This is a genomic window from Sinobaca sp. SA16-1, assembly GCF_059510515.1.
The window spans coordinates 1-57,671 of sequence record NZ_JCAKFL010000001.1 but is presented as its reverse complement, the minus strand read 5'-3'; the positions used below and the strand labels follow the sequence as shown (position 1 = coordinate 57,671).

Genomic DNA, 57,671 nt, shown 5'->3' with positions numbered 1-57,671 from the left:
TAGAAAAGCAGGGTATAAAGGAAGCAATAAGACAATTGAATAGAGAGGGGTATTATTATGAAAAAAGCATTGCTGGCTGTTGCAGGAGGATCCATGTTTATGCTTGCAGCCTGTGGCGGAGGAGGCGGCGACGAAGAAGATACGACGGCGGCTCCGGAACAGCTTTATCAGCAGAGCTGTGCGACTTGTCATGGGGAAAACCTGGAAGGCAATAATGGCCCGGCACTCGATGGCGATCTCGATGAAGGCCACGTACTTACGATGATTGAAAACGGCGGCGACGGCATGCCGGCTGGATTATTGGAGGGCGCGGAAGCAGAAAGTGTTGCAACCTGGGTTGCTGAGCAGTAGTATATAAGTAACGGTTAAAGAATGGAGAGGCCTCTCTCCTTCTTTTTTTGTTTACTTACCAGGTATTTAGACCTGATCTTTACCTCCTTTTTCATCCTCTGCTTTCCCACACGCATTTCTTTCCCGTAAGAAACCCAATGTTGCAACGTACGCAGTATGTATTTTAAAAAGAGGTGAGGCGCTATGTAAGATGAGCGGCGTATTAAGTATGGCCATTGTTCCTTCGTCCAGTAAAAAATAGGAAGTGACTGCATGGAAAAACGAATCTCCTGCTTTAAACCAAAGGGTCCTTTAAAAAACACAGCGCTGCATAAAAAACGGATCTGCTTCACCACCGCCGCGGTCTGCCTGTTTGTTTTTGCCGGGCCGGAGCCTGCCGCAGGGAAAAAGGTTATTGTCCGCCCGCCGGTACCGGCAGAGCATGTAAAAACAGAAGCGGCGGTGTTTTTCGGTTCGGCGGTTTCGGTCCAATCCTTTTCCACCCCTGTCACAGCAGAAGAGTCCTCCGGATTTGTCCGTCCGGCAACCGGCCGGGTCACGTCGGAATATGGTCCGCGTAACGGCCGTATGCATCACGGTATTGATATCGGGCGGGGCGGGCGCATCAATGTCCCTATTACAGCCGCAGCCGCCGGTACGGTAGTGGAAGCCAAATACCGCAACGGGTACGGCAATACCGTGATGGTATCCCATAGGATGAATGGCAGGGAGATGATGACGCTTTATGCCCACCTTGCGTCCATCGGTGTGACAGCCGGCCAGACAGTAGACCAGGGAGATACACTCGGCCTAATGGGTAATACAGGCGCTTCGAGAGGGCCGCACCTTCATTTTGAAATTCATGAAGGCTTCTGGGATACGCAGAAATCCCGTTCCGTGAACCCGCGTAAATATGTTACTTTTTAAGCAGAAAGAGAGACTGTCCCAAAATTTACTCTGTAGACTGTATTCTTCGTTTTACCAATAATAAGAGAAGCCAGACGAAAACCCTCGTATTCCTTCCAAAAGGAATACGAGGGTTTTTACATACAGCGAGGGTCCTTTCTTTTGACAACAGGGTAAAACAAAACCATAAAAAAGGACCAGGCGGGGACTCAGGCAGACCAGCCATCGGTGAAGATAAAGAGGTCGACCTTTTCCTCTTTAGCTGAAGCATGGCCTGCCGAAAGCTTCCACCTGGATAAACCTCTGCCTTTTTTTAGATTCTGATAGAGGTGTTTCATTTTTTAACAGTCCGTTTAGGACAGCCCCGCTCTTTTGTTAAGTAAGAATAGCCTTCAATGCTTCAACAACCGTAAACACATCCTCATCGGTGCTGAACGGTCCGAGGCTGAAGCGGACAGATCCTGCACCTTCCTTGTCTGTCAATCCGAGTGCGCGGAGCGTCGCGGATAATTCAACTGAGCCGCTGTGGCAGGCAGCGCCGGTGGAGGCAGCCAGAAACGGCATCTGCTGGAGAAGGTCCTGCCCGGTGATGCCGGTAAAGCGGACATGAAGCGTGTTGGGAAGCGTATGCACCGGATGGCCGTTACGGTGCACTCTTAGCGGGAAGTTCTGCTGCAGCAGTTCCCAGAATAAGTCGCGCCGCCGTTTTACCGCGGTCATATCAAAGGAAGCCGCATCCGTGCAGGCTTCACCGAGCGCGGCGGTAAACAGTACATTTTCCGTCCCGGCCCGACGTCCTTTTTCATGAGGAGCCCCGTGCAGAAGCGGCGGGAGAGCTGCTGTTTTTCGCATATATAATGCGCCTATACCTTTCGGGGCATATATTTTATGACCGGCTATCGTTAAATAGTCAACGCCGAGCTCATCGACATTGACAGGTACTTTGCCGAGCGACTGGGAAGCGTCGCTATGAAACGGAATCCCAAACCGGTGTGCTATTTCGCTGATTTCTTCAATCGGCTGGAGGGTTCCCGTCTCGTTATTGGCATGCATGACGGAAATGAGCGCCGTGTCTTCGGTAATAGCAGCTTCAATATCGAACGGATGAACACGGCCGAAAGAATCTGTTCCGACATAAGTAACGGACGCTCCCTGCTTCTCCAGATACCGGCACGGTTCCAGTATGGCGGGGTGTTCAATCGTCGTCGTAATAATATGGCACGGTTTTGTTCCGCAGCGCTCAAATATCCCTTTTAGCACATGGTTGTTCGCTTCGGTTCCGCCGCTCGTAAATATAAGTTCGTCCGGATCGGCTCCAATAAAGGCAGCCACACGCGTCCGTGCGGTCTCAACCGCCTGTTTCGCTTCGGTTCCAGCCCAGTGGGAGGCGGAAGGGTTGCCGTAGGAACGCTTCATCCAGTAGGAAAGAACGTTTTTTACATTGGGGGAAAGCGGAGTGCTGGCATTGTAATCCATATAAACCTGATGCATGATAGATCCCGCCTTTCTATAATATCTAGTATTCATATTTTAGCATACGCCCTGCAGGCAGATATCTGGAAAGTGGGGATATTTTCATTTGTTACATGCTTCTTTCATGCTAGAATAAAGGAAGTATGTTCATCGTAATGGAGGATACATAGACCGGCCGGCGCGAATACTGCAAAGACAGCACCCACAGCACATAATGGAGTGGATTATATATGGGATGGAATAAAAAAGCGGCCGCGGCGCTCACAGGAGCTGCGCTGGTCGTGGGAGCAGGAGGCGTCGTTATAGGCGCCAATCTGCCGGGTACCGGTTCTGGTTCATCCGGCAGCACGAACCAGGCCTCTACCGGAAATGGACACATGGAAGACATGGAGCGGTTCGAGCAGGTGTATAACACAATCAGTGAAGATTACATGGATGAAGTGGACTCCGGCCAGCTGATGGAAGGAGCTATGGAAGGAATGATCGAAGAACTGGGCGATCCCCATTCCTCCTACATGAATCAGGAAATGGCAGATGAATTTACCCAGTCGCTGGAATCTTCTTTTGAAGGAATCGGGGCAGAAGTCAGCCTCGTGGATAATACCGTCACAATTGTGGCGCCATTCAGGGATTCCCCGGCGGAACAGGCAGGCCTGCAGCCTAACGACCAGGTGCTCGAAGTTGACGGGGAGTCGACGGAAGGTGAAACCCTTAACGAAACGGTACTCCGCATCCGCGGCGAGCAGGGGACGGAAGTTACGCTTACCGTGCAGCGCTCGGGAAGCAGTGAACCTTTTGATGTTGTAGTCGAGCGTGATGAGATTCCTGTAGAAACCGTACAATCTGAAATCATAGAAGAAGACGGCGTCCAGGTCGGTCATCTTGCGTTAACCTCTTTCGGAGAGAGTACGGCTTCTGAATTTGAAGAACAGCTTGCCTCTCTGGAAGAAGAAGGCATGGAGGCGCTCGTTATCGATGTGCGCGGCAACCCGGGCGGCTTTTTAAATGCCGTGGAGGAAATAGGTGAGCTCGTTATCGCAAGCGACAAGCCGCTCGTGCAGATTGAAGACCGCAATGAGCAGGTGGAGGAATTTACGAGTGATCTTTCCGAACCGAAAGACTATCCAATTGTCGGGGTGATTGATGAAGGAAGTGTTTCTGCTTCCGAGATTCTGGCAGGTGCCTTAAAAGAAGCCGGCGGCTATGACCTGGTCGGCCAGAAGACGTACGGAAAAGGAACCGTTCAGCAGTCGATGGAGCTTGGGGACGGCAGTCAGCTGAAGCTGTCGATGTTTAAATGGCTCACACCTGACGGAAACTGGGTGGACGGCGAAGGCGTAGAGCCAACAATCGAAGCCGAACAGCCTGATTACTTTACTTCTGCGGCACTTGATCCAGAGAATCCATTGGAACCCGACCAGGTAGGCGAAGAAATCGAAACCGCCCAGTCGATGCTGCAGGGACTCGGCTATGAGCCGGGCCGCTCCGACGGGTATTTCAATGAGGAAACCGAAGCAGCCGTACAGGCTTTCCAGGAGGAAGAGGATCTGGAAGCAAGCGGCATTATTGATGAGGAGACAGCAGAAGCGCTGAACCAGGCCCTGCTCGAAAATATCCGTGATCCGGAAAACGACGATCAGCTTGAGCGTGCCCTGCAGGAAGCAGCCGAGCAGTCATCTGAATAAACAAACTGCAGGCAGGGCGTGTCCTGCCTGTTCTTTTCTTCATGAATACAGAAGGTTTACCAACTAAGTCAAAGGATAGGAAAGGAAGGTGCTTCATTGGACTGGACAATGTGGTTATGGGAAATAGCGAGGGCCATTGGCTGGTTTTTCGCCAACCCTCTTACATATGTGATTATCGGAGCGGCACTATTGATAGGTTCGAAAAGAGTAAAACAGGAACGGAAAGATTTTAAAACGAGGCTGTACCCACCGCTTTATGATGTGCTTGTTTCTGTCGGGCCGGGCATTCTTTACGGCCTGCTTATATCGGTGCTGATTCTTATTTCAGGGCTTTTCGTGCCATTGGAAGTACTTGTCCTGGCAGGGCTGTTATGGATTCTGTTTATTGTCACAGGTCTCCTGCGCTTTGCCACACCGGCTCACGTGTTTGGACTGAGCCTAATAGCCGCGTATGTGGTTCCGCTTGTCTGGAACCCGTCCAGCGGCTTCTGGGGCGGCGTGGTATCGTCCCTGGAAGCAGCGGACCTGCGTCCGGTGCTCGTACTGATCGCACTGCTCGTTCTCGGAGAAGGGCTGCTTCTGCTTCGCACAAAGCGCCATCATACTTCTCCATATTTGTTTAAAACCCCGCGCGGAAAATGGCAGGGGGCCCACCGCTTAAAGCGTGTATGGCTGCTTCCTGCATTTATTCTCGTACCGGGAGACGCGCTTCAGGCCGCAGGCTGGTGGCCGTTGTTTCCTATAGAAGGAACCGGGCTGTCGCTGCTGTTGTTTCCGTTTGCTGCTGCCCTCAAGCTGAATATTATCGGAAGCGTTCCCCAGCAGGCGGTCCGCCGTACCGGCGGGAAAGTGCTGCTGTGGGGGTTTGTTCTTGCCGCCGCGGCCGGTGCCGGCTACCTGGTGGATTATCCGGTCTACATTGCCGCTGCAGCGGCGCTTCTCGGAAGAGAGTGGATTACCTGGTCCCAGAAGCGTCTGGAAACATCCAGCCGGCCGATTTATACCGTGCCGGACCGCGGCCTGCGCGTAGCGGGCATCCTTCCTTACTCCCCGGCTGAGAAAATGGATATCAAGCCGGGTGAAATTATTACGAGAGTAAACGGACAGACGGTTACGAATGAAAATGACCTGTATCAGGCAATTCAGCTCAATTCCGCCTACAGCAAAATCGGCGTCGTCGACCTGAATCAGGAGCTGCGCTATACGCAGATTGCCGTTTATGCAAACGAACATTACCTGCTTGGCTTATTGCTTGTAAAACAAGAGTAGGATGCTTATACTTTATAGAACCAGACGAAAAGACCATCTTCCGAAGATGGTCTTTTACGTCTTTAAGAAACGAACGTGCATTCGTTTTTTGCGTTTGGAAACCGCATATATGTGGTATAATAGAGCAGACTAATAGACGGGAAATAAAGAATAATATAGGAATATGGAGGCGGAGCACGCCATGAGCGAAGCATTTGAATTAGTATCCGAATACAAGCCGGAAGGCGATCAGCCGAATGCCATAAAAGCATTAAATAAAGGACTCCGTGAAGGGAAAAAGTATCAGACGCTGCTCGGAGCGACAGGAACGGGAAAGACATTTACCGTGTCGAATGTCGTGCAGGAGATTAAGAAGCCGACTCTGGTTATTGCCCACAACAAAACGCTGGCGGGCCAGCTGTACAGCGAATTCAAAGAACTCTTTCCGAACAACGCGGTGGAGTATTTTGTCAGTTACTATGATTACTATCAGCCGGAAGCCTACATTCCGCAGACCGATATGTTTATTGAAAAAGATGCCAGCATTAATGATGAAATTGATAAGCTCCGCCACTCCGCTACAAGCTCCCTGTTTGAGCGTGAGGATGTAATCGTTGTTGCAAGTGTGTCGTGCATTTACGGACTTGGTTCCCCGGAAGACTACCGGGACCTTGTGCTGTCGCTCCGCAAAGATATGGAAATGGAGCGCAATGAGCTGCTGCGCCGACTCGTCGATATTCAATACGACCGCAACGATATAAACTTTGTACGCGGAACGTTCCGCGTACGCGGCGATGTGGTGGAAATTTTCCCGGCGTCCCGTGATGAACAGTGCATCCGCGTGGAATTTTTCGGGGATGAAATTGACCGTATTACAGAAGTGAATGCACTTACAGGGGAAATCAACGGAGAACGCAGCCACGTCGCGATTTTTCCAGCCTCCCACTTCGTAACAAGAGAAGAAAAGCTTAACAAAGCGATTATCAATATAGAAAAAGAGCTCGAGCAGCAGCTGGCCGTATTCCGGTCCGAAGATAAACTGCTGGAAGCACAGCGGCTCGAACAGCGGACGAGGTACGATATCGAAATGATGCAGGAAATGGGATTCTGTTCCGGAATTGAAAACTACTCCCGTCACCTCACGTTCCGCAACCCGGGAGATTCACCGTATACCCTGCTTGATTTCTTTCCGGACGATTTTCTCATCGTTGTTGATGAGTCCCACGTCACGCTGCCTCAAGTGCGGGGCATGTACAACGGGGACCGGGCGAGAAAAGAAGTGCTCGTCAACCATGGTTTCCGTCTGCCGTCGGCCATGGACAACCGTCCGCTCAAGTTTGACGAATTTCAGGAACGCATTCATCAGGCGCTGTTTATCTCTGCGACTCCCGGAGCGTTCGAAGAAGAACATACGCCGGAAATGATTGAACAGATTATCCGTCCGACCGGTTTAATTGATCCGACAATCGACATCCGTCCGATTGAAGGGCAGATTGATGACCTGATAGGTGAAATCAACGAACGGGCTGCGAGGAATGAGCGCGTCCTGATCACAACGCTCACAAAGAAAATGTCGGAAGACCTGACCGATTATTTAAAAGAAGTCGGGATCCGCGTGAAGTATCTGCACTCTGATATAAAGACGCTGGACCGCATCGACATTGTCCGGCAGCTGCGCATGGGGCACTTTGATGCGCTCGTAGGGATTAACTTATTAAGAGAAGGGCTCGATATTCCGGAAGTATCGCTCGTTACCATTCTCGATGCAGATAAAGAAGGATTCCTGCGTGCCGAGCGTTCATTGATTCAGACGATGGGACGGGCTGCACGAAATGCCAACGGGCACGTCATCATGTACGCCAACCGAATTACAAAATCGATGGATATTGCTATATCCGAAACGAACCGGCGCCGCGAAATACAGCTGGCGTATAACGAAGAGCACGGCATTACGCCGAAAACGATCCAGAAATCCATCCCGGCATTAATTAAGGCGACTATTGTGACCGAAGATGGGGAAGAAGTGGAACAGGTACCAATGCTTTCGAAAATGAACAAAACCGAACGCCGGAAATATGCAGATGAGCTTGAGGCGGAAATGAAGCAGGCAGCAAGAGACCTGCAGTTTGAACGGGCCGCCGAGCTTCGTGACCTCGTTCTTGAATTAAAAGCGGAAGGATAGATAGAATGGCACTGGAAAATTTACAAATAAAAGGCGCACGCTCCCATAATCTAAAGAACGTGGATATTACGATCCCAAGAGATAAATTGATTGTATTTACAGGACTGTCGGGCTCAGGGAAATCCTCCCTGGCTTTTGATACGATATATGCGGAAGGGCAGAGACGTTACGTAGAATCGCTCTCCGCTTATGCCCGCCAGTTTCTCGGGCAGATGGACAAGCCGGACGTGGACTCTATTGAAGGGCTCTCTCCGGCCATTTCCATTGACCAGAAAACAACAAGCAAAAACCCCCGTTCCACCGTAGGAACGGTTACGGAAATTTATGACTACCTGCGGCTGCTGTTTGCCCGTATTGGCCGTCCGGTTTGTCCAAACCACGGGATTGAAATTGCCTCCCAGACTGTTCAGCAGATGGTGGACCGTATGATGGACTATCCGGAACGGACGAAAATGCAGATTCTCTCCCCGCTTATTTCGGGACGCAAAGGCGAGCATGTGAAAGTGCTTGAAGACCTGAAAAAAGAAGGTTATGTTCGTGTTCGTGTGGATGGAGAAATGCGTGAAGTCAGCGATGAGATTAAGCTGGAAAAAAATAAAAAGCACAGCATCGAAGCTGTTATTGACCGGGTCGTTATTAAAGCCGATGTAGAAACAAGGCTTGCCGACTCATTAGAAACGGCCCTTCGTCTTGGAGACGGCCAGGCAAAAATTGATGTCATTGGGGAAGAAGAACTGTTGTTCAGCCAGCATCATGCCTGCCCGCAATGCGGATTTTCCATCGGCGAGCTGGAGCCGCGCCTGTTTTCCTTTAACAGCCCGTTTGGCGCCTGTCCGTCATGCGACGGTCTTGGAACAAAGCTGGAAGTGGACAGAGAACTGGTAATTCCCGATCCGGATCTGACGTTAAATGAGCATGCGATCGCCGCATGGAAACCGACCAGTTCCCAGTACTATCCACAGCTGCTTGAATCGGTATGCCGCCACTTTGGCATTAAGATGAACGTCCCGGTCAAGAAAATCCCGGAAAAGAAAATGGATATTCTGTTAAACGGAAGCACAGAGGAAAAAATGACGTTCCGGTATGAAAATGACCGGGGCGGGGTAAGAGAGCGCAAGATTTATTTTGAAGGCGTGCTGGAAAACATCAACCGCCGTTATCATGAAACAAGCTCCGACTACATCAGGGAGCAGATGGAACAGTACATGACGAGCAAGCCCTGCCCTACCTGCAAAGGCCACCGCCTCCGTAAAGAAAGTTTGTCGGTGAAAATTAACGATCACCACGTCGGCCAGGTAACCGATATGAGCATAAAGAACGCAATGGAATTTTTCGGCGAATCTCTTCATTTAACAGACAAAGAAAAAGAAATTGCGAACATGATTCTCCGCGAAATCGAAGAACGCCTCGGCTTCTTAAACAACGTCGGGCTTGATTACCTGACGCTGAGCCGTGCAGCGGGCACGCTTTCCGGCGGGGAAGCGCAGCGTATCCGCCTTGCCACCCAGATCGGTTCTTCCTTGATGGGTGTACTTTATATACTCGATGAGCCGTCGATCGGCCTTCATCAGCGCGATAACGACCGCCTGATTGCCACCCTGCAGCGCATGAGGGATCTTGGCAATACGTTAATTGTTGTCGAGCATGACGAAGACACGATGCTTGCCGCTGATCATATCGTTGATATCGGTCCGGGGGCAGGCATGCACGGCGGTTATATTATTTCGGAAGGCACGCCGGAAGAAATTATGGCAGACGAGAACTCCCTGACCGGCCAGTATTTATCCGGTGCACGATTTATTCCGCTGCCGGCTGAACGCCGGAAGCCGCAGGACCGCTGGCTGAAAATTAAAGGCGCCTCCGAAAACAATCTAAAGCGGGTAAATGCTGACTTTCCACTGGGACTGTTTACCGCTATTACAGGCGTTTCCGGTTCCGGGAAAAGTACGCTGATTAATGATATCCTCTACAAATCGGTGGCTCAGAAGCTTTACAAAAGCAAGCACAAGCCGGGTGCCCATAAATCGGTGGAAGGACTCGATCAGCTGGAGAAAGTAATCGATATTGACCAGTCTCCGATCGGCCGTACCCCGCGTTCCAATCCGGCCACGTACACCGGTGTGTTTGATGATATCCGCGACGTATTTTCGATGACGAACGAAGCGAAGCTGCGCGGCTACAAAAAAGGACGCTTCAGCTTTAACGTGAAGGGAGGCCGTTGTGAAGCCTGCCGCGGCGACGGAATTATCAAAATTGAAATGCATTTCCTCCCCGACGTGTACGTGTCCTGCGAAGAATGCGAAGGCAGACGGTACAACCGGGAAACGCTTGATATTAAGTACAAAGGAAAAAACATTGCCGATGTGCTGGAGATGACGGTGGAAGAAGCCGTGGACTTCTTTGAAAACATTCCCAAAATTAAACGAAAGATCCAAACGTTATATGACGTCGGATTGGGGTATATAAAACTAGGGCAGCAGGCAACGACGCTCTCCGGCGGAGAAGCACAGCGTGTGAAACTTGCGTCCCAGCTTCATAAACGATCCACCGGCAAATCGCTCTACATTCTTGACGAACCGACTACCGGGCTGCACGTGGACGATATCGACCGCCTGCTGAAAGTACTGCAGCGTCTCGTAGACAACGGCGATACCGTCCTGGTTATTGAACACAATCTGGACGTTATTAAAACGGTGGATTATATTGTGGACCTCGGCCCGGAAGGCGGAGACAACGGCGGTATGATCGTCGCAAAAGGAACGCCGGAAAAAATAGCCAAAGTAGAGGAATCCTACACCGGCTATTATTTAAAACCGATTCTCGAACGGGAAGAAGAACGAATGAAAACCCGCCGTCTCCAGGCGGACCGGGTCGCAGAAACTTCTTCCTGAGTACCATCTTATTAAGATGAAACGTCCCTGCAGGTCTTTCGTAAATAAAGAATACAAGCCGTAAAGCTTCATTAATGAAAAGATACCTGAAAGGAAGGGTACAGCATGGAAGAAGAACGCAGACAAATATTACGCATGATTGAAGAGGGCAAGATTTCAGCAGAAGAAGGGGTCCGCCTTTTAGAAGCATTGTCCGCTGATAAAGGCAGCTCCTCCCGTTCCGGCAGAAAAAACGGCTCCACGCGGTTTAACCAGCGTTCCTCTGCCGGTTCCGGCTCTGATCCATTCAATATTTTCCGCGAGGCGGCCGGACGTGCGTTTCAGCGCAGAGACCGTCAGCCGCCATTCGACAGAGAGAAAAAAATGTTCCAGGAATGGTCGGACCAGGCAAGTTCCTTTGTAGATACGGCCGTTAAAAAAGTAAGGGAAATGGACCTTGATTTTAACTTTGGTCCTTATACAGAAGTAAGCCATACGTTTGAGCTGCAGCATCTAAGTGATAAAAACATCGAGTTTGCTCTTGAAAATGGTTCGTTTGAATGGAAAACATGGGACATGCCCGGTATTAAAATCGACTGCCGTGTGAAAGTGTATCAGGAGGAGTCGGAAGAACAGGCTTCCAGCCGCTTTCTAAACGATGCCGAATTTGGTTCGGAAGACGGCCGCCTGCTGTTCCGCACGAAATCCAAATCCATAAAAGTGGATGCGGTTGTGTATGTTCCATCCAAGCGGTACGAGTCTATTAAATGGCACACGTTTAACGGCCATTTAAAAGGGGAATCTATCGATACAGACCGCTTCTCCGCCAAGGCTTCAAACGGTTCCCTTTTCTTCCGGGATGTTCAGGCCTCCCGTATGTTTGTGGAAACGGGCAACGGTCCGATTACCCTTCAGGGAGGCAGTGTGGATCTTGCTACGCTGAAAACCTGGAACGGTTCTGTTATCTGCCGCGCAGAAGTTAAAGACCTCGAAGTGGAAGTGTTCAACGGTTCTGTTACCGGTATTCTTTCCTACAATGAAGATGCGAAAGCAGTCATTCAGGCCAAAACAGGCAATATTGATCTGGAGCTGGAACCTTCAGCCCGTACGGACGGCCATCTGGAAACTATGACAGGGACGTATCACAATGATCTAGCCGAAGTGGAAATACTGGAAGAACAAAAAGAGTTTGTCCAAAAATCAGTGCGGTTTATGTCGCGTCCAACTGCTTCTCCTACACTAAGGCTGGAGGCGTTGACGAAGACGGGCTCCATTACAGTGAAGCCAAAGGTATAACCCGCAGACAAGGAGATGTATGATGAAAAAATTGTATCGTTCCGAAACCGATAAAATGCTTGCAGGAATATGTGGGGGACTGGCGGATTATTTAAACGTTAATACGACCCTTGTGCGGGTCAGCACCGTCATTCTTTCCCTGCTGACGTCAGGGTTTCCTATTCTTATTATTTATATCGTATTAGCGTTCGTGCTGCCTAAAGAAGGAAGCACGAGCTGATGCTGGGCTGTTTAACGCCTTTTCTTGTTAATACGCTGACGCTTATGGCAGTAGCGGGTATCTTTAATGGATTCCACCTTGAAGGTTTCGGCGCAGCGCTGATGGCGGGTATTATTCTGACGGTTGTTAACTTTTTCATCCGTCCGCTTCTCGTGCTGCTGACGCTGCCATTTACCGTTGTTACATTCGGTTTATTTATATTCGTTATTAATGCGCTCATGCTTATGCTGACAGCCGCATTAATGGGCAGCGCTTTTGAAATTTCCGGATTCGGCATGGCCCTGCTGGCTTCTGTCATCATAGCCCTGCTGAACATGGTACTTTCCAATTTCATTGCGGATCCTTTAAGCAAAGGAAGCCGCCGCTGATACCCAGCTATTCCTGACAGGATGCCGTCTTTCGGCATCCTGTTTTTCATAGGCAGGCAACGTTATCCTTTGCCTCCAAATCATGCTACAATGAAAAAAGTGACAGCGCCCGGATGGGCAAGAACGAGTGGAGGGAATAGCATGGCGAAGGTGACAGCAAAGGACCTGGTCGAGCATTTTGATTTTGAGGTGCTTGCCGGAAATGAAGGCGTGTATCGTGCAATTACAACAAGTGATATTTCCCGGCCGGGAATTGAGATGGCCGGTTATTTTACGTATTACCCTGCAAAACGGCTGCAGCTTCTCGGAAGAACGGAGCTTTCTTTTTACCAGCAGCTCAATGAGGAAGAAAAGCAGGAACGCATGGAAAAGCTGTGTACATATGATACGCCGGGCATTATTATTTCCCGGGATCTGACCGCACCGGATGAATTAATCAACAACGCCAATAAAGTCGGCGTGCCCCTGATGCGGGCAGACGTCACGACGACAAGGCTGAGCAGTCAAATCACCACGTTTTTGGAGACGAAGCTGGCCAAGTCAACAGCAATGCACGGCGTCCTGATGGACATTTACGGTATTGGCGTGCTTCTAACCGGAGCAAGCGGCGTTGGTAAAAGCGAAACAGCCCTGGATCTCGTGCGCCGCGGCCATCGTCTCGTCGCAGATGATTCCGTGGAAATCCGCCAGGAGCAGGGCAACACGCTTGTTGGACGCGCGCCTGATTTAATTCAGCACCTGCTGGAAATCCGCGGCCTCGGCATTATTGACGTTATGACTCTGTTCGGTGCCGGAGCGGTGCGTCCGTTTAAACGGATCGCGCTTACGATTAACCTGGAGCTCTGGGATGATAAAAAAGCCTATGACCGGCTGGGCATCGAAGAAGTAACGGTGAAAATTATTGATTCCGAAATACCAAGGCTGACTATTCCGGTCAGACCGGGAAGAAACCTCGCCGTTATCGTAGAGGTGGCAGCGATGAATTTCAGGTTGAAACGAATGGGAATAAATACCGCGCAGGAGTTTTCGGACCGCCTGACCGGTGTGATTGAAGAAGGCGACAAAGAAGATTTCTAAGAAGAGGTGACAAGCATTGTTATTTTCAATACAGCCCATCGACCGGACGGCCATTGAAATTGGGTCGCTGACGGTTTACTGGTATGGGATTATTATAGGACTCGGCGCTGTGCTCGGTTATATTATTGCCAACCGGGAAGCGAAAAAAAGAGGCCTGCCTGATGATATTATTGCGGACCTGCTTATCTTTGCAGTGCCGATCGCGATTATTTCCGCGAGATTGTATTACGTATTATTCAGCTGGGATTATTATTCGCAGAATCCCGGCAGCATTTTAGCCGTCTGGGAAGGCGGACTCGCCATTCACGGGGCGTTAATCGGCTCCGTAATCACAGCCGTTGTTTTTGCCCGCGTCCGGAAGATATCATTTTGGAAGCTGGCTGATATTACAGCACCAAGTATAATACTTGGTCAGGCCATCGGGCGCTGGGGTAACTTTATGAATCAGGAGGCCCACGGAGGCCCGGTAACGCGGGAGTTTCTGGAAGGCCTGTTTCTTCCCGACTTTATCGTAAACCAGATGTTTATAGATGGTATTTATTATCATCCGACCTTTTTATATGAATCCTTATGGAACCTGGCCGGGTTTGCAGTACTGATCTGGCTCCGCCGTTTCAACCTGCGCCGCGGGGAATTGTTCCTTTCTTATGTGATCTGGTATTCGGCCGGACGCTTCTTTATAGAAGGAATGCGAACAGACAGCCTAATGATCGGCGAGGTCCTGCGCACCGCTCAGGTAATTTCCATCGTGCTTATTGCAGCTGCATTTATTCTCATGTGGTACCGCCGTTGGAAAATGAACGTAACCGCGCACTATCTGGATGATGACGGCGGCGGCCTGAAAAAAGAAAAGCCGGCCGCAAAGAGTCCGTCGAAAAAACAAAAGAAAAAATAAGGAGGCTGACCATGGCCGTTAATACTATGCTGTTCGATTTGGACGGTACGTTAATTAATACGAACCCGCTGATTATTTCCTCTTTTGAATACACGCTGAATCACTATTATCCGGGGGCCTACAGCCGTGACGACATCATCGGAATGATCGGCACGCCGCTCCTGGAGAATTTCGAAGATATAGATGCCGCCCGTGCACCGGAGCTGGTAAAGACATATCAAACGCACAATATGGAACATCATGATGCATTAATTGAAGAATACGCAGGAGTGAAAGAAGCGATTCACTCCCTTCATGAAAAAGGCTTCAAGCTGGGCATTGTGACAACTAAAAGACGGGAAGCGGCGCTTCGAGGCGCTGAAAAAATGGGGCTGCTTTCCTATTTCTCAACGATGGTGGCTATTGAAGACGTCGAGAACGCCAAGCCTCATCCGGAACCGGTTCAGCTCGCGATGGCGATTCTCGGTTCCGTACCGGAAGAAACGATTATGGTAGGCGACAGCCAGTATGACATTCTATCCGGACAGAATGCCGGCGTGAAAACGGCCGGTGTTTCCTGGACAATTAAGGGAGAAGAATGGCTGCAGACGTTTGAGCCGGACCATATGCTTCAGGATATGCGCGAACTGTTACGGCTTTATGATGGAGTGCATATCTAATGCGACGCACGGACCGTTACCCTGTTACTTCGTCGAACGCTCTGTGGCAGGTATACAAAACGGTGTCGTTCTGGAAAGTAATGAAAAATTTTATCGTCATCCAGATGGCCCGGTACACGCCGTTTCTTTCAATGAAAAACTGGCTGTACCGGACCTTTCTCGGGATGAGAGTCGGGGAGCAGACCGCATTTGCCCTGATGGTTATGGTAGATGTGATGTTTCCGGAAAAAATTACAATCGGGAAAAATACGATTATCGGCTACAACACGACGATCCTCACCCATGAATATTTAATTGATGAATATCGGCTCGGTGACGTGATTATTGGAAGCAATGTAATGATAGGGGCCAACACGACGATACTTCCCGGTGTCACGATCGGGGACGGAGCGGTCGTATCAGCTGCAACGCTTGTGTATAAAGATGTACCGGCTGGTGCGTTTGTCGGAGGCAATCCGATGATCGAAATAAAGAAGCCATAAAGCCGGACACTCCGGCTTATAAAAAAAGAACCACACCCGCTGTTTTGCGGACAGCCAGAAGCTTCTTTTGCCAAAAAAGAAGCTTTTTTCTTTCCAGGTGGTTTTCTATTGACCCCTCCCTGAATTGTGTGTAAACTACAAAATATATTCTTTACCTTAGTAGTACATTAGCGAACTAAAGCAAATAGATGAGCAATTAAAGGAGAGTTACCATAAATGAGCCAGCCTTTTATGTTTGAAAAGCCCGTAGGAATGAGAGACAGGCTGCCTGGATATTTTCAGGCGAAAGATGCAATCCGCCGTTCGATTGCAGAAGAAATGGAAAAATGGGGATACTTAACCATCGAAACGCCGACGCTCGAATACTATGAAACCGTCGGAAATGCTTCAGCAATTCTTGATCAGCAGCTGTTTAAACTGCTCGATCAGCAGGGCGATACGCTTGTACTTCGTCCGGATATGACAGCACCAATCGCAAGAGTGGCAGCTTCAAGCCTGCAGGATCAGGCGTTTCCACTCCGCCTTTCCTACCATACTAATTTATTCCGTGCCCAGCAGCGGGAAGGCGGCCGTCCTGCAGAATTTGAACAGGTCGGCGTCGAGCTGATCGGTGACGGCACGACGAGCGCCGACGGTGAAGTGATTGCCCTGATGGCAGCCGCACTGGAAGGAACCGGACTGAAAGATTTCCGCATTGCAGCAGGCCACATTGGATTTGTGAACGCACTGCTCGTGGATGTGCTTGGAAACGATGAGCGAGCAGATGAGCTGCGCCGCTTTTTATATGAAAAAAATTACGTAGGCTACCGCTGGCACGTAAAGCAGCTTCCATTATCGACAATTGATAAAAACAGGCTGCTCAGCCTCCTTAAGCTGCGCGGGGGAGAGTCCGTGCTCGAAGAAGCATCCGCCTTAAGCAGTCACCCGCAGGCAAAAAAAGCCATTGAAGACCTCCGCCAGCTGTTTGACGTGCTGAGAGCCTACGGCGTGAGCGAATTAGTTACGCTGGACCTTAATCTGGTCATGCACATGAGCTACTATACGGGCATCGTGTTTGAAGGATATGGCAGCAATCTTGGCGTGCCATTATCAAGCGGCGGGCGCTACGATGAACTCCTGGAGAAGTTTGACCGTCCGGCCCAGGCAACAGGGTTTGGTATTCGCCTGGACCTTCTCGCAGAGGCGCTTCAGCCTTCTGAGAAATTTCCGGAGCCGTCGTGTATCGTGTTCAGCAAAGAGCGCCGTGCAGAAGCAATCGCAGAAGCAGTAAAGCGCAGAAAAAACGGAGAGCGTGTCGTGCTTCAGGACCTGCAGGGGGTAGAAAGCGTGGACCAGCTGAGTGAAGCTTACGCGGATCTGTATTATTACATTGGAAAAAAGAAAGAGGCCGATACGCATGAGTGATTTTTTAACGATAGCAATGCCGAAAGGGCGTATCTTTGAAGAAGCAGTCGATCTGTTAAGAGAAGCGGGCTTTCCCATTCCGCCGGAGTTTGACGACTCCCGTAAACTAATTATAGACGCGCCGGAAGCGAATATGCGTTTTATTCTGGCCAAGCCGATGGACGTGCCCACTTATGTAGAGCACGGTGTCGCAGACCTCGGCGTAGCAGGGAAAGACACGATGATTGAAGAAGAGCGCGACGTATACGAAGTGCTTGATCTTCATATCAGTGCCTGCTATATGGCCGTCGCATCCCTTCCCGGCTATCAGAAAACAGATATCAACCCAAAAGTCGCGTCCAAATACCCGCACCTGGCAGCACAGTACTTCAAAAAACAGGGCGAACAGGTGGAAATTATTAAACTAAACGGTTCGATTGAGCTGGCTCCGATGATTGGGCTCGCCGACCGGATTGTAGATATTGTGTCCACCGGGCAGACGTTGAAAGAAAACGGCCTTGTGGAACTGGAAACGATTGTACCGATTACATCCAGACTGATCGTTAACCCGGTCAGCTATCGAATTAAAGACAAACAAATTGATGAAGTAGTGGAACGGCTCGCGAAAGTGGTAGAGGAGGAGTAATATGCAGATTCAGGAAATAGCCGGAAAGCCTCAGTTAAAGAGAGATGTGGAAACCGGAAACGAAAAGCAGCGTGAAGCGGTAGACGCGATTATTACACGCGTTCGTGAAGAGGGAGATAAAGCGCTCCGCGAACTGACCGAAATCTTTGACAATGTGGAAATAGACGAGCTTTTTGTTACAAAAGAAGAGATGGAGCAGGCGTATGAAGCCTTTGATCCGGAGCATCTGGCATCGCTGCGCCGCGCTATCGTCAACATCCGCGACTTCCATCAGCGCCAGGTGCAGCAGTCCTGGTTTGTCACAAAAGACGATGGAACGGTGCTTGGACAGAAGGTCACGCCGTTTGATTCTGCCGGCGTGTATGTACCGGGCGGAAAAGCGGCCTACCCATCGACGGTGATGATGAATGTAATCCCGGCCCAGACGGCAGGGGTAAAGCGTATTGTGATGGCCACTCCGCCGAACGAAGAGGGGGCAGTTTCTCCAACCGTTCTTGTCGTGGCAGCAGAGCTTGGCGTAGAAACAATCCTGAAAGCTGGAGGCGCCCAGGCTGTAGCCGCGCTTGCCTTTGGCACCGAGAGTGTGGAAGCCGTGGATAAAATTGTCGGTCCCGGCAATGTGTACGTAGCGCTTGCCAAACGCGCCGTGTATGGATGGGTCGATATCGATATGATCGCCGGACCGAGTGAGATTGTTGTACTCGCTGACGAAACAGCCCGCGCCGAGCTTGTCGCAGCCGATATGCTCTCCCAGGCTGAACACGATCAGATGGCCTCCTCCGTTCTCGTGACAACATCACGGGAACTTGCCGAACGAACGAAAGCAGAAATTGAAGAACAGCTTAAAGACCTTCCTAAAAAAGACATCGCCCAGGTTTCGATTAAAGACCACGGTGCGATTTATGTGGCTGATTCGATGGAGGAAGCCGTGCAGGCAGTAAATGATATTGCCCCGGAGCACCTGGAAATTATCACCGCTTTTCCATATGAAATCATGGGGAAAATCCGTCACGCAGGAGCTATTTTTCTCGGGCCTTACAGCCCGGAGCCGCTTGGCGACTATTTTGCAGGGCCGAACCATGTACTGCCGACAAACGGCACCGCCCGTTTTTCGAGTCCGCTCAGCGTGGATGATTTTGTGAAAAAATCAAGCGTTATTTCCTACAGCGAGCAGGCCTTTTTCAGAGATGCTGAAGACGTTACCGCTATTGCACGCATGGAAGGCCTGGAAGCGCACGCCCGGGCTGTGGATATACGTAAAAAGGGGGAGAAAGTCGAATGACGGAACGGAAAGCATCGATTACACGAAAAACAAATGAAACGAATATCACACTCGATTTTCAGGTGGACGGAACAGGAACGAGCCGGATCGAAACCGGCGTTCCTTTCATGACACATATGCTGGATCTGTTTACAAAGCACGGCCAGTTTGACCTGACCGTGGATGCAAAAGGCGACACCGACGTAGATGACCACCATACGACAGAAGATATCGGGATCTGTCTCGGCCACGTACTGAAAGACGCGCTCGGCGATAAAAAAGGCATCCGCCGCTACGGCAATGCCTTTGTACCGATGGATGAAGCGATGGCGCAGGTTGTTGTTGACCTGAGCAACCGGCCGCATCTGGAATTCCGCGGAGAATTTCCGGCTCAGAAGGTAGGAACGTTCGACGTGGAGCTTGTCCATGAATTTCTCTGGAAGTTCGCCCTGGAATCCAGAATGAACCTTCATGTAATTGTGCATTACGGATTTAATACGCATCATATGATAGAGGCTGTCTTTAAAGCATTGGCACGGGCGCTCGATGAAGCGACCCAGCTGGATGAACGCGTGAAAGGTGTACCTTCTACAAAAGGAATGCTGTAATAAACAATAGAGCCTGATTGATAGAAATAGACAAGGAGTGGACGTGCATGATTGGTATTATCGATTATGGAATGGGTAATCTTCACAGCGTAAGCAAGGCGCTTGAACGCCTGGACCAGCCTTACTTTATTTCCGAAGACCCCGAAGAGCTGAACAAAGCAGAAGGTCTGATCCTTCCAGGTGTCGGTTCGTTCAAAGATGCGATGACGCTGCTGAAAGAAAAAAACCAGGAAGACTTTATTAAAAAATGGGCGGCTGACGGCAATCCGCTGCTCGGCATCTGCCTTGGCATGCAGCTGCTGTTTGACGGCAGCGAAGAAAACGGCGATACTGCAGGCCTTGCCTTTCTTCCCGGCTATGCACGCCATTTTTCCAAGCGGAAAGACATGGATCCAGCTTTAAAGATTCCCCACATGGGATGGAATAAGCTCGAATTCCGACTGCCCGATCACGACGTGCTCCGGAATGTGGAAGAAGGCCATGTGTATTTCGTGCACTCCTATGTTATTGAGACAAAAGATGAGGACGTCCTGATCGCTGTTTGTGATTACGCAGGCGACGTGCCGGCTATCGTCGGACGCGGGCGCATTATCGGCACGCAGTTTCATCCGGAAAAAAGCAGTACAGTCGGCATGAGCATTCTTAAAAACTTCGTGACCGACGTAGCAAAGGGGCGGAACACGTATGAGTGATTTTGTATTATATCCGGCTATCGATATGAGAGACGGCAAATGTGTACGCCTTGTACAGGGCGATTACGATCAGGAAACGATTTACGGCGAATCGCCGGTAGATATGGCGCGCACGTTTGAGCAGTCCGGTGCCTCGTGGCTGCACATGGTGGACCTCGATGGCGCAAAGGCCAAAAAGCGGATCAATCATGAGCATGTGCTCCAGGCAGTGAAGCTGAGCATGCGTGTGCAGATCGGCGGCGGTATTCGTACAAAAGAAGATGTAGCCTACTACCTTGACCGTGGAGTCGACCGGGTTATTCTCGGAAGTGTAGCCATCAGCCACCCGGACTTTGCCAAAGAAATGCTTGCCGAATACGGAGAAAAAATTGCGATTGGCCTTGACGCAAAAGACGGCTATGTAGCGGTGAACGGCTGGCTCGAAACGTCTGAAATGACGGCGGTTAACGTTGGGAAAGAAATGGCCGCCCACGGAGCGAAAACGTTTATTTTCACGGACATTGCAAAAGACGGTATGCTATCCGGTCCGAACGTGGACGCCATAGCCGAGCTTGCCCGCGAAACCGGCCGGGAAGTGATTGCCTCCGGCGGTGTCAGCAGTATTGAAGATCTGCAGAAGCTCGCTTCGTACAAAGATAAAGGAATCAGCGGGGCTATTATTGGCAAAGCTGTCTACACAGGCCGGTTTACGATGAAAGATGCTTTAAGAAAGGTGGAGGGCTCATGCTGACCAAACGTATTATTCCGTGTCTGGATGTAAAAGAAGGAAGAGTAGTAAAAGGCATTCAATTCGTAGACCTCCGCGATGCCGGTGACCCCGTCGAACTGGCGGAGATATATGACGCCCAGGGAGCGGATGAGCTTGTTTTCCTTGATATTTCCGCATCGCATGAAGGACGTAAAACGATGGTGGAAGTAGTGGAGGAAGTCGCAGGGGCGCTCGCAATTCCGTTCACGGTCGGCGGGGGCATTCATACCCTCGAGGACATGCGCGCAATTCTACGGGCCGGAGCGGATAAAGTGTCAGTCAATACTGCCGCAGTCGATCGTCCAGAGCTGATCAACGAAGGCGCGGATCATTTTGGATCGCAGTGCATCGTGCTCGCCGTGGATGCCAAATACGAAGAAGCGCTCGGTTCCTGGCGTGTGTATACGCATGGCGGGAGAACACCGACAGACTGGGAAATTCAGGACTGGGTAAAAGAAGCCGTCCGCCGCGGAGCCGGGGAAATTCTCTTAACGAGCATGGATCAGGACGGAGCCAAAACCGGTTTTGATATTAAGCTTCTCCAAACGGTCAATGAAGTCGTAAACGTCCCGGTTATTGCGTCCGGCGGCGCCGGATTGAGCGAACACTTTGTAGGAGCATTTGAAGAAGGAAACGCGAATGCCGCGCTTGCCGCTTCGATTTTTCATTACAAAGAAACGTCCATTGAAGAAGTAAAAACATACTTACGAGAGAAAGGGGTCCGGGTACGATGAACAGCAACAACCTGACCTTTGATGAAAAAGGCTATATACCAGCGATCGTCCAGGATGCCGTGAGCAAAGAAGTTCTGACGCTCGCCTACATGAATGAAGAGTCTCTGCAGAAAACCATCGAAACGAAAGAAACCTGGTTTTACAGCCGTTCCCGCCAGGAACTGTGGCACAAGGGAGAAACGTCGGGCAACATTCAGAAAGTCGAAGACATCCGCTATGACTGCGATGCCGATTCTCTGGTTGTTCTCGTTCACCCGGCAGGTCCTGCCTGCCATACCGGCTCCTACAGCTGCTTTACCTCTTCTCTTCTCGGGGAACAGGTACCGGAGAAGCAGACGGACCGTTTTGCGATCATTAATGAGCTCGAACAGATTATAGCCGAGCGCGAAGCGGAAATGCCGGAAGGGGCGTATACGACGTATTTATTCACCGAAGGGGTGGATAAAATTTTGAAAAAAGTCGGAGAAGAGGCAAGCGAAGTTATTATTGCTTCCAAAAACCGCGATTCGGAAGAGTTAAAGTGGGAAACCGCCGATCTTCTTTATCATCTGCTTGTGCTGTTAAGAGAGCAGAAGCTTCCGCTTGATGACGTCCTGGACGTATTGGGCCAACGTCATAAAAAATAAGATTCTGCGCCCGCTGCCGAAAAGCAGCGGGCTTTTTTACGGGCGATTCCCGATAATAGCACTTTTCTTATCGTTTGAATAAATGATATACTACTCTTATTGCAATCGGGACCCCAATTGGAGGGAGAGAGTGAATGAAGTCATTAACAGAAAAAACCGGCAGAGTACTGCCGTTTCTGCAAAACGAAGAACATTACTTTAAACGCGGCATCCACGCTTTTCAAAAGCGAGAGCTGGATCGCGCGGTCAAATATTTGAAAAAAGCGATTGAAATGGATCCATCCCAGGGGGTGTTTCAATGCCAGCTGGCCGTCGTCTATTCAGACACCGGCGAGTACGAAGAGTCCAACCGCCTGCTCTGGCACGTGCTGGAAGACCTGGACAGCAGCCTGAGCGAATGCTATTTCTTTTTAGCCAATAATTATGTGTACCTTGGTTTATTTGATAAAGCGAAAGAAATGGCAGAAGCCTATCTGGCGATGCAGCCGGAGGGCGATTTTTCCAAAGACGCCCAGGATCTGCTGGATCTGCTGCTCGAAGACGAAGAAGAAGAAAACAATCAGCAGGAAGAAGAGCTGATTATGAAATACGAAAAGTCGGAACGTTTAATGAAAACAAAGCAGTATGCGGAAGCAGATGAGCTTCTGGAAGAAATTATTGCCGACTACCCGGCCTATCTGCCGGCAAAATGCCAGCTTGCCCGGCTCCTGCACGAGCAGGACCGGACCGAAGAAGCGCTGGCGCTTGTAAAAGATATTGTTCAGGAGCATATGTACCTGCCGGCACTGTGCCAGCTCGCCGTACTTTATGCGGAAATGGGCAGGGAAACCGAAGCAAAACAGACAGCAGAACTGCTGCAGAACATTATTCCGCTTGATAAATCGCACCTGTTTTACTCGGCTTCTACGTTATGCCGGCTCGGGTATTACGAAGAATCCCGCCTGCTTTTTGAACGCTACATCAAACGGCATGCGCCGACCCAGGAAGGGTTCCATTTACTTTTCGGAGCATCGGCGTATCAGTCCGGAAGAGCAGTTCAGGCTGAAAAGCAGTGGAAGCAGAGCGTAAACAAAGACAACCAGACGGCCGCCGCCCTGTTGGCACATTGGCGTGGAGACAGTCTTTCCCGGGAAACCGTTCAGTCTGCAGTAAAAGAGCATTACAAGCTGTAAGCAGATTAGTGGACGCCGGTTGGAAAAACTCATACGATGAAACAGAACGATACAACATTCCGACAACAACGAGCAAACAATAAAAAAGGAACCAACCAAAAGGAGGACTTACGCGTGAGTGAAGAAAGAATTTATGATGTAATTATTGCCGGGGCAGGCCCGGCGGGAATGACAGCAGCAGTGTATACTTCTCGTGCAGAGCTTGACACACTTATGCTGGAGCGCGGGATCCCCGGCGGACAGATGGCCAACACCGAAGACGTCGAAAACTATCCCGGCTTTGAGCATATTCTTGGTCCCGACCTGTCCAATAAAATGTTTGAACATGCAAAGAAGTTCGGCGCAGAATATGCGTACGGCGATGTAAAAGAAATTATTGAAGGAAAAGAATATAAAACCGTTATTGCGGGAAATAAAGAATATAAAGCAAGAGCAGTTATTGTAACAACGGGCGCTGAGTACAAAAACCTGGGCGTTCCCGGTGAAAAAGAACTCGGCGGGCGCGGCGTATCCTACTGTGCCGTCTGTGACGGAGCGTTTTTCCGTAAAAAAGAAATTGTCGTAGTAGGCGGAGGAGATTCGGCTGTCGAAGAAGCGGTATATCTTACCCGTTTTGCCGATAAAGTAACGGTTATCCACCGCCGCGATGAACTGCGCGCCCAGAAAATTCTTCAGCAGCGTGCTTTTGTTAACGATAAGATTGACTTTAAATGGAGCCACGTTGTAAAAGAAATTAACGGAGAAAATAATAAAGTATCAAGCGTGACGCTGACGGACCTGAAATCGGGCGAGGACTATGATTTCCCGACGGAAGGTGTATTCGTCTATGTCGGCATGCTGCCGCTTAACAATGCCGTAAAAAATCTCGGCATTACGAACGAAGAAGGCTATATTGTAACCAACGAAGAAATGGAAACGAAGATTCCCGGTATTTTTGCAGCTGGCGATCTTCGTGAAAAAACCCTGCGCCAGATCGTCACGGCCACAGGAGACGGCTCTCTTGCTGCCCAGACGGCTCAAAAGTATGTAGAAGAACTGAAAAACGCCGTCCAGGCATAATAAGGAAGATAATGTAAAAATATTTTAACCTTACTGTAATAGAGATGCAATAAATAGAGGGTATTGCATGAATAACACCATCCCCCTTATTTTATTTTTAAGCACAGGCCGCTGAGCCTGTGCTTTTTTTTACAATAAAGCAGTCGGAATTGGGACCCGTTCTCTCTTTAGAAATGGTGATTTTCTATTTGTGGGAAAAGAAAAGGAATAGTATACTTAAGAATAGGCAATGTGAGGTGATGAGCATGCAGCGGATAACAAATTGTGTTATTCATGATGATAATGGAAAGATACTTATGCTTCAAAAGCCCAGCCGTTTGTGGTGGGTCGCTCCCGGAGGGAAAATGGAACCGGAGGAATCCGTTCAGACTTCCACGGTCAGGGAAATAAAAGAAGAAACAAATATATTAGTGAAAAATCCAAACATACGAGGGATTTATACGATGGTGATTAAAGACCAGGGAAAAACCATTTCGGAGTGGATGCTGTTTGCTTTTGAAGCATCGGAATGGGAAGGAACCGCCTGGGAATATTCACCGGAAGGCCTGCTGGAGTGGATCGATAAAAGCAGTGTGAGCGAATTGGATATGAATCCCGGTGATTATCATATTCTGCAGCATACGCTTTTTGGAAAAGGCGTGATGTACGGAACATTTTATTTTACACCGGATAATGAACTTATCTCTTACCAGTTACATGGGGGAGAACTGAATGAATCTGGAAATGAGAGAGGATGAAGATGCCGTGGGAAACCGTGAAAATGATTTAGATGTAGTTATCATTACGGGAATGTCAGGTGCGGGAAAGACGGTAGCTGTGCAAAGCTTTGAGGATTTAGGCTATTACTGTGTCGATAATCTTCCTCCTGCTATTATTCCAACCTTTATCGAACTGGTGGAATCCTCAGAAGGAAAAGTAAAGAAAATTGCGCTCGTTATTGACCTGCGCGGCAGAGAGTTTTTTGAACATTTATTTGAAACAGTGGATCATTTGTCTGCCAAGCAGAATCTGAATCTTCATATTCTCTATCTGGATGCAAAAGATAATGTCCTCGTGCAGCGCTATAAAGAAACAAGACGCTCCCATCCTCTTGCTGCAGAAGAAGCCCCGCTAGAAGGGATTCAGCAGGAGCGGAATATGCTCGCGGAGCTCAAAGGCCGATCGGCTCAGGTGATTGATACGAGTGAAATGAAGCCCAAACAGCTGCGGGAACGAATTATTCAGTACATTTCCGGGACGGCGAAAGATGTATTTTCTGTTAATATGATGTCTTTTGGGTTTAAATACGGTCTTCCGATCGACGCTGATCTTGTGTTTGATGTAAGATTTCTGCCAAACCCTCATTACGTAGAACTGCTGCAGCCGAAAACCGGCCTGCAGGAGGAAGTGTCTTCCTACGTTCTGAAATGGTCGGAAACACAGGAATTTTTAACAAAATTAATTGATCTTCTTGACTATATGCTGCCTCAGTACAAGAAAGAAGGAAAAAGCCAGCTCATTATTGCGATTGGATGCACCGGCGGAAAACATCGGTCTGTTACATTGGCTGAATACCTTTCTGCGCACTTTTCTTCCTCGTATGCCATGTCTACGACGCACCGTGATATTGAAAAAGCAAAAGGCCTGCTTGTATGAAACGGTCTAACATTGTCGTCTTAGGCGGAGGGACAGGTCTGTCTGTATTACTGAGGGGATTGAAAACCTTTCCGGTCGATATCACAGCCATTGTTACCGTGGCAGATGACGGAGGAAGCTCCGGCCGTCTGCGGAAAGAAATGAACATTCCTCCGCCCGGGGACGTGCGAAATGTCCTTGTCGCCCTGGCAGAGGTGGAGCCTATGATTGAGCAGCTCTTTCAGCACCGGTTTACAACCGGTGAAGGACTGGTCGGGCATTCTCTCGGCAACCTGCTGCTTGCAGGCATGACTTCCATTACAGGTGATTTTGCCAAAGGAATCAGCGAGTTAAGCACCGTATTAAATGTACGCGGAAAAGTACTGCCTTCCTCAAACCAGAGCGTTGTGCTTCATGCAAAAATGATGGATGGAACAACGGTGGAGGGAGAATCAACCATTCCACGGGCTGAGAAGCAGATCCGTCACGTCTTTCTGCGTCCGGAAGGAATTAAAGCGCTTCCAGAAAGCATAAAGGCAATCGAAGAAGCCGATTTAATTGTGCTGGGACCGGGAAGCTTATACACTAGTATTTTGCCGAATCTTTTAGTACCGGGTATTATTGAAGCAATTCAGGATTCCAAAGCAAGAAAAGTATATATCTGCAACGTGATGACGCAAAAAGGAGAAACAGATAACTTCTCCGCATCAGATCACGTACAGGCTATTTTTAATCATACCCATGAGCAGTTCATTGAAACAGTCCTGGTGAACAATGGAGTGATTCCAGATGAGCTCATTGAAAAATATCAAAAAGAGGACGCCTATCCGGTTCCGTATGATGAAGAAAAAATGAGGGCCTTCGGCTGCCGTGTGGTAGAAGACGAATTCATCCGTTACGACGGGATGGTTCTGCGCCATAATGCAGTCAAAGTCGCTCAATCTCTTCTTATGGAGCTGTAGGCGAAGTAGAAAGAGGCGGTGAAAAGCCTATGTCGTCATTTGCAGCAATGACTAAAAAAGAATTAACACAGCTGGAACTAAGAGATTGCTGTGTGAAGGCAGAACTTGCTGCGCTTATTCGGATGAATGGAACGATGACATTTGGAAACGGCCTGCTGACGCTTGACGTTTCTACGGAAAATGCGGCGATTGCCAGGCGCATTTATACGTTGATCAAAAAAGGATTCAACGATATGCAGCTCGAAGTACTCGTTCGAAAGAAAATGCGCTTAAAGAAAAATAACGTTTATATTGTACGGATCAAAGAAAACACCCAGCAGTTTCTGGCGGATCTTCATATTATGGAAGAAAACTACCGGTTTGTCCGGTCTATATCTCCGGATATGATCAAGAAATCCTGCTGCAAACGGGCTTACCTGCGCGGGGCTTTTCTGGCCGGAGGATCGATCAATCATCCGGATACGTCTTCGTATCACCTGGAAATATTCTCGAATTACGAGGAGCATAATTATTCCCTCCGTCAGCTTTTTAAAGAGTTTCACATTCCTTCCAAAAGCCTGGAGCGGAAAAAAGGCTATATTCTATACGTGAAAGAAAGCGAGAAAATAACCGAATTTCTCAGTGTTATCGGTGCCCATCAGGCCCTCCTGTATTTTGAGGACGTCCGGATTATGAAAGATATGCGCAACTCCGTGAACCGTTTGGTGAACTGCGAAACAGCCAACCTCAATAAAACAGTAGGAGCGGCTCTTCGTCAGGTGGAAAATATCCGTCTGATTCAACGGGAAATCGGCCTTGAAAACCTTCCGCATAAAATCAGGGAAATTGCAGAGCTGAGAGTGGAGCACCAGGATGTTACGCTGAAAGAACTGGGCGAAATGGCCTCAGGCGGACCGGTCAGCAAATCAGGTGTGAACCACAGGCTTCGAAAAATTGATGAATTAGCTGAAAAAATCCGAAACGGGGAAACGGTTTCATAGTATAATAGAAGGCATAACTGGCAGCTGGAGGAGATAGACATGGTAGAAGAGAACGTAGAGGTTCAGTTGAAAACAGGTCTTCAGGCAAGGCCGGCGGCTTTGTTTGTACAGGAAGCCAACCGATTTCATTCGGATATTTCCATTGAAAAGGATGGAAAGGTCGTTAACGCCAAAAGCATCATGGGGATTATGAGTCTTGCCGTTCGAAACGGCGCCTCTATAAAGATAATGATCAATGGCAACGATGAAGCAGAAGCCATGAAGGCACTGGTGGACTATGTAAAGAAAGAATAAAGAGCTCTCTCCTCAAAAAAGGAGAGGGTTTTTTAAGGGAAAAAAAGCAAAAACGTGTATATTTTATACAAAAGCTTGTATAGGCGACGTTTGCTGCAGGCCATGCCTGGTTCATTCTTTGTATTTCTAAGCAGTCTTTCTTAAAGAAACGGCGGCACATATAGATGAGCTAATGAAACGGTTTCACCAAAAATCTAAAAAAACCCTCTCCCCATAAGCTGGAGAGAGGGTTTTTTGGATTATTTTTCGTAAACGGTGTCGATCAGGCCGTATTCTTTTGCTTCTTGTGCTGTCATGAAGTTATCACGGTCTGTGTCGCGCTGAATGACTTCAAGCGGCTGACCGGAACGATCTGCTAATATCTGGTTCAGCTTCTCGCGCATTTGAATAATGCGGCGGGCGTGAATTTCGATATCAGAAGCCTGACCCTGCGTGCCGCCGAGCGGCTGGTGAATCATTACTTCACTGTTTGGAAGAGCAAAACGCTTGCCCGGCTCACCGGCTGCAAGAAGAAATGCTCCCATAGAAGCTGCCATACCAACGCAGATAGTAGAAACTTTAGGCTGGATATACTGCATCGTATCGTAAATAGCCATACCTGCAGTGATAGAGCCGCCTGGGCTGTTAATGTAAATAGAAATGTCCTTTTCCGGATCTTCTGCTGCCAAAAACAGCAGCTGGGCTACGATGGAGTTGGACACGTTATCGTCAATTCCAGAACCGAGCATAATGATGCGGTCTTTTAAAAGGCGGGAATAAATATCATATGCTCTTTCCCCGCGGCTTGTTTGTTCAATTACTGTTGGAATTAAGTTCATGTCTTATTTCCTCCTATTATATAAAATGTGTAAACACTGACTCCATAACAGGAAACAGCTGGGCTTCCTGTATTGTTGAGAATAGTTATATCATACTCGAATGGTCAATGTTGGTCAAATAAAAAGCGCTTATTTCTTATCTTTTTATTTTCCAGAGCCAATTCGCTTCTCTTACTATAACAAGAGTAAAGAGAACCTTTCAATCTTCAAAAGCGAAAATAAAAGAATAAGCAGTGCAGAGTGCCTAATAGAGAGTATAACCTATTTTCTGCCTCTTAAAACTATGGAAGATTATATGCCACAGGATAGTTTGGCTTCATGTACGTTTGCTACACTTAGTATGAAGGCCTAATTACATATAGACGATCATTTCACCTATGATATAATAAACGGTAGAAAGCGCTTACAAGAAAGAGAGGTCATTTTATATGAATTTAGAAATGGGATTGTTTCAAAAACAGACGATGAACCTCGTGATGACGCAGGAACTTCGCCAGGCCATTTCATTGCTTCAGCTCTCAACTCAAGAGCTTTCTGATTACATATCGGAGCAGGCTCTCGAGAATCCTCTTATAGAAACAGAAGAACCAGTTCTGGAAGAAAAGGAAACACCTATATACGACAGTCCAGTGATGTGGACGGATGATTATGGAGACGGATATGAAGCCTATGAGGGCAGGAACGAATCCTACCTGGATAGAATCCTGGCCTACGAAGAAGGGCTGGCTGACCATTTATACAGCCAGATCCGCTTTATGGATACAGCAGACCAGAACAGGGAGCTGCTGTTGTATCTGGCCGACAATGTGGATACAAATGGCTACCTGCAGGGAAGCTGGGAAGAAGCGGGCCGTTTCTACAGCATTACAGAAGAAGAATATGAGCAGGGTATCCAAATGCTGCAAAAGCTGGAGCCTGCAGGTGTTGGAGCAAGAAATCTCCAGGAATGCCTGCTTCTGCAGTTAAAAAGAAATCATGCATCTGATCTGCTTGTGATTGAAGTGGTGGAACATCACCTCGAAGACCTGGCAGCAAGAAGATGGAAGCAGATCGCAAAGGCGCTGCATATTTCTGTAGAGGACGTGCAGGGCATTTACGACGCGATTCAGCAGTTGACCCCGCATCCCTGCGCCTGCATTGGAAAAAGTGAATCCGCAGCGATTACGCCGGATGTGTATGTAGAAAAGAAACATGGAGCTTTTACTGTAGTGCTCAACAACGAAAGCCTGCCGAAAATAAGACTCAACAAACAATACCGGCACCTGCTTGAAAGCGGGGAAAAGGGAGAGGCGGGAGAATATGCCCGCAAAAAGTACAAGCAGCTTGTCTGGCTGTTAAAAAGCATTGACCAGCGGCAGACGTCGCTCCGCAAAATCACCGAAGCTATTCTCCGCTTTCAGGAACCCTTTTTTGAGAACGGTCCGTCCGGCATGAAACCGCTGACGCTCAGAGAGATTGCTGAAGAGGCGGAAGTGCATGAATCGACCGTATCACGGACGACTACAAACAAATACGTGCAGACGCCGCATGGATTGTTTGAACTAAAACATTTCTTTTCTGCAGGAATGAACAATGCAGAAGGAGAGCAGACGTCCACCAATGTCATTAAAGAAATAATGAATAAAATGGTGGAGAAGGAAAATAAAATCCGGCCGCTGTCCGACCAGAAGATAGCCGAGCTCATAAAGGAAGAACACGGTATTGCGATCTCCCGGCGCGCTATTGCGAAGTACCGCGGGGAGCTGCAGATTGCGCCGTCTTCCAAAAGAAAACGATATGCCTGATGTTTTAAAAATGAAGGGGCGGGAATGAGCAGGATATAGCTTAAACCGTCCTTTCTTTTTTATTGCTAAGTTATTTTATTCTTGGTATAATGAATTTATCAGAAGATTGAACCATCGCTTAGGGAAATCCCTAGGTATTATCTTTTGATAAAGTGGGACTTAAAATGTCTATATGGGACAAAAAGTGTCCCTGAGAGAAAACAGGTGAACCCTGAATGAGAGAACTACTCGAATGGCAGAAAAAACTGCAGCCCGACATTTTAGAAATTATGGGGAAACGCTATCGGATTCTTCAGTACCTTCGGCTGATGCAGCCGGTCGGCAGAAGAACACTTGCTGTCAGCCTGGATCTTTCTGAAAGAGTACTGCGGACCGAAGTGACATTTTTAAAAAACCAGGGATTGATTACGATCCAACCGTCCGGCATGACTCTCTCTGATGAAGGAGAAAAGCTTCTGGAGGGGATGGAAGCGGCGATGAAAATTGCTTTCGGACTTGAAGATCTGGAAAAGCAGGTAGCAGAAGTGCTGAACGTCGAGAAAGTTATTGTTGTTTCCGGAGACAGCGACGAATACAGCTGGGTAAAGAAAGAACTGGGACGTGCATGCGTACAGCAGATGAAAAAACAGATAGTCCCCGGTGATATCATTGCCGTGGCCGGCGGCACTACGCTTGCAGCCGTGGCCGATATGGTCAGCCCATCTGAAAAATGGAAAGACGCGGTTTTTGTACCGGCAAGAGGCGGACTTGGCGAAAAGGTGGAAATTCAGTCGAACACGATCAGTTCGACAATGGCTACCAAAGCCCGGGCGGCCTACAGGCTTCTGCACGTACCGGACCAGCTGAGCAGTGAAACAAGAGCTTCGCTGAGTCTGGAACCGGGCATTAAAGAACTGCTGGCTCTTATACGTAAAGCAAAAATTGTGATTCACGGCATCGGCGAAGCTGAAATTATGGCGGACCGGCGTGAAACGAGCGACAGTGCCGTACAGCAGATTAAAGAAAAAGCGGCTGTCGGGGAAGCATTCGGCTATTATTTTGACCGTGAAGGACATATTGTTCATAAAGAGAGAACGATCGGCCTTCAGCTCAATGATCTGAATGAAGCGCAGACGATTATCACCGTCGCCGGAGGAAGCTCCAAAGCAGAAGCTATTTCTGCTTATATGAAATACCGTCCCAGCAATCTGCTCATAACAGATGAAGGGGCGGCGAAGGCAATTTTAAATCGATGACAGCTGATTTTTTATAATCAGTTTTTCATATATAGTATTGATTAACGTGCACCATAATAAGAGGAGGAAATTAAACATGGCTACAAAGATTGGTATTAATGGATTTGGAAGAATTGGACGCGCAGTATTCCGTGCTTCTCTTGAAAATAACAACGTAGAAATCGTAAGCATTAACGACCTTACAGACGCTAATATGCTTGCTCACCTTTTAAAATATGACACAGTACACGGCAACCTAAAGCAGAGTGTATCTGTAAACGGCGACAACCTTGTTGTTGACGGCAAAGAAATCCGCATCACAGCTGAAAAAGATCCGGCACAGATTCCATGGGGACAAGCTGGAGTAGAAATCGTTGTAGAAGCAACTGGACGTTTCGCAGACGGCGAGAGCGCCGGCAAACACCTTGAAGGCGGAGCAAAGAAAGTTATTATTTCTGCACCTGGTAAAAACGTTGATGCAACATTTGTTATGGGTGTTAACGAAAACACGTATGACCCTTCGAAGCACAACGTTATGTCCAACGCATCCTGCACAACAAACTGCCTTGCGCCGTTTGCTAAAGTGCTTAACGACAAGTTCGGCATCAAGCGCGGCCTCATGAACACTGTTCACTCTTACACGAATGATCAGCAGATTCTTGACCTTCCGCACAGTGACTATCGTCGTGCACGTGCAGCTGCTGAAAACATCATTCCAACATCAACTGGAGCTGCAAAAGCAGTAGCCCTTGTTCTTCCAGAACTTGACGGCAAGCTTAACGGCGCTGCAATGCGTGTGCCTACTCCAAACGTATCTCTTGTTGACCTTGTAGCAGAGCTTGATACAAACGTTACTGCTGAAGAAGTAAATAACGTACTAAAAGAAGCAGCAGAAGGCGATCTTAAAGGCATTCTTGGCTTCAGCGACGAGCCGCTTGTATCCAAGGACTATAACGGCAACTCCAATTCTTCTACTATTGATGGTTTGTCTACAATGGTATTGGAAGACAACATGGTTAAAGTTATTTCCTGGTACGACAACGAGTTTGGTTATTCCAGCCGCGTTGTAGACCTCGTAGAATATATCGCAAAACAGCAAGCTTAATAAAGCAGATAAAGGGCAGGGGGAGAAGAAAAAGTATTTTCTTGCTCCCCTTTCCTATGCAGTTTCCTGCTACAATAGATATCGGGACAGCACGAATCAGCTGCAGCTCATGTTTGCTTTTTATCAGCGGCAGACCCGGCCTTCTCTAAATAAACGCGGAGATAATCAGCCGGGTTTACGCTTTTCTTTGTATTATAATTATACGTTCTTTTTTGCATCATTTAGGGAAAAGGATGAGGAACACAGAGGAAAAAAGGAGGCAGCACAATGAATAAGAAATCTATTAAAGATATCGATGTAAAAGGAAAAAAGGTTTTCTGCCGGGTGGACTTTAACGTCCCAATGGAAGATGGAAAAGTAACGGATGACAGCCGTATTAAAGCAGCCATTCCTACAATTGAATACTTAGTGGACCAGGGAGCCCGTGTTATACTGGCCAGCCACCTGGGCCGTCCAAAGGGAGAAGCAGTTGAAGAACTTCGTCTCGGACCGGTAAGCGTGCGTCTTGGCGAACTGCTCAGAAGAGACGTTCGTAAAGTAGATGAAGTCTACGGACCAGTAGTAAAGCAGGCGTCCAACTCTTTAATGGACGGAGAAATTCTTCTTATTGAGAATGTTCGTTTTGAAGCAGGAGAAGAAAAAAACGATCCAGAACTCGCAAAAGAATTTGCAGCACTTGCTGACATATACGTAAATGATGCATTTGGAGCGGCTCACAGAGCACACGCTTCTACAGAAGGCATTGCGCAGCACCTCCCAGCCGCTGCAGGACTTCTAATGCAAAAAGAACTTGATGTACTCGGGAAAGCACTATCTGACCCGGCACGTCCTTTCACCGCGATTGTCGGCGGTGCGAAAGTAAAAGACAAAATCGGCGTGATTGACAACCTGCTTGATAAAGTAGACAACCTCGTTATCGGAGGCGGTCTTGCCTATACATTCGTAAAGGCACAGGGCCATGAAGTAGGTAAATCCCTGCTTGAAAAAGATAAGCTTGACCTTGCAAAAGAATTTATGCAGAAAGCAAAAGACAAAGGCGTGAACTTCTATATGCCGGTTGATGTCACCGTAGCTGATGATTTTTCCGGTGATGCCAATATTAAAGTAGTGCCGATTGACAGCATTCCTTCCGATTGGGAAGCTCTCGACATTGGACCCGAAACAAGAAAAACGTACCAGGAGGTTATTGAAAGCTCCAAGCTTGTTATTTGGAACGGACCGATGGGCGTATTTGAAATAGATGCATTTGCATATGGAACGAAAGCTGTTGCAGAGGCACTCGCCGGAGCAACGGACACGTATTCTGTTATTGGAGGCGGCGACTCCGCTGCAGCTGTTGAGAAATTCGGCCTTGCCGATCAAATGGATCACATGTCCACAGGAGGCGGCGCTTCCCTTGAATTTATGGAGGGAAAAGAACTTCCCGGCGTCGCAGCATTGAACGACAAATAAACAAAGAAGAGGTGGAGCAATTTGAGAAAACCAATTATTGCAGGAAACTGGAAAATGAATAAAACCCACGGAGAAGCAGTCAGCTTTATCGAGGACATTAAAGCAAAAGTACCGGCTGGCAGCAAAGTAGACACGGTCGTCTGCGCCCCGGCCCTATTTCTTAAAAGCATGAATGATGCAGTAGAAGGAAGCGACGTAGCCGTCGGCGCCCAGACGATGCACTTTGAAGACAACGGTGCATTCACAGGTGAAATCAGCCCGGAAGCGCTGGCTGACCTTGCTGTTCCTTACGTGATTATCGGTCACTCCGAGCGCAGGGAAATGTTTAATGAAACAGATGACTCCGTAAACAAAAAGCTTCACGCCGCATTTAACCACAAGCTTGTGCCAATTATGTGCTGCGGAGAAACGCTTGAAGAAAGAGAAAGCGACAAAACGGAATCCGTTGTACGCGGCCAGGTCGAAAAAGGCTTTGCAGGTTTAAGCAAAGAGCAGGCAGCACAGGTTGTTGTGGCATATGAGCCTATCTGGGCTATCGGCACCGGCAAATCTTCCACAGCAGAAGATGCCAATGAAACGTGCGGAACGATCCGCCGCATTCTGTCCGAACTGTATGACCAGGAAACAGCAGAAGCTGTCCGCATTCAGTACGGCGGAAGCGTAAAGCCGGAAAATATCGGCGGCTATATGGCGATGGAACACATTGACGGCGCCCTTGTAGGAGGAGCCAGCCTGAAGCCGGATGCATTTCTACAACTAGTGGAGGCGGGATCCAATGAGCAGTAAAAACCCTGTCGCTTTAATTATCCTGGACGGCTTTGCCCTCCGCGATGAAACAAAGGGAAATGCAGTAAAGAAAGCAAACACGCCAAACTTCGATCGTTTCTGGAACAAATATCCGCATTCCCAGCTTACGGCAAGCGGAGAAGCTGTCGGCCTTCCGGAAGGGCAGATGGGCAACTCCGAAGTCGGGCATTTAAATATCGGGGCAGGAAGAGTAGTTTATCAAAGCCTGACCCGGATTAATAAAGATATTAAAGAAGGTACTTTTCAGGACAATAAAGCTCTTTTAGGAGCTTCCGAGCATGTACTCCAAAACGACGGCAGCCTGCACATTTACGGCCTGCTGTCTGACGGAGGCGTACACAGCCACATTCAACATCTATATGCTCTCCTGGAAATGGCCAAAAATAAAGGCATCAAAAAAGTCTATGTCCATGCTTTCATGGATGGGCGTGACGTGGGCCAGCGTACGGCAGAACAGTACGTGGAGGCCCTTGAAGGCAAAATGGATGAGCTTGGCATCGGAGAGATAGCGACGCTTCACGGCCGCTACTATTCAATGGACCGGGACAACCGCTGGGAAAGACTGGAGAAATCCTACCGTGCGATTGTCTATGGAGAAGGACCAAGCTATTCGTCTGCAAAAGATGCTATAAAGGCAAACTATGATAATGACGTCTGGGACGAATTTATTATTCCGGCTGTAATGACAAGAGAAAATGGCGAACCGGTTGCAGAGATGCAGGATGACGATGCTATTATTTTCTTCAATTTCCGTCCGGACCGGGCTATCCAAATGTCCCGTGTGTTCACCGATAACAGCTTTAACGACTTTGACCGCGGAGACCGTTTTCCGAAAAATATTCATTATGTTACGATGACTGATTACAGTGAAAAAGTAACAGCAAATGTAGCCTATCCTCCGCAGGAACTAAAGAACACGATGGGAGAAGCTGTTTCCAAAGCAGGGCTTAAGCAGCTCCGCATTGCCGAAACAGAGAAGTTCCCGCACGTTACGTTCTTTTTCAGCGGCGGCCAGGAAAAGGAATTTGATGGAGAAAAACGTATTCTTATTGATTCACCTAAGGTGGCAACGTACGACCTGCAGCCGGAAATGAGCGCCTATGGAGTAACGGATGCGCTTCTGCGGGAAATCAAAGAGGAGAATCATGACTTTATCGTTCTGAACTTTGCCAACCCTGATATGGTCGGACATTCCGGTGATATGGACGCCACGGTGAAAGCAATTGAAACCGTAGATGAATGTCTCGGGAAAATTGTAGACCTTCTTCACGAAAAGAATGGTACAGCTATTATTACCGCTGACCACGGAAATGCGGATGAGGTAACGACACCAGATGATAAACCAATGACCGCTCATACGACCAATCCGGTCCCGGTTATTGTGACAAAAGAGTCCGGCGAAATCCGCGAGGGCGGTATTCTCGCAGACTTGATTCCAACAGCGGTGGATCTTCTTGAAATGGAAAAACCGGAAGAAATGACAGGCACATCCTTATTAAAAAAATAGACACGACAAAGGAGCGATTTTTACAATGGGTATGATTACTGATGTTTATGCACGCGAAGTACTGGATTCCCGCGGGAATCCAACAGTTGAGGTAGAAATCATTACAGAAACAGGCGCTTTTGGACGCGCACTGGTACCAAGTGGTGCATCCACCGGTGAATACGAAGCAGTAGAACTACGTGACGGCGGCGATCGTTACATGGGTAAAGGTGTTCTTAAAGCAGTAGATAACGTTAACGAAGAAATTGCACCTGAACTTCTTGGTATGGACGTAACTGACCAGACCGGCATTGATAAGCTTCTTATTGATCTGGATGGTACTGAAAACAAAGAAAAATTCGGTGCAAACGCGATTCTTGGTATTTCCATGGCTGCAGCCCACGCTGCATCAGACGAGCTTGGACTTCCGCTTTATCAGTATCTTGGTGGATTTAACGCGAAGACGCTTCCTGTACCAATGATGAATATCCTAAATGGCGGCGAGCATGCAGACAACAGCGTCGACATTCAGGAATTCATGGTTATGCCGGTTGGAGCAGAAAGCCTTGCCCACGCTGTACGTATCGGTGCAGAAATTTTCCACAACCTGAAAAAAGTACTAAAAGAACAGGGCCATAACACAGCTGTAGGTGATGAAGGCGGCTTTGCACCAAACCTTGGTTCAAACGAAGAAGCGCTTCAGACTATCATTACAGCCATCGAAAAAGCCGGCTACAAGCCGGGCGAAGAAGTAATGCTTGCAATGGATACAGCTGCTTCTGAAATGTACGAAGACGGCAAATATCACCTTAAAGGTGAAGGCGTCGTGAAAACAACGGAAGAAATGATCGCATTCTACGAGGATCTTGTATCGAAGTATCCTATCGTTTCCATTGAAGACGGCCTGGACGAAAATGACTGGGACGGATGGAAGAAGCTTACAGAAGCTCTTGGAGATAAAGTACAGCTTGTCGGCGACGACTTGTTCGTTACGAACACAACGAAACTTGCTGAAGGTATCAAAAAAGGCATCGGTAATTCCATTTTAATCAAAGTTAACCAGATCGGTACGCTTACAGAAACATTTGATGCCATTGAAATGGCGAAGCGCGCCGGCTATACTGCGGTTATTTCCCACCGCTCCGGTGAAACAGAAGATGCGACGATTGCAGATATCGCTGTAGCGTCAAACGCCGGCCAGATCAAGACAGGTGCTCCGTCCCGTACGGACCGTGTCGCTAAGTACAACCAGCTTATCCGTATTGAAGATGAGCTTGATAACACATCTGTCTTTTTGAAAAAAGACGCATTCTACAACATCAATAAATAAACAGCATTCAAAAGACAGCGGGCATCGGAATCCCGCTGTCTTTTGCTGTATAAAATAATATTCTGTTTATTCGAAGCGAACACGTCTCCTTCTATTGTAATTGAATACGTTTTATGTTAATTTTATATATGTGTGATTTGAACGTGGAGGTGGCGGAGATGCAAACAATATTGTATGTCCTATTGATTATTGTATCGATTTCATTGATAGCCGTAGTACTATTACAATCGGGAAGAAGCGCAGGTCTCTCCGGGTCTATTTCCGGGGGAGCGGAACAATTAGTCGGAAAGCAGAAGGCACGTGGAGTAGAAGCCTTTTTAAGCAAAATGACGATTATTCTAGCCGTTGTCTTTTTCGTACTAACGATTCTTCTTGCTTATTTTCTATAAGAAGAGACTGCGCGCCTATAGCAAATATGAAATGAAATCATGCAGCAGGACATGTATTAGTGTCTTGCTGCTTTTTTTCATACTTTTTACTAAATAGAATAGGGAAACAGGAGGCGTTCGGCTTATGATTGGGTGTCTGTGCCTGCACGGCTTTACAGGAGCACCATGGGAGCTAGAACCGCTTTCCAAAACACTTGCGGAAGAAACAGGATGGCTCGTCTACACACCTGTCCTTCCCGGTCACGATATGATGACGGATCTAAGCGAGCGTACATTTCGTTCCCAGTTTAAGAAATCAGACCATAAAACCTGGATTCATACAGCAGATCTGGCAGCAAAAGAACTATTTGAACGCTGTTCGAAAGTATATGTGATCGGTTTTTCGATGGGAGGTCTGTTGGCTGCGTACATTGCTGCGCGATATCCGGTAGAAAAACTGGTATTGTTAAATGCAGCGGCCCATTACGTTAATCCGTCCCAGCTTTCAAAGGATATGGCTGTCATTATAAAGAATATGATTAAAGGGCAGTTAAAAAAACAGCCGTGGTACCCAATATTCTGGTCAAAAATCCACACCCCGGTCCGATCCCTTTCCGAATTTCAGAAAGTGGTCCGCACGATTGAACCATTTATTAAAGAAGTGGAAGTACCCACGTTTATTGCCCAGGGTATGAAGGACAGCCTTGTCCGAAAAAGCAGTGCTCTTTTTTTATATAAAGAAATTGCTGCCAAAGAAAAACAGCTTTATTTTTATGAACAGTCCCATCATTTTATTGTACACAGCAATAATCAAACACAGCTGATTGAAGACGTAAAGCGATTTCTGCTGGCAGAAAAAATAGAGCCTGACGTTGTTTGGAAAAGCAGCGATCAGGTGTGATCTGGAATAGGAGTGGAAGAACATGAAAGTTGTGCCCCCCAAACCGTTTACCTTTGAAGGAGGCGACCGGGCCGTCCTGCTGCTTCACGGGTTTACCGGAAGTTCCGCAGACGTCAGAATGCTGGGACGCTACCTGCAGAAGCAGGGCTACACGTCGCATGCGCCGGTTTACAAAGGCCACGGGGTTCCGCCGGAGGAATTAATGGATTCCAATGCCACGGACTGGTGGAAGGATGTCGAAGCCGGGTGGACCCACCTTCGGGATCAGGGCTACGAAGAAATAGCAGTAGCCGGTCTTTCCCTTGGAGGACTAATGTCGTTAAAAGCAGGGTATACATTCGGAGCAAAGGGTATTATACCGATGTGTGCGCCGTTGACGACCATTGAAAACAAAGAGCGTCTGTACAAAGGCGTTCTGCAGTACGCAAAAGAATACAAACAGCTGGAAGGCAAAGAGGCCGGGCAGGTGGATGAAGAAATGGAAGCCTTTAAAAAACTTCCTCTTGATGCACTGGATTCCATTAACGGCACAATTAAAGAAGTGAAAAATTCCCTTGATATGATTTATGCTCCGATCAAAGTAGTCCAGGCCAAAAAGGATGAAATGGTTGAATTAAAAAGTGCAGAAATTATATATGAGGAAGTAGCTTCTTCTGTTAAATCCCTGGATTGGTATGAAGATTCCCCGCACGTGATCACACTGGGACCTGAGAAACAGGACCTGCATGAAAATATATATCAGTTTTTGGAAAATCTGGATTGGAGCACAAAATGACAGCACAAAATACAGCAGTACAAGTAGATAGAGAGGAGATGACAACAATATGACAGAAGAACAAAAGCAGCAGATGATGCAGTATCTTCAGGATATCGCTCAAAAGCCAATGTCTATTGAAGAATTACAAGAAGCGTACCATATGACAGAACCTGAACAGACGAAGGAACTCATGAAAGCCCTGGATGAACTGGAGGGAAGCGGGAAGCTGGTCCGTACGAGAAGCAACCGTTACGGGGTTCCCGAGAAAATGGATATTATCCGCGGCAGAGTGCAGATGCACCAGCGTGGATTTGCATTCATCCTGCCGGAAGAAGAGGGAGAGCCCGACGTATTTATCCCCGCGCCGGAAATGGGAGGAGCCATGCACAAAGACACCGTACTTGTGCGCGTCCAGCAAAAAGGAGGCGACTCCAAGCCGGAAGGTTCTATTATCCGGATTATTGAAAGAGGCACAACAAAAGTGGTCGGCACATATCTGGCCAATAAAAATTACGGCTTTGTCGAAGTGGATGACAAGCATATCAACCAGGATATCTTTATTCCCCAGCACAAACAGCACGGAGCAGTCGACGGCCATAAAGTGGTTGTGGAAATAACAAAATATCCCGAAAAGCGCTTTAGCGCTGAAGGGAAAGTAGTCAATATTCTCGGCCATAAAAACGACCCGGGTGTGGATATTTTATCCATCATCCATAAGCATGAGCTGCCGGGCGAATTTCCGGAGGCGGCGATTACGCATGCCAATGAAGCGCCGGACAGCATTACGGAAAATGAGATCAGCAAAAGACGGGACCTGCGCGAAGAAACGATCGTGACGATCGACGGCGCCGATGCAAAAGACCTGGATGACGCAATTGGGGTTAAGAAGCTGTCGAACGGCAACTTCCAGCTCGGCGTGCATATCGCCGATGTGAGCTACTATGTACCGGAAGGCTCAGCCATTGACGAAGAAGCAGTCGAGCGCGGCACAAGTGTGTACCTGGTCGACCGTGTGATTCCAATGATTCCCCACCGCCTGTCCAACGGAATCTGCAGTTTAAACCCGCAGGTGGACCGTCTGACGCTCTCCTGCGAGATGGAAGTGACAGAAGACGGAGACATTGTAAATCACGATATCTTTGAAAGTGTAATCCGTACAAACGAAAGAATGACGTATAATGACGTTCGTTTGATTCTGGATGAAAAAGATGAAGAAACAAGAAAGAAATACGAAGAACTCGTGCCTTTCTTTGAGCGTATGGAAGAGCTTGCAGCCATTCTTCGCCAAAAGCGGTTCGACCGCGGCGCCATTGACTTTGACTTTAAAGAAGCCCAGGTGAAAGTCGACGAGAACGGCAAGCCGGAAGATATTCTTATCCGGGAGCGTTCCGTTGCCGAAAAGTTGATTGAAGAGTTTATGCTGGCGGCAAACGAAACTGTAGCTGAGCATTTTTCCAAAATGAAAGTACCATTTATTTACCGGATTCACGAAGATCCACATGAGGAAAAACTGCAGAAATTTATTGAATTTGTAGCTAATTTCGGCTACACCATTAAAGGAAAAGGCAGTTCGCTTCATCCAAGCGCCCTTCAAAAGATTCTTGCAGATGTAAAAGGAGAGCCGGAAGAAGCTGTACTCAGCACGGTTATGCTCCGTTCTATGAACCAAGCAAAATATGATCCGGAAAATCTTGGGCACTTTGGCCTGGCATCTGAGTACTACACTCATTTCACGTCACCAATCCGCCGTTACCCGGATTTGATCGTGCACCGTCTAATCCGCACGTATTTGATTAACGGAAAAACCGATCAGAAAACAAAGTCCAACTGGCAGAATAAGCTTCCTGATATTGCCAAGCATACGTCAGAAATGGAACGCCGGGCGGTTGACGCCGAGCGGGAAGTGGATGATTTAAAGAAAGCGCAGTATATGGAAGACAAAGTGGGCGAAGAGTACACAGGCGTTATAAGCGGTGTGGCTAACTTTGGACTGTTTGTGGAGCTCGAGAACACCATAGAAGGCATGGTGCACATCAGCTACCTTACCGACGACTATTACCACTTTGACGAAAAGCAGTATGCGCTGATAGGAGAACGTACGGCTAATATCTTCCGGATCGGTGATGAGCTGGATATCCGCGTGCTGAAAGTCAATGTAGAAGAAGCAGATATTGATTTTGAAGTAGTCGGTATGAAAGCCCCGGTTAAGCGGAAAAGAAAAGAAACACCGAAAGTGATCGACGGCAGGGGCGGATCAAAACGGCCGGGCAAAAGCGAAGCGAAGCCAACGGCTAAAAAAGGACGCCAAAAAGGAAAAACGGGAGCAAAAAAACCCGGAAAAGATAAGCCGTACTATGAGAACGTAGGAAAGAAAAAAGCTCAAAAAAGAAAATAACACAGTGCGCTTGAGAACAGGGGGGATGGACGCATGGCTCAGCAGACAGAGGGCAGAGTGCTTGCTCAAAATAAGAAAGCCCGCCATGACTTTTTTATCGAAGAAACGTATGAGGCCGGACTTGCGCTGAAAGGAACAGAAATAAAAGCGATTCGGGAAGGCCGCATGAACTTAAAAGACAGTTTTGGGAAGATTGATGGGGGAGAGCTGTTCCTCCATAATGCCCATATCGGTCTTTATGAACATGGCAACCAGTTTAACCATGACCCGCTCCGCACGAGAAAGCTGCTACTGCACCGGCGGGAAATCAGTAAGCTGATCGGCCAGAGCCAGCAGCCCGGGTATTCCATTATTCCGTTAAAGGTCTACATTAAGCGGGGAAAAGCGAAAGTACTGATTGGTCTCGCTAAAGGTAAAAAGCAGTTTGACAAACGGGAAACATTGAAGCAAAAAGATGCGCAGCGCGAAATGGACCGGGCGATCCGTTCCCGCATGAAAGGCGAGTAATAAGGCTTTTCTATTGAAAAAAAAGCAGAAAAGTGATAATATAATTATCTAAGGAAAAGATTCATTTCTTTTCCTTATTCCTAATGGGGATGACTTGGCTTCGACAGGGATAGGTTGAGCTTGAGTTGCGAGCCGAGAGGCAATCTCGTAAAATGGCCACGCCAATAATAACTGGCAAAACTAACGAAAACCTCGCAGTAGCAGCATAATAACTGACTAATGCGGATCCCGCACTCGATCGCCCATGTCGAGTGATTTGGGGTCTCACCTAATAGTGGGCTACGCAGCTCCGATCTCCGCCTGAGGTCGGCTGAAGAGATTAATCAGGCTAGCTGTGCTGAAGCCTGTTGCTAGGCTGAAGCATAGGCGAAATATAATATAGCGACTACGCTCGTAGAAGCTCAAGTGGCGATATCTCTGGACGTGGGTTCGAATCCCACCATCTCCACCATACATAGTGAATACGTAAAGATGCCGGCAGCCGGCATCTTTTTTTGTTTTGCATTTGTGTTTTCGGGGAAGAGATCAACAGATATGAAAGGGGATGCAGCATGAAAAAAGCAGGACTATTTCTACTAACGGCAAGCCTTCCTTTTGCACTGGCAGCATGTGGTTCGGATGAAAGCGGACCGAGCATAGAAAGCAAGCCTTTAAGCGGGGACGATCCGGAACTGGAAGACGTTTGGTATGAAGGGCTGGTCTATACTTCTTTTGAAATGGAAGTAGATTACGAATATGGTGAATATGAAGTATCATACGATTACAATGATGGAGATCCGCAGGCGGAAATTTCAGACTCCCGCGGGGATGAAGAGAGAGAAGTAGACGATGAAGAGGCTCTTTCTGAACTGGGGCAGGTGCTTCCTAACCTTGCGATCACGCTCCAATCCAATGAACTGCAGCTGATGAATGAAAGTGTGAATAATTTCCATTTGGATGATAATTATCAGGAACTACAGATAGAAGTAGAGTTTGAAGAAGCGGATGACATTCGGGCAGAAGATAGAACCCAAAGCTGATCAATAGAAGACTGTGCGAACAGCATAGTCTTTTTTCTTTGATAAATTTTACCAATTCCTAAAATTATATTAATTATGTATAAAAAAGATTGAATATGGAAGAGGAAGGGTATCGTGTAGGACAACCGTTCTTTATCAAAAACAAAGTTAATATGTAAAAAGGACATGTGTCTATTTCATTTCAAGAGCAGGAGGAGATTACTATCGCAGGCCAGTCGAAAGCAAAAGCGTCCAATAAAAGCAGTGCTAAAAAGTTGAACGTGAAGCCTAAGTCAAACACAAAAAAAGAAACAGCTTCTATGGGTCAGGTTCTGGATACGATTCAGTCTTTTTTTACGACCAATATACTTCCCCCTTTTAAAATTACCTCCGTCGACTCTCATGAAGAAGGCTGGGATGTAGAGGTGGAAGTAATTGAAGAAAAAGAATACATGAAGAAATATGCAAAAGACATGCTTCTCGGCGTGTACGAAACAAAAATCAATAAAGATTTAGAAGTTATTTCCTACCAGCGTGTCAGCCTGCGTCCAAGAAGCAAGACATTGAAAAAAGAAGAATAACGACAGCTAAAACTAAACCAATAGTGAAAGAAGGAATATGTAATGAGTAAAAAAAGAGAAAACGCCATCGTAGAAATCACAAATGAGGATGATGAAAACGAACAAATAGATTTGGACACGCTTAGTGTAAAAGAATTAAAAGAGCTGGCAGAAAACAGCGGCCTGGAATTAAGCGCAAAAAAGAAATCGGACATTATCGATGAAATTATAGAGTTTGTCGAAGAACAAACATCCAGTGACAGCGAAGACGAAGAAGAAAACGAAGATACAGAAGAAGAAACTGCAGAAGAAACGGAAGAAGAAGGCGAAGAGGAAGAAGACGAGGACGAGGAAGAAGAAGAGGAAGAAGAGGAAGAAGGCGAAGAGGAAGAAGAGGAAGACGAGGAAGAGGAAGACGAAGAAGAGGAAGACGAAGAAGAGGAAGACGAAGAAGAGGAAGACGAAGAAGACGAGGAAGACGAGGAGGAGGAAGAAGACGAGGAAGAAGAAGAAGAAGACGAGGAAGAAGAGGAAGAAGAGGAAGAAGGCGAAGAAGAAGAAGAGGAAGAAGGCGAAGAAGAGGAAGAAGAGGAAGGTGAAGAAGAAGAAGAGGAAGAAGACGAGGAAGACGAGGAAGACGAGGAAGAAGAGGAAGAAGAGGAAGAAGGCGAAGAAGAAGACGAGGAAGAAGAGGAAGAAGGCGAAGAAGAAGACGAAGAAGAGGAAAAAGAAAAAGATAAAAAGTCTCAACTGCCGGATAGTACGGTAAGTCAGCTTGTAAATGATATTAAAGAAGAGCTGAAAAATGAACTTAAAAAAGATATTCTGGAGCAGGTAAAACAAGATGTAATGGATCAAGTACGTCAAGAGCTGACAGATGAATACAAGCAGAAGCTTGTAAAAGATGTCCAAAAAGATTTAAAAAAGCAGATAAAAAAAGAAATGAAAAAAAGTAAGAAGTAAAGAAAACCCGCCGGGCAGTCCGGCGGGTTTTGTGTATTATTAAATAAAAAGTCCAAGCCAGATGGCTGTGGCCATAGCTAGAAGAAGCAGCCATTTTTCATCATTCGTTACCTGCTGCACATTATGAACGTTCATTTTCCAAACGAGCAGCAGGGACAGTGCAATAAACAGTGATGCCCCGGCGGCCGCCCATATCCGGTCGCCGCCAATCCAAACAACACAGGCGGCTGCCAATAGTAAATAAATAAGCGCCGGAACTTTCGCCGCCGCCGGCCCAAAACGGGAAGCGGCCCATACGACAGTGGTATTTTTAACCGGATCAGCCTGTTTATCGGCTTTTTGGTCCGGAATATGATGAACCATTACCCAGGCCAGACATAATAGAGCATTCACTGCGGCGTTTTGATACCCCCATTCCGGAACGGATCCGAGAATAAGCCATGGTCCGGCTAAACCAAGAACAAAGATCGAAGGAAACAGGCTCAGCCATTCCCCGGCCAAAGGACGGTAGCTGAATTGAAAAGGAGGAAGAGAATAAGAGGCGGCCGCCCACACGCCAATAACCAACAGCACGGCCACGGGAATAAATCCAAGCAGAGCCGCTGCCAGGGCACCTGCCAGCAGAAGGGCTCCCAGCACTTTACCAAGCGTTAAAAGAGCTTCCGGAGAGATACGCCCTTCCTGAATCACCCGGCTTCCTCCTGAGAGGAGTGCAGGGCTCAGCGTATCCGTTCCAGAGAGATGATCACTATAATCATTAAAAGCATGTGTTAACACGCCGTGGATGGCAAAGGCTCCCACCAGTAAAAAAATAGTCGTAAAAAGTAAAGAAGAAAAAGAAAAAGCATAATAGATAAATAGTGGCAGCATCGTAGACAGAACGGCGACTGCACTGGAAGAGACGACGGCTACTGCTCTCATAAGCTGGAGAAGTATCTGATAGATCGAGGTCGGAGAAGAATTCAATGGCAGTCAACCCTTTCTACATGTACTTTACATGGCTTTTCTCCAGTATGAACGAGAAAGGATCCAGTGGAAAGAAAAAAGAGAAACCGGTTTGATAGAAATAAAAGAAGCAGTTGTATTATACTGGAAAGATAAATAAAAAAGATAAAGGAGCAGATGATGCCTCGTTATTTCGTGATCGTATATACAGCAGTCTTTCTCGGACTGGCCGGCTGTTCTTTTGAAGCAGGAGAACCGGTGGAAGAAGAACCACCCGCAGACTGGGGCCAGTCGGACCGGGAAAACGTAATAGAAACCGCTGCTTCACAAATAGGAAAAACAGAATATGAATTCGGCGCCGGCAGAAATCAAACAGAGCGGAAAGAAGGTCTGTTTGACTGCTCGAGCTTTGTGCACTGGGCATTTGAACAAGAGGGAATGAAGCTTGGGTCCATGCGCGGTGTATCAACAGATACGTTGAAACACAAAGGCGAGGAAGTACCGCCTGAAGAAATGCAGATTGGTGATCTTGTGTTTTTTGATACGTATAAAGAAGACGGCCATGTAGGCATTTATGTCGGAAACGGCGAGTATATTGGTGCCCAGGAAAGCACGGGGGCAGCAGTGGAAAGCCTGGAGGAAGGCTATTGGAATGACGTGTTTAACGAGCACGTGAGACGCATTTAATATAAATGTTTAAGAGAAGGGAGGAGGGGAACATAAACAGAAAGAAGAAAAAGGGTGGAGTGCTATGAAAACAGCAGAATGTGTAGTAGATGCAAAGGCAGAACTTGGCGAAGGACCAAGCTGGAATGCAGAACTGGAAGTATTGTACTGGGTTGATATTGAAGGGAAAAAGTTAATGATCTATGACCCGGCTGCAGATAAAAATGAAACCATTTCCCTGGAGCAGTACATAGGGGCCGCGGTGCCTAAACGGGACGGCGGTCTAATATTTGCGATGCAGCACGGGTTTTATGAATTTGATTTAAATAGTAAAAAGTTAAAAGCGATTCATGATCCAGAAGAAAATAAGCCGAATAATCGATTTAATGATGCCAAATGTGATCCTTTCGGCCGTCTTTGGGCAGGAACAATGTCCTTTGACCAGGAAGAAGGCGAGGCGTCTCTTTACCGTCTCCATTCAGATCATTCGGTTTATACGGTAGTAAGCAATCTAACCATCTCCAACGGGTTGGCCTGGTCAGCAGACGGAGCTGTCATGTACTTTATCGACACGCCGGCGAAGACGGTTTATACGATGAATATTGATCCATTAACAGGAGTGGCGGATGAGCCGGTAACAGCGTTCGTTGTACCGGATGAAGAAGGTCCGCCCGATGGCATGACGATCGATTCTGAAGGAAAGCTGTGGATTGCCCATTTTGGTGAAGGACAGGTAATCCGCTGGGACCCTGAAAACGGAAAGGCTCTGGAGAAGGTAAAAGTACCTGTTTCCATTACGACTTCGTGCACATTTGGAGGAAAAGACCTGAAAGATTTATACATCACGACAGGAAACGGTCCTTTAGATGAGGAACAGAAAAAAGAACAGCCCCAGGCGGGTGGTCTTTTTAAAGTCCGGGTCGATGTAAAAGGAACACCAACTTATTATTTTGCAGATTAACACATGAGGAAGGCTGCCGGCTGGCAGCTTCTTTTTTTTATGGAATTTTCTTTAAAATAAGCAAAAACATACAAAGCTATTGACAGGGGATAAAAATAAGATAGAATGAAAAGTGTTCCTAATTGATAATGAATATCATTATTAATGAAAAACATAGACTAAATACAGGACATTGTATGTACGTAGAAAGTTTGATGGCATGAAAATATGGTACTTAGTTGCGGCACTGCTTGTTTTATCGTTTATCTCTTTATTTATCGGAGTGAGTGACCTGACTCCGCTTGACCTGTTCTCCATGACGGAAGACCAATGGCAGACATTGACCGTCAGTAGAATTCCCAGGCTTGCAAGTATTATTATCGCCGGCATGAGCATGAGTATCTGCGGATTGATCATGCAGCAGCTGACGAGAAATAAATTTGTTTCTCCAACTACTGCAGGAACGCTTGATTCAGCAAGTCTCGGCATCCTGGTGTCGCTGATGTTTTTCACCGCGGCCAGCCCGCTTTTTAAAGCAGGCATTGCATTTTTATTCGCTTTGGCCGGAACGTTTATATTTATGAAAATTCTTGAAAGAATCCAGTCCAAAGACCCCATTTTTATTCCGCTCGTCGGCTTGATGTTCGGAAGTATTATTGGATCGGTGACGACCTTTTTTGCCTACAGAAACGACCTGATTCAAAATATGAATTCCTGGATGTTCGGTGACTTTTCCTTAATCATCGGCGGGCAGTATGAATTGATTTATCTGGCTCTTCCTGTACTGGGAATCGCTTATTTTTTTGCCAATCGGTTTACGGTCGCCGGCATGGGCGAAGAATTTGCAGTGAATCTGGGTTTGAACTACAGGCAGGTTATTAACATCGGACTCGTTATTGTAGCAATGGTTACTTCCGTTATTGTACTGATTGTCGGGGCTATCCCTTTTCTGGGTTTAATTATTCCGAATATCGTCACTATATACTTAGGAGATCATTTAAAGAAAAGCCTCCATCATACCGCACTGCTCGGAGCGGTGTTCGTTCTGTTCTGCGATGTGCTTGGAAGGCTGATTATCTATCCGTATGAAATATCAATTGGGTTGACTGTCGGTGTGATCGGCAGTGCTGTATTTATTTACCTGCTGGTGAGGAGAAGGCATTATGGGTTATAAAATAAAACTAGCCATCCTTGCTGTATTAGCTTTAGTTCTGATTGTCTTGTTTATGGTAGTGGGAGCCAATGGAAATTGGGATTATATTCTCCCCAGCCGTGGGAAAAAACTTTTCGCTATTGTATTAACAGGGGCGGCTATAGCTTTTGCCACGATGGTTTTTCAAACGATTACGAATAACCGGATTTTAACACCGAGCATACTCGGACTCGATTCCCTGTATATGCTGCTTCAGACATCTTTTATCTTTTTTCTCGGCTCCACGAGTCAGGCCCTGTTAAACCGGGAGCTTAACTTTCTGCTTTCCGTTGGGATGATGGTTCTCTTCTCGTTTCTGCTTTATAGATTATTATTCAAACGGGAAGGGCCGAACGACATATACTTTTTGCTGTTGATCGGCATTATCTGCGGCACTTTCTTTTCCAGTTTGTCTTCGTTTATGCAGATGGTCATTGACCCGAATGAGTTCATGACGATACAGGACCGCATGTTTGCGAGCTTTAACAATGTAAATACAGACATTCTCGGACTGTCTGCTTTATTGCTTCTGCTCTGCAGCCTGTATTTTCTCCGCTTTTCCAAGTACCTTGATATTCTGTCTCTCGGCCGGGATCATGCCGTAAACCTCGGGGTCCCTTACGATCGTGTCATAAAAAGGCTCCTGGTCATTATATTTATACTAATTGCTATTGCTACCGCGCTGGTCGGACCGATTACGTTTCTCGGGCTTCTCGTAGCAAACGTCGCCCACGAATTTCTGAAAACGTACAAACACGGAGTGCTTATTATCGGCTCGATTCTTATCAGCATCATTGCTCTTGTAGGAGGCCAGTTTATTGTAGAACGGGTATTTACTTTCTCTACGACCGTCAGCGTTATTATTAACTTTATCGGAGGCATCTACTTCATTTATTTATTACTGAGGAGGAACAAAGAATGGTAGAAGTTCAGGATATTACAAAGCAGTACGGCGGAAAAAATGTGATTGAAAACATTTCGCTGAAAATACCAAAAGGCAAAATCACCTCCTTTATCGGTCCAAACGGAGCAGGGAAAAGTACTCTGCTTTCCGTTATCAGCCGCCTGATTAAAGCGGACGAAGGAAACGTATGGATTGATGACAAAGAAGTGAGCGCATGCAACAGCAATGAGCTTGCAAAAAAGGTGTCCATTCTTAAACAGGCCAATTCCATTAATATCCGTCTGACCGTGAAAGAATTAGTCTGCTTTGGACGGTTTCCTTATTCGCAGGGTCGGTTAAAAAAAGAAGACTGGCTTCATATAGAGGAAGCTATTGAATATATGGAGCTCAAGGACATGGAAGACATGTATCTGGACCAGCTGAGCGGAGGCCAGAAGCAGCGTGCGTTTATTGCGATGGTTATTGCCCAGAACACAGAGTATATTCTTTTGGATGAACCGTTGAACAATCTGGATATGAAACACTCCGTTCAGATTATGAAAGTGCTGCAGCGCCTCGTAAAAGACCTTAACAAGACAGTGGTTATCGTCATTCACGACATCAATTTCGCTTCCTGCTACTCGGATTATATCGTCGCTTTGAAAGAAGGCAGAGTGATCAGCGAAGGACCGAAGGAGGCAATGATGCAAAGTGATGTACTTAAAAACATTTATGAGATGGAGATGCCGATCCAGACCATTAATGATAATAAAATCTGTGTGTACTTTTCCTAGAATCTGCGAGTCAGGGAAAGCCGAAAGGAGGGAGCACGATACAGGCTTGTAAAACACAGTTGAAAAGTTCATGCAAACATACTATACAGGGGGAAATAAAAATGAATAAAAACATATTTCTAGTTATGATGCTGGCTTTTGCCGCTGCATTCATGGCAGCATGCGGAAGCGGTTCGGCAGAAGGGAATACAGATGGAAACAACACAGAGGAAGAGAGTGAAGCATCCGGAGCAGAAGAAGTAACCGTCACACATGAACTTGGAGAAACAACAGTCGAAGGAACACCGGAAACCGTTGTTGTGTTTGATTATGGGGTACTTGATTCATTAGACAAGCTTGATATTGAAGTAGCCGGCGTAGCAAAAGACAGCCTTCCTTCCTACCTGGAGAAATATGAAGGGGATGAATATGAAAACGTTGGTTCGCTGAAAGAGCCCGATTTCGAGAAAATCAATGAAATCGATCCGGACCTGATCATTATTTCCGGCAGACAGGCAGAAGCCTATGAAGAACTTGAAGGAATCGCACCTACGCTTTATTCGGCTGTAGATGCTGCCAATTATATGCTTTCGTTCGAAGAAAGCATGACCAATCTTGGCCGGGTATTTAACAAAGAAGCAGAAATAGAAGAAGAAGTCACAGCTATTCAGACTCAGATTGAAGAAGTAAAAGCGCAGACGGAAGAAACCGAAGGAGAAGCGCTCGTGGTGCTGGCTAATGATGGCAGTCTGAGCGCCTTTGGACCAGGCTCCAGATACGGCTTAATTCATGACGAATTTGGTTTCACTCCAGCTGATGAGAATATTGAATCAGACACACGCCACGGGCAGAACGTATCGTTTGAATACGTAGCAGAACAGGATCCGGAACATTTATTTGTTGTCGATAGAGGAGCTGTTGTTGGAGGAGAATCGTCTTCCGAACAGGTGCTTGATAACGATCTAATGCAGGGCACACAGGCAGTAGAGAATGACAATGTAACGTACCTTGATCCGGAAGTCTGGTATTTGAGCGGCGGTGGATTAACCTCCGTATTGATGATGGCTGATGAAATTCAGGAAGGTATTTCTGAATAACTATAAGTAACTGAGTCCTCTTATGGGGACTCAGTTTTTTAACAGCATAAAAAAAGCAAAAAATATGGCTGATTCATACAAAAACTTGTACAGGTGGCGCTTTCCGCAGGCCGAGCCTTAAGCTAAAGAGGAAAAACCGACCTCTTTATCTTCCCTTATGGCTGTTCTGCCGGAGTCACCGCCTGGTTCATTCTTTGTATTTCTAAGCAGCCTTTCTTAAAGAAGCGGCGCGATGGATAGATAGGTTAAATAAAACGGTTTCCCGACAATTTAGAAAAAGGAACCTTCTATCGCAGAAGGTTCCTTTTTGCAGCACTTATTTTTTGGAAAGCAGCAGGGCTGCCGTGATGATAGAAAAAGCGCCGAACGCCAAAAGCGGAATCGTAATAAATCCCAGCATATTAATATATTCGCCGGAGCACGGCACGCCATCCGAACAGGAGGCGAGGCTCGCGAAATAAGGAATTTTCTGCTGGGCATAATGAAAAAGTGAAGCAGCGATCCCGAGTACTGCGAAAGGGAGCGCATAAATCTTTACGGCCCGGTCGTCCCGGAATAAGCCGATACCGAGCAGAACGGGGAGCGGGTACATTAAGATTCTTTGGTACCAGCACCATTCACAAGGCACAAACCCGCGAACTTCACTGAAATACAGGCTGCCGAGTACCGCAATAATAGAAACAATCCAGGCAAGGAGAATTCCCCTACTCATTCGAGGCTTCCTCTACCATTTCACGCAGTTCTTCAAACGAACCGCCTTCAAACTGTTCGCCGTTTACAAACAGCGTAGGAGTGCTCTGCACACCAAGTTCGGCTACATAATCGGTATCCACTTCAAGCGCATCTTCATATTCCCCGGCCTGAAAAGCTTCGGACACCTGAGAAGCCTCTTCTTCTGATACAATGCCTTCGAGAATAGTGTCGAGACGTTCTTCTGTGAAAAAGTCCTGGGATTCTGCTTCCGGGTCCTGTTCGGCAAACAGCTGATCGTGGAATTCCCAAAAGGCGTCATTTCCAAGTTCCCCGTAAACCGTTTCAGCATAAAGCGCCGCCCGGCTGGAATCTACATTCAAAAATGGATAATGCATGTAGGTAAAGGACGCATCCCCGGTTTCTACAAGCTCCTGCTCAATCATAGGCACCATGGATTCGTGAAAGTTTTTGCAGGCCGGACATTTATAATCGCCGAACTCTACAATGGATACAGCATCTTCTTCTCCTTGAACCGGCTGGCCTTCAAGATCAATATCCCCGGCAGGAGAAGGCTCAATATTTCCGACAAATAGGATAGCTGCCATGACGACAGCCAATGCGGCAATGATAAGAATAAGAAGCTTTGGGGATCGTTTTGACTTAGTTGAAGCAGATGTGTTTTTTTTAGCCACTGCATGTCTCTCCTTTTAAAAAATGAAAGGACCGTCAGAAAAACTATCCTCTGACGGACCCTGCATTCAACGTATTACAAGTCCAAATCGGTAACGGCGCCTTTGGCACTGCTTGAAACAAGTTTTGCATATTTGGCAAGGGTGCCGGTTCTGGCTGGAAGTTCAGGCGTTTTCCAGGCTTGTTGGCGTTTTTCAAACTCTTCGTCGGTAATCTTAAAGTTGATTTCCTGCGTATCGCTGTCGATCGTTACGATATCGCCTTCCTGCAGAAGACCAATTGGACCGCCGGTGTGTGCTTCAGGAGCTACGTGACCGATAACAAACCCGTGTGATCCTCCGGAAAAACGACCATCTGTCAACAGCGCCACTTTACCACCGAAACCTCGTCCAACAATCATGGAAGTGATGGAAAGCATTTCAGGCATTCCTGGTCCGCCTTTTGGTCCTACGTGGCGGATAACGAGAACATCGCCTTCTTTAATATCGTTATCCATAATTGCTTTTGTTGCATCATCTTCTGAGTCATATACGCGGGCAGGGCCCTCAAACCGGCTGATTTTCTGACCGGACATTTTGGCTACTGCTCCCTCGGGGGCAAGGTTTCCTTTTAATACGACAAGCGGGCCGCTTGGTTTCAACGGATTGTCGAAAGGTCGGATAACGTCCTGCCCTTCCGTGAGGTCAGGCGCTTTTGCCAGGTTTTCAGCAAGCGTTTTGCCTGTTACAGTGAGGCAGTCGCCGTGAAGAAGTCCATTTTCCAAAAGAATCTTCATTACGCCGGGTACGCCGCCTACTGCATAAAGGTCCTGCATGACATAGCGTCCACTTGGTTTCAGGTCCGCCAGATGAGGTACGTGTTTACGTACTCTTTCAAAGTCATCGTAGGATAAGTCAACGCCGGCAGAATGGGCGATAGCAAGAAGGTGAAGGAAAGCATTGGTAGAACCGCCAAGTGCCATAACGACCGTAATCGCATTTTCAAACGCTTCTTTTGTCATAATATCTTTTGGATAAATATCTTTCTCAAGCAGCTGAATTACCATTTCTCCAGCCTGCAGGCACTCTGTTTCTTTGTATTGATTGATAGCAGGAGTAGAAGATGAACCTGGAATACTCATACCAAGTGCTTCTACTGCAGCGGCCATCGTATTCGCGGTATACATGCCTCCGCACGCACCGGCTCCCGGACACGAGTTGCACTCGACTTCATGAAGTTCCTCGTCATTGATAATGCCCTGCTGATGCTGGCCTACAGCTTCAAAGGAGGAAACAATATCAACGTCTTTTCCGTTCAGCTTTCCAGGCTGAATCGTGCCGCCGTATACGTAAACACTTGGAAGGTTAAGGCGGGCTAATGCAATGAGGGAAGCTGGTGTTGTTTTATCACAGCCGCCGATTGCTACTACGCCGTCCAGACGTTCCGCACTGGTCACAGTTTCCATGGAATCTGCGATGATTTCACGACTTGGCAGGGAATAGTGCATCCCTTCGTGGCCCATCGCGATACCATCTGATACCGTAATTGTATTAAATATCATTGGAGCGCCGCCGGCTTGGGCTGCGCCTTTTTTTGCTTCCCTGGCAAGGCCATCGATATGTATATTACAAGGGGTGACCTCACTCCATGTGCTGGCAATGCCAATCATTGGCTTTTTAAAATCTTCATCTTTGAATCCTACAGCACGAAGCATGGCACGGTTTGGCGTGCGGTTTGCTCCTTCACTGATTACTTTACTGCGGATTCGGAGGTCTTTCTTATCTCCCATTTTTATACATCCTCTCTCATCTGTTGTCAGAAAACTATGGCAATACTACTTATCATACTAGGAAATGACAGAACTCGCAATATAGAAAAAGAAGCAGCCGAGACGGCTGCTTCTGATGATTATTTTTCCATTGATAAACGCTGCTTAAGTTCTGATTCAAGTTCTCTGTATTCTTTAAGCTTATCAGTAGTTTCTGAGATATTACGAAGGCTATTATAAAATCTTCTTTCGTTGTATTCAAATATGAAAGGAGTGATATAGCCGCGGGCAACCATTCTCGCGAAATTCCAGCACATTTCATGATTTTCTCCGGCCACCGACTCTGTAAGAAGAGTTAATGCTTCTAGTACATCATTCGTAATAATCGGATCTTCTTTTGCATAGTCACTGATATGGGCAAATGCGGCATACAGATAATAATCAAAGGATTCGTCTTCGATAATAATACGAAGGTCATTGTTTCTATCGGTTAAATATGGAGTGAAGCGGGTGATCTTGGAAATGGAAAGCAGCAGGTCGGTAAGCTGGTAAATTGCATTGGATGCCGTATTCGGATCATCGTTTCCAATCGATTTAATGGCTATTTCTTTCAGCTTGTTAATACCAAACTCGATATCCTGCACTTCCGTTTTTTTCGATCCGAGAAAAATAAGTTGACGCAGGGCACTTTCATCCACCGCGGTACTGTCTTTTTTCCAATAGCTGATAACTGGAATTCCCGTGAGCACAAAATCACCAATACGTTTTTCTATCTTGACGACAAGATTATGGGATTCTGCGTAGGCGATCATCCGCCGGTAATCAATAATCTGCACGAAGCCGGCTTCATCGGCGGCAATATACATTTTGTCGTCCTCTGCTAATTCATCGGCGGACGTGTTCGGTTCTTTCGTACGGTAAGGCTCAAGGTCCTCCACTAACGTAGCTAAAATCCGCTCCTGAGATTCGCTTTTCATGTTTAACGTAAGGTTGGGCACCTGCATCCATTTGACTGCATGATTAAGGAAGTAAATAAATGTTGCCAACCCGAGAAACATAAAGAAGATGGTCAGCGTAGGAAATGCAACATAATTGGCTACTTCGGCATTAATTAAGAAAAACGCCATTAAAATAAATACGAATACCAGGTTAAACAATCCGAGCACATGCTGGGTCCGCTTATCTGATATAAATGTAACGAGCATCCGCGGCGTAAACTGCCCGGAGAAGTTCGTAAGTACAACGAGAATAGAGTTCAGTGTGAACGCATTCAGTGTAATACTTCCGGCAATCAGCGAGCTGACAATCAAGCTCGTCAAGTCATAGCTTGCCGTAAAAAAGGCAGGAGCTGTATCCCCGAGCTGCATGGAAATATCAATCCAGTAGGCGATACCCGCGATACCTATTCCTATAAGTGCATATATGACACAGATAAACCATAGGTTTGATCTTATTTCATATTTTAGTTGATGTTTCGATAAGCTTAACAGCTTACGAATAGGTCTTGGCATAAATCGTTGCAAATTCATATATCATCCCCGCATTCTATTTTTGGTGCAAGATGTACTGTACCACTTTTTTCATTGTTTTACACTTCTAATGACAAAAGAAAAGTGCGATAACCTAGTACAATAGTAAAATAGATTAAAAAAAACAAAAAAAAGACTGCTGCGGGGAGGTCAACCGCAGCAGTTTATTTATGATTTTGTTGTAGAAGTGGTAGTGGATGGGATGTCTGTTAGTTTCACAGGTTGTGGGATGATTGGCTTGACGTTCTCGCGGTTGGCCAGGAATTCCGGACGCGGCGGCTGCCCGGAGAACGGGTGGGTGAGTTGGTTTTCCATCGAGTTGAACACGAAAAACACGTTGCTGCGTGCATACGGGGAAATATTCCCGGACGAGCCGTGCATGGTGTTGCAGTCAAAAAACAGCACCGAGCCGGCCGGGCCGGTGGCCCGGTCAATGCGGCCGCCGGCTTTATCGACGAGCCAGCTCATGCTGTCGTTATCCGGCACGCCGCTTTCCTGCTTCTGCAGCGACGACTTGTAGTTGTCCTTCGGCGTCTCGCCCGGGCAGGAAATGTACCATTTCTGCGAGCCCGGGACGAGCATCAACGGGCCGTTGAACTCG

The 57,671-nt window shown here is 47.3% G+C and carries 57 protein-coding genes and 1 other RNA gene; 50 read left to right on the top strand and 8 right to left on the bottom strand.

Going from position 1 to position 57,671, the window contains the following annotated elements; genetic code table 11:
• Positions 1 to 57 precede the first annotated feature (57 nt).
• Together AC5W2J_RS00290 and AC5W2J_RS00285 are read left to right on the top strand one after the other, a co-directional pair.
• Positions 58 to 351, top strand: coding sequence for a c-type cytochrome (locus tag AC5W2J_RS00290; protein WP_496057477.1), 294 nt, complete (start codon positions 58 to 60; stop codon positions 349 to 351).
• Between the two features lie 252 nt (positions 352 to 603).
• Positions 604 to 1,257, top strand: coding sequence for a M23 family metallopeptidase (locus tag AC5W2J_RS00285; RefSeq protein WP_496057476.1), 654 nt, complete (start codon positions 604 to 606; stop codon positions 1,255 to 1,257).
• 354 nt (positions 1,258 to 1,611) lie between these two features.
• Here the strand turns inward: AC5W2J_RS00285 and AC5W2J_RS00280 are convergent, their stop codons facing one another.
• Positions 1,612 to 2,727 carry a cysteine desulfurase family protein gene (locus tag AC5W2J_RS00280; RefSeq protein ID WP_496057475.1) on the bottom strand — a complete coding sequence of 372 codons (1,116 nt, stop codon included), beginning with the start codon at positions 2,725 to 2,727 and terminating at the stop codon, positions 1,612 to 1,614.
• Between the two features lie 212 nt (positions 2,728 to 2,939).
• Between AC5W2J_RS00280 and AC5W2J_RS00275 the strand changes: the two genes are divergently transcribed.
• The 26 genes from AC5W2J_RS00275 (at position 2,940) to AC5W2J_RS00150 (ending at position 28,470) form a co-directional block, all read left to right on the top strand.
• The gene (locus AC5W2J_RS00275; RefSeq protein WP_496057474.1) at positions 2,940 to 4,394 is read left to right on the top strand and encodes a S41 family peptidase; all 1,455 of its coding nucleotides are present in this window, start codon (positions 2,940 to 2,942) and stop codon (positions 4,392 to 4,394) included.
• A gap of 96 nt (positions 4,395 to 4,490) precedes the next feature.
• A complete protein-coding gene (locus AC5W2J_RS00270) occupies positions 4,491 to 5,663 on the top strand; it encodes a PDZ domain-containing protein (protein ID WP_496057473.1) in 1,173 nt (390 codons plus the stop codon).
• A gap of 181 nt (positions 5,664 to 5,844) precedes the next feature.
• Positions 5,845 to 7,824 (top strand): excinuclease ABC subunit UvrB, encoded by a 1,980-nt coding sequence (gene uvrB, locus AC5W2J_RS00265; RefSeq protein ID WP_496057472.1) that lies wholly within the window; start codon positions 5,845 to 5,847, stop codon positions 7,822 to 7,824.
• Between the two features lie 5 nt (positions 7,825 to 7,829).
• Positions 7,830 to 10,715, top strand: a complete 2,886-nt coding sequence (gene uvrA, locus AC5W2J_RS00260) for an excinuclease ABC subunit UvrA (protein ID WP_496057471.1) — start codon at positions 7,830 to 7,832, stop codon at positions 10,713 to 10,715.
• A 105-nt stretch (positions 10,716 to 10,820) separates the two neighbouring features.
• Positions 10,821 to 11,990, top strand: a complete 1,170-nt coding sequence (locus AC5W2J_RS00255; protein ID WP_496057470.1) for a DUF4097 family beta strand repeat-containing protein — start codon at positions 10,821 to 10,823, stop codon at positions 11,988 to 11,990.
• A gap of 22 nt (positions 11,991 to 12,012) precedes the next feature.
• On the top strand, positions 12,013 to 12,210 hold the full coding sequence (locus AC5W2J_RS00250) for a PspC domain-containing protein (RefSeq protein WP_496057469.1): 198 nt from the start codon (positions 12,013 to 12,015) through the stop codon (positions 12,208 to 12,210).
• Positions 12,210 to 12,578, top strand: coding sequence for a phage holin family protein (locus tag AC5W2J_RS00245; protein WP_496057468.1), 369 nt, complete (start codon positions 12,210 to 12,212; stop codon positions 12,576 to 12,578). The genes AC5W2J_RS00250 and AC5W2J_RS00245 overlap by 1 nt, the downstream gene beginning before the upstream one ends.
• A 141-nt stretch (positions 12,579 to 12,719) precedes the next feature.
• On the top strand, positions 12,720 to 13,655 hold the full coding sequence (gene hprK, locus AC5W2J_RS00240; RefSeq protein ID WP_496057467.1) for an HPr(Ser) kinase/phosphatase: 936 nt from the start codon (positions 12,720 to 12,722) through the stop codon (positions 13,653 to 13,655).
• Positions 13,656 to 13,671: 16 nt separating this feature from the next.
• Positions 13,672 to 14,550, top strand: coding sequence for a prolipoprotein diacylglyceryl transferase (gene lgt, locus AC5W2J_RS00235; RefSeq protein WP_496057466.1), 879 nt, complete (start codon positions 13,672 to 13,674; stop codon positions 14,548 to 14,550).
• 11 nt (positions 14,551 to 14,561) lie between these two features.
• Positions 14,562 to 15,209: a pyrophosphatase PpaX gene (ppaX, locus tag AC5W2J_RS00230; protein WP_496057465.1), complete on the top strand. Its 648-nt coding sequence runs from the start codon at positions 14,562 to 14,564 to the stop codon at positions 15,207 to 15,209.
• Positions 15,209 to 15,691: an acyltransferase gene (locus AC5W2J_RS00225; protein WP_496057464.1), complete on the top strand. Its 483-nt coding sequence runs from the start codon at positions 15,209 to 15,211 to the stop codon at positions 15,689 to 15,691. The genes ppaX and AC5W2J_RS00225 overlap by 1 nt, the downstream gene beginning before the upstream one ends.
• A gap of 216 nt (positions 15,692 to 15,907) precedes the next feature.
• On the top strand, positions 15,908 to 17,095 hold the full coding sequence (locus AC5W2J_RS00220; protein ID WP_496057463.1) for an ATP phosphoribosyltransferase regulatory subunit: 1,188 nt from the start codon (positions 15,908 to 15,910) through the stop codon (positions 17,093 to 17,095).
• A complete protein-coding gene (gene hisG / locus AC5W2J_RS00215; protein ID WP_496057462.1) occupies positions 17,088 to 17,720 on the top strand; it encodes an ATP phosphoribosyltransferase in 633 nt (210 codons plus the stop codon). The genes AC5W2J_RS00220 and hisG overlap by 8 nt, the downstream gene beginning before the upstream one ends.
• Position 17,721: 1 nt before the next feature.
• Complete coding sequence (gene hisD, locus AC5W2J_RS00210; protein ID WP_496057461.1) at positions 17,722 to 19,002, top strand: histidinol dehydrogenase; 1,281 nt, start codon at positions 17,722 to 17,724, stop codon at positions 19,000 to 19,002.
• Positions 18,999 to 19,589: an imidazoleglycerol-phosphate dehydratase HisB gene (hisB, locus tag AC5W2J_RS00205; protein ID WP_496057460.1), complete on the top strand. Its 591-nt coding sequence runs from the start codon at positions 18,999 to 19,001 to the stop codon at positions 19,587 to 19,589. The genes hisD and hisB overlap by 4 nt, the downstream gene beginning before the upstream one ends.
• Positions 19,590 to 19,636: 47 nt before the next feature.
• Positions 19,637 to 20,281 carry an imidazole glycerol phosphate synthase subunit HisH gene (gene hisH, locus AC5W2J_RS00200; protein WP_496057459.1) on the top strand — a complete coding sequence of 215 codons (645 nt, stop codon included), beginning with the start codon at positions 19,637 to 19,639 and terminating at the stop codon, positions 20,279 to 20,281.
• Positions 20,274 to 21,011 carry a 1-(5-phosphoribosyl)-5-[(5-phosphoribosylamino)methylideneamino]imidazole-4-carboxamide isomerase gene (gene hisA, locus AC5W2J_RS00195; protein ID WP_496057458.1) on the top strand — a complete coding sequence of 246 codons (738 nt, stop codon included), beginning with the start codon at positions 20,274 to 20,276 and terminating at the stop codon, positions 21,009 to 21,011. Before hisH ends, hisA begins: the two co-directional genes overlap by 8 nt.
• Positions 21,005 to 21,763 carry an imidazole glycerol phosphate synthase subunit HisF gene (hisF, locus tag AC5W2J_RS00190; protein ID WP_496057457.1) on the top strand — a complete coding sequence of 253 codons (759 nt, stop codon included), beginning with the start codon at positions 21,005 to 21,007 and terminating at the stop codon, positions 21,761 to 21,763. Before hisA ends, hisF begins: the two co-directional genes overlap by 7 nt.
• On the top strand, positions 21,760 to 22,389 hold the full coding sequence (hisIE, locus tag AC5W2J_RS00185) for a bifunctional phosphoribosyl-AMP cyclohydrolase/phosphoribosyl-ATP diphosphatase HisIE (RefSeq protein WP_496057456.1): 630 nt from the start codon (positions 21,760 to 21,762) through the stop codon (positions 22,387 to 22,389). The genes hisF and hisIE overlap by 4 nt, the downstream gene beginning before the upstream one ends.
• Before the next feature lie 134 nt (positions 22,390 to 22,523).
• Positions 22,524 to 23,561, top strand: coding sequence for a tetratricopeptide repeat protein (locus AC5W2J_RS00180; protein WP_496057455.1), 1,038 nt, complete (start codon positions 22,524 to 22,526; stop codon positions 23,559 to 23,561).
• 114 nt (positions 23,562 to 23,675) lie between these two features.
• On the top strand, positions 23,676 to 24,620 hold the full coding sequence (trxB, locus tag AC5W2J_RS00175; RefSeq protein WP_120191955.1) for a thioredoxin-disulfide reductase: 945 nt from the start codon (positions 23,676 to 23,678) through the stop codon (positions 24,618 to 24,620).
• A 245-nt stretch (positions 24,621 to 24,865) separates the two neighbouring features.
• Positions 24,866 to 25,357, top strand: a complete 492-nt coding sequence (locus AC5W2J_RS00170; RefSeq protein WP_496057454.1) for an NUDIX domain-containing protein — start codon at positions 24,866 to 24,868, stop codon at positions 25,355 to 25,357.
• Positions 25,332 to 26,255 (top strand): RNase adapter RapZ, encoded by a 924-nt coding sequence (gene rapZ / locus AC5W2J_RS00165; protein ID WP_496057453.1) that lies wholly within the window; start codon positions 25,332 to 25,334, stop codon positions 26,253 to 26,255. Before AC5W2J_RS00170 ends, rapZ begins: the two co-directional genes overlap by 26 nt.
• Positions 26,252 to 27,196 (top strand): gluconeogenesis factor YvcK family protein, encoded by a 945-nt coding sequence (locus AC5W2J_RS00160; RefSeq protein ID WP_496057452.1) that lies wholly within the window; start codon positions 26,252 to 26,254, stop codon positions 27,194 to 27,196. Before rapZ ends, AC5W2J_RS00160 begins: the two co-directional genes overlap by 4 nt.
• A 29-nt stretch (positions 27,197 to 27,225) precedes the next feature.
• Positions 27,226 to 28,176, top strand: a complete 951-nt coding sequence (gene whiA, locus AC5W2J_RS00155; RefSeq protein WP_496057451.1) for a DNA-binding protein WhiA — start codon at positions 27,226 to 27,228, stop codon at positions 28,174 to 28,176.
• Between the two features lie 39 nt (positions 28,177 to 28,215).
• A complete protein-coding gene (locus tag AC5W2J_RS00150) occupies positions 28,216 to 28,470 on the top strand; it encodes an HPr family phosphocarrier protein (RefSeq protein ID WP_496057449.1) in 255 nt (84 codons plus the stop codon).
• 239 nt (positions 28,471 to 28,709) lie between these two features.
• Here the strand turns inward: AC5W2J_RS00150 and clpP are convergent, their stop codons facing one another.
• Positions 28,710 to 29,288 (bottom strand): ATP-dependent Clp endopeptidase proteolytic subunit ClpP, encoded by a 579-nt coding sequence (gene clpP, locus AC5W2J_RS00145; RefSeq protein ID WP_496057447.1) that lies wholly within the window; start codon positions 29,286 to 29,288, stop codon positions 28,710 to 28,712.
• 428 nt (positions 29,289 to 29,716) lie between these two features.
• On the opposite strand from clpP, the gene rpoN reads away from it, so the two are divergent.
• The 16 genes from rpoN (at position 29,717) to AC5W2J_RS00065 (ending at position 45,915) form a co-directional block, all read left to right on the top strand.
• Positions 29,717 to 31,072: an RNA polymerase factor sigma-54 gene (rpoN, locus tag AC5W2J_RS00140; protein ID WP_496057446.1), complete on the top strand. Its 1,356-nt coding sequence runs from the start codon at positions 29,717 to 29,719 to the stop codon at positions 31,070 to 31,072.
• Positions 31,073 to 31,287: 215 nt separating this feature from the next.
• Positions 31,288 to 32,307 (top strand): sugar-binding transcriptional regulator, encoded by a 1,020-nt coding sequence (locus tag AC5W2J_RS00135; protein ID WP_496057445.1) that lies wholly within the window; start codon positions 31,288 to 31,290, stop codon positions 32,305 to 32,307.
• A 76-nt stretch (positions 32,308 to 32,383) separates the two neighbouring features.
• Positions 32,384 to 33,391 (top strand): type I glyceraldehyde-3-phosphate dehydrogenase, encoded by a 1,008-nt coding sequence (gap, locus tag AC5W2J_RS00130; RefSeq protein ID WP_496057444.1) that lies wholly within the window; start codon positions 32,384 to 32,386, stop codon positions 33,389 to 33,391.
• 267 nt (positions 33,392 to 33,658) lie between these two features.
• The gene (locus AC5W2J_RS00125) at positions 33,659 to 34,843 is read left to right on the top strand and encodes a phosphoglycerate kinase (RefSeq protein WP_496057443.1); all 1,185 of its coding nucleotides are present in this window, start codon (positions 33,659 to 33,661) and stop codon (positions 34,841 to 34,843) included.
• Between the two features lie 21 nt (positions 34,844 to 34,864).
• Complete coding sequence (gene tpiA / locus AC5W2J_RS00120; protein ID WP_496057442.1) at positions 34,865 to 35,629, top strand: triose-phosphate isomerase; 765 nt, start codon at positions 34,865 to 34,867, stop codon at positions 35,627 to 35,629.
• Positions 35,619 to 37,157, top strand: coding sequence for a 2,3-bisphosphoglycerate-independent phosphoglycerate mutase (gene gpmI / locus AC5W2J_RS00115; protein WP_496057441.1), 1,539 nt, complete (start codon positions 35,619 to 35,621; stop codon positions 37,155 to 37,157). Before tpiA ends, gpmI begins: the two co-directional genes overlap by 11 nt.
• 25 nt (positions 37,158 to 37,182) lie before the next feature.
• On the top strand, positions 37,183 to 38,466 hold the full coding sequence (eno, locus tag AC5W2J_RS00110) for a phosphopyruvate hydratase (RefSeq protein WP_496057440.1): 1,284 nt from the start codon (positions 37,183 to 37,185) through the stop codon (positions 38,464 to 38,466).
• Positions 38,467 to 38,624: 158 nt separating this feature from the next.
• On the top strand, positions 38,625 to 38,855 hold the full coding sequence (gene secG, locus AC5W2J_RS00105; RefSeq protein WP_496057439.1) for a preprotein translocase subunit SecG: 231 nt from the start codon (positions 38,625 to 38,627) through the stop codon (positions 38,853 to 38,855).
• A 124-nt stretch (positions 38,856 to 38,979) separates the two neighbouring features.
• Entirely contained in the window at positions 38,980 to 39,735 is a 756-nt protein-coding gene (locus AC5W2J_RS00100) for an alpha/beta hydrolase (RefSeq protein ID WP_496057438.1), read from the top strand.
• A gap of 22 nt (positions 39,736 to 39,757) precedes the next feature.
• Positions 39,758 to 40,510: an alpha/beta hydrolase gene (locus tag AC5W2J_RS00095; RefSeq protein ID WP_496057437.1), complete on the top strand. Its 753-nt coding sequence runs from the start codon at positions 39,758 to 39,760 to the stop codon at positions 40,508 to 40,510.
• A 49-nt stretch (positions 40,511 to 40,559) separates the two neighbouring features.
• Positions 40,560 to 42,887, top strand: coding sequence for a ribonuclease R (gene rnr / locus AC5W2J_RS00090; protein ID WP_496057436.1), 2,328 nt, complete (start codon positions 40,560 to 40,562; stop codon positions 42,885 to 42,887).
• A gap of 33 nt (positions 42,888 to 42,920) precedes the next feature.
• A complete protein-coding gene (gene smpB, locus AC5W2J_RS00085; RefSeq protein ID WP_496057435.1) occupies positions 42,921 to 43,394 on the top strand; it encodes an SsrA-binding protein SmpB in 474 nt (157 codons plus the stop codon).
• Between the two features lie 85 nt (positions 43,395 to 43,479).
• Positions 43,480 to 43,845, top strand: a transfer-messenger RNA (tmRNA) gene (ssrA, locus tag AC5W2J_RS00080).
• Positions 43,846 to 43,945: 100 nt separating this feature from the next.
• Entirely contained in the window at positions 43,946 to 44,413 is a 468-nt protein-coding gene (locus AC5W2J_RS00075; protein ID WP_496057434.1) for a YusW family protein, read from the top strand.
• Positions 44,414 to 44,580: 167 nt separating this feature from the next.
• Positions 44,581 to 44,973 carry a gas vesicle protein GvpO gene (gene gvpO, locus AC5W2J_RS00070; RefSeq protein ID WP_496057433.1) on the top strand — a complete coding sequence of 131 codons (393 nt, stop codon included), beginning with the start codon at positions 44,581 to 44,583 and terminating at the stop codon, positions 44,971 to 44,973.
• Positions 44,974 to 45,015: 42 nt separating this feature from the next.
• Positions 45,016 to 45,915 (top strand): hypothetical protein, encoded by a 900-nt coding sequence (locus AC5W2J_RS00065; protein WP_496057432.1) that lies wholly within the window; start codon positions 45,016 to 45,018, stop codon positions 45,913 to 45,915.
• 39 nt (positions 45,916 to 45,954) lie between these two features.
• Here AC5W2J_RS00065 and AC5W2J_RS00060 read toward each other — a convergent pair whose 3' ends face one another.
• Positions 45,955 to 46,881, bottom strand: a complete 927-nt coding sequence (locus tag AC5W2J_RS00060) for a prenyltransferase (protein ID WP_496057431.1) — start codon at positions 46,879 to 46,881, stop codon at positions 45,955 to 45,957.
• Positions 46,882 to 47,055: 174 nt separating this feature from the next.
• Between AC5W2J_RS00060 and AC5W2J_RS00055 the strand changes: the two genes are divergently transcribed.
• From AC5W2J_RS00055 to AC5W2J_RS00030, 6 genes are all read left to right on the top strand, one after another.
• Positions 47,056 to 47,547 (top strand): C40 family peptidase, encoded by a 492-nt coding sequence (locus AC5W2J_RS00055; RefSeq protein ID WP_496057430.1) that lies wholly within the window; start codon positions 47,056 to 47,058, stop codon positions 47,545 to 47,547.
• Positions 47,548 to 47,611: 64 nt separating this feature from the next.
• Positions 47,612 to 48,487: an SMP-30/gluconolactonase/LRE family protein gene (locus AC5W2J_RS00050; RefSeq protein ID WP_496057429.1), complete on the top strand. Its 876-nt coding sequence runs from the start codon at positions 47,612 to 47,614 to the stop codon at positions 48,485 to 48,487.
• Positions 48,488 to 48,686: 199 nt separating this feature from the next.
• Positions 48,687 to 49,640, top strand: a complete 954-nt coding sequence (locus AC5W2J_RS00045; RefSeq protein ID WP_496057428.1) for an ABC transporter permease — start codon at positions 48,687 to 48,689, stop codon at positions 49,638 to 49,640.
• A complete protein-coding gene (locus tag AC5W2J_RS00040; protein WP_496057427.1) occupies positions 49,630 to 50,583 on the top strand; it encodes an iron chelate uptake ABC transporter family permease subunit in 954 nt (317 codons plus the stop codon). Before AC5W2J_RS00045 ends, AC5W2J_RS00040 begins: the two co-directional genes overlap by 11 nt.
• Positions 50,577 to 51,335: an iron ABC transporter ATP-binding protein gene (locus AC5W2J_RS00035; RefSeq protein WP_496057426.1), complete on the top strand. Its 759-nt coding sequence runs from the start codon at positions 50,577 to 50,579 to the stop codon at positions 51,333 to 51,335. The genes AC5W2J_RS00040 and AC5W2J_RS00035 overlap by 7 nt, the downstream gene beginning before the upstream one ends.
• A gap of 101 nt (positions 51,336 to 51,436) precedes the next feature.
• Positions 51,437 to 52,411: a siderophore ABC transporter substrate-binding protein gene (locus tag AC5W2J_RS00030; protein ID WP_496057425.1), complete on the top strand. Its 975-nt coding sequence runs from the start codon at positions 51,437 to 51,439 to the stop codon at positions 52,409 to 52,411.
• A 316-nt stretch (positions 52,412 to 52,727) separates the two neighbouring features.
• Here the strand turns inward: AC5W2J_RS00030 and AC5W2J_RS00025 are convergent, their stop codons facing one another.
• The 5 genes from AC5W2J_RS00025 to AC5W2J_RS00005 all read right to left on the bottom strand — a co-directional run.
• Complete coding sequence (locus AC5W2J_RS00025) at positions 52,728 to 53,123, bottom strand: disulfide oxidoreductase (RefSeq protein WP_496057424.1); 396 nt, start codon at positions 53,121 to 53,123, stop codon at positions 52,728 to 52,730.
• Positions 53,116 to 53,796: a DsbA family protein gene (locus AC5W2J_RS00020; RefSeq protein WP_496057423.1), complete on the bottom strand. Its 681-nt coding sequence runs from the start codon at positions 53,794 to 53,796 to the stop codon at positions 53,116 to 53,118. The genes AC5W2J_RS00025 and AC5W2J_RS00020 overlap by 8 nt, the downstream gene beginning before the upstream one ends.
• Before the next feature lie 74 nt (positions 53,797 to 53,870).
• The gene (ilvD, locus tag AC5W2J_RS00015) at positions 53,871 to 55,562 is read right to left on the bottom strand and encodes a dihydroxy-acid dehydratase (protein ID WP_496057422.1); all 1,692 of its coding nucleotides are present in this window, start codon (positions 55,560 to 55,562) and stop codon (positions 53,871 to 53,873) included.
• Between the two features lie 119 nt (positions 55,563 to 55,681).
• On the bottom strand, positions 55,682 to 57,052 hold the full coding sequence (locus AC5W2J_RS00010; RefSeq protein ID WP_496057421.1) for a DUF2254 domain-containing protein: 1,371 nt from the start codon (positions 57,050 to 57,052) through the stop codon (positions 55,682 to 55,684).
• A gap of 186 nt (positions 57,053 to 57,238) precedes the next feature.
• The coding region (locus tag AC5W2J_RS00005; protein ID WP_496057420.1) for a phytanoyl-CoA dioxygenase family protein at positions 57,239 to 57,671 on the bottom strand (433 nt) is incomplete at its 5' end.

Coding starts and splice junctions, on each gene's coding strand:
- AC5W2J_RS00255 (WP_496057470.1), top strand. CDS start 10,821: ATGGAAGAAGAACGCAGACAAATATTACGCATGATTGAAGAGGGCAAG.
- hisA (WP_496057458.1), top strand. CDS start 20,274: ATGAGTGATTTTGTATTATATCCGGCTATCGATATGAGAGACGGCAAA.
- eno (WP_496057440.1), top strand. CDS start 37,183: ATGGGTATGATTACTGATGTTTATGCACGCGAAGTACTGGATTCCCGC.
- hisF (WP_496057457.1), top strand. CDS start 21,005: ATGCTGACCAAACGTATTATTCCGTGTCTGGATGTAAAAGAAGGAAGA.
- hprK (WP_496057467.1), top strand. CDS start 12,720: ATGGCGAAGGTGACAGCAAAGGACCTGGTCGAGCATTTTGATTTTGAG.
- AC5W2J_RS00125 (WP_496057443.1), top strand. CDS start 33,659: ATGAATAAGAAATCTATTAAAGATATCGATGTAAAAGGAAAAAAGGTT.
- AC5W2J_RS00245 (WP_496057468.1), top strand. CDS start 12,210: ATGCTGGGCTGTTTAACGCCTTTTCTTGTTAATACGCTGACGCTTATG.
- AC5W2J_RS00170 (WP_496057454.1), top strand. CDS start 24,866: ATGCAGCGGATAACAAATTGTGTTATTCATGATGATAATGGAAAGATA.
- AC5W2J_RS00025 (WP_496057424.1), bottom strand. CDS start 53,123: ATGAGTAGGGGAATTCTCCTTGCCTGGATTGTTTCTATTATTGCGGTA.
- AC5W2J_RS00095 (WP_496057437.1), top strand. CDS start 39,758: ATGAAAGTTGTGCCCCCCAAACCGTTTACCTTTGAAGGAGGCGACCGG.
- AC5W2J_RS00030 (WP_496057425.1), top strand. CDS start 51,437: ATGAATAAAAACATATTTCTAGTTATGATGCTGGCTTTTGCCGCTGCA.
- AC5W2J_RS00150 (WP_496057449.1), top strand. CDS start 28,216: ATGGTAGAAGAGAACGTAGAGGTTCAGTTGAAAACAGGTCTTCAGGCA.
- hisIE (WP_496057456.1), top strand. CDS start 21,760: ATGAACAGCAACAACCTGACCTTTGATGAAAAAGGCTATATACCAGCG.
- AC5W2J_RS00045 (WP_496057428.1), top strand. CDS start 48,687: ATGAAAATATGGTACTTAGTTGCGGCACTGCTTGTTTTATCGTTTATC.
- hisD (WP_496057461.1), top strand. CDS start 17,722: ATGCAGATTCAGGAAATAGCCGGAAAGCCTCAGTTAAAGAGAGATGTG.
- AC5W2J_RS00290 (WP_496057477.1), top strand. CDS start 58: ATGAAAAAAGCATTGCTGGCTGTTGCAGGAGGATCCATGTTTATGCTT.
- ilvD (WP_496057422.1), bottom strand. CDS start 55,562: ATGGGAGATAAGAAAGACCTCCGAATCCGCAGTAAAGTAATCAGTGAA.
- smpB (WP_496057435.1), top strand. CDS start 42,921: ATGGCTCAGCAGACAGAGGGCAGAGTGCTTGCTCAAAATAAGAAAGCC.
- AC5W2J_RS00280 (WP_496057475.1), bottom strand. CDS start 2,727: ATGCATCAGGTTTATATGGATTACAATGCCAGCACTCCGCTTTCCCCC.
- ppaX (WP_496057465.1), top strand. CDS start 14,562: ATGGCCGTTAATACTATGCTGTTCGATTTGGACGGTACGTTAATTAAT.
- AC5W2J_RS00285 (WP_496057476.1), top strand. CDS start 604: ATGGAAAAACGAATCTCCTGCTTTAAACCAAAGGGTCCTTTAAAAAAC.
- AC5W2J_RS00180 (WP_496057455.1), top strand. CDS start 22,524: ATGAAGTCATTAACAGAAAAAACCGGCAGAGTACTGCCGTTTCTGCAA.
- AC5W2J_RS00160 (WP_496057452.1), top strand. CDS start 26,252: ATGAAACGGTCTAACATTGTCGTCTTAGGCGGAGGGACAGGTCTGTCT.
- rapZ (WP_496057453.1), top strand. CDS start 25,332: ATGAATCTGGAAATGAGAGAGGATGAAGATGCCGTGGGAAACCGTGAA.
- hisG (WP_496057462.1), top strand. CDS start 17,088: ATGAGTGATTTTTTAACGATAGCAATGCCGAAAGGGCGTATCTTTGAA.
- AC5W2J_RS00100 (WP_496057438.1), top strand. CDS start 38,980: ATGATTGGGTGTCTGTGCCTGCACGGCTTTACAGGAGCACCATGGGAG.
- AC5W2J_RS00250 (WP_496057469.1), top strand. CDS start 12,013: ATGAAAAAATTGTATCGTTCCGAAACCGATAAAATGCTTGCAGGAATA.
- AC5W2J_RS00275 (WP_496057474.1), top strand. CDS start 2,940: ATGGGATGGAATAAAAAAGCGGCCGCGGCGCTCACAGGAGCTGCGCTG.
- hisB (WP_496057460.1), top strand. CDS start 18,999: ATGACGGAACGGAAAGCATCGATTACACGAAAAACAAATGAAACGAAT.
- whiA (WP_496057451.1), top strand. CDS start 27,226: ATGTCGTCATTTGCAGCAATGACTAAAAAAGAATTAACACAGCTGGAA.
- AC5W2J_RS00010 (WP_496057421.1), bottom strand. CDS start 57,052: ATGCCAAGACCTATTCGTAAGCTGTTAAGCTTATCGAAACATCAACTA.
- AC5W2J_RS00075 (WP_496057434.1), top strand. CDS start 43,946: ATGAAAAAAGCAGGACTATTTCTACTAACGGCAAGCCTTCCTTTTGCA.
- gpmI (WP_496057441.1), top strand. CDS start 35,619: ATGAGCAGTAAAAACCCTGTCGCTTTAATTATCCTGGACGGCTTTGCC.
- clpP (WP_496057447.1), bottom strand. CDS start 29,288: ATGAACTTAATTCCAACAGTAATTGAACAAACAAGCCGCGGGGAAAGA.
- hisH (WP_496057459.1), top strand. CDS start 19,637: ATGATTGGTATTATCGATTATGGAATGGGTAATCTTCACAGCGTAAGC.
- AC5W2J_RS00050 (WP_496057429.1), top strand. CDS start 47,612: ATGAAAACAGCAGAATGTGTAGTAGATGCAAAGGCAGAACTTGGCGAA.
- secG (WP_496057439.1), top strand. CDS start 38,625: ATGCAAACAATATTGTATGTCCTATTGATTATTGTATCGATTTCATTG.
- AC5W2J_RS00135 (WP_496057445.1), top strand. CDS start 31,288: ATGAGAGAACTACTCGAATGGCAGAAAAAACTGCAGCCCGACATTTTA.
- rpoN (WP_496057446.1), top strand. CDS start 29,717: ATGAATTTAGAAATGGGATTGTTTCAAAAACAGACGATGAACCTCGTG.
- AC5W2J_RS00220 (WP_496057463.1), top strand. CDS start 15,908: ATGAGCCAGCCTTTTATGTTTGAAAAGCCCGTAGGAATGAGAGACAGG.
- AC5W2J_RS00065 (WP_496057432.1), top strand. CDS start 45,016: ATGAGTAAAAAAAGAGAAAACGCCATCGTAGAAATCACAAATGAGGAT.
- gap (WP_496057444.1), top strand. CDS start 32,384: ATGGCTACAAAGATTGGTATTAATGGATTTGGAAGAATTGGACGCGCA.
- AC5W2J_RS00035 (WP_496057426.1), top strand. CDS start 50,577: ATGGTAGAAGTTCAGGATATTACAAAGCAGTACGGCGGAAAAAATGTG.
- uvrA (WP_496057471.1), top strand. CDS start 7,830: ATGGCACTGGAAAATTTACAAATAAAAGGCGCACGCTCCCATAATCTA.
- uvrB (WP_496057472.1), top strand. CDS start 5,845: ATGAGCGAAGCATTTGAATTAGTATCCGAATACAAGCCGGAAGGCGAT.
- AC5W2J_RS00225 (WP_496057464.1), top strand. CDS start 15,209: ATGCGACGCACGGACCGTTACCCTGTTACTTCGTCGAACGCTCTGTGG.
- rnr (WP_496057436.1), top strand. CDS start 40,560: ATGACAGAAGAACAAAAGCAGCAGATGATGCAGTATCTTCAGGATATC.
- AC5W2J_RS00040 (WP_496057427.1), top strand. CDS start 49,630: ATGGGTTATAAAATAAAACTAGCCATCCTTGCTGTATTAGCTTTAGTT.